Source organism: Paenibacillus sp. VTT E-133280 (genome assembly GCF_002264385.1).
GTDB lineage: Bacteria > Bacillota > Bacilli > Paenibacillales > Paenibacillaceae > Paenibacillus_AQ > Paenibacillus_AQ nitricinens.
Map to the genome: position 1 here is coordinate 1 of NZ_NFUX01000066.1, position 41,295 is coordinate 41,295.

At 41.0% G+C, this 41,295-nt stretch carries 42 protein-coding genes and 1 pseudogene; 12 read left to right on the forward strand and 31 right to left on the reverse strand.

Annotated elements, in window-relative coordinates:
• Positions 1 to 41: 41 nt before the first annotated feature.
• Together CA600_RS23900 and CA600_RS23905 are read right to left on the reverse strand one after the other, a co-directional pair.
• Positions 42 to 1,340 carry a DUF4179 domain-containing protein gene (locus CA600_RS23900; protein ID WP_094873408.1) on the reverse strand — a complete coding sequence of 433 codons (1,299 nt, stop codon included), beginning with the start codon at positions 1,338 to 1,340 and terminating at the stop codon, positions 42 to 44.
• Positions 1,333 to 1,881, reverse strand: coding sequence for a sigma-70 family RNA polymerase sigma factor (locus tag CA600_RS23905; protein ID WP_094873409.1), 549 nt, complete (start codon positions 1,879 to 1,881; stop codon positions 1,333 to 1,335). The genes CA600_RS23900 and CA600_RS23905 overlap by 8 nt, the downstream gene beginning before the upstream one ends.
• Before the next feature lie 203 nt (positions 1,882 to 2,084).
• Here CA600_RS23905 and CA600_RS23910 point away from each other — a divergent pair, with 203 nt between their 5' ends.
• Positions 2,085 to 3,953, forward strand: a complete 1,869-nt coding sequence (locus CA600_RS23910) for an LTA synthase family protein (protein ID WP_094873411.1) — start codon at positions 2,085 to 2,087, stop codon at positions 3,951 to 3,953.
• A gap of 68 nt (positions 3,954 to 4,021) precedes the next feature.
• Here CA600_RS23910 and rbsB read toward each other — a convergent pair whose 3' ends face one another.
• From rbsB to CA600_RS23950, 8 genes are all read right to left on the reverse strand, one after another.
• Positions 4,022 to 4,939, reverse strand: coding sequence for a ribose ABC transporter substrate-binding protein RbsB (gene rbsB, locus CA600_RS23915; RefSeq protein WP_094873412.1), 918 nt, complete (start codon positions 4,937 to 4,939; stop codon positions 4,022 to 4,024).
• A gap of 12 nt (positions 4,940 to 4,951) precedes the next feature.
• Positions 4,952 to 5,920, reverse strand: coding sequence for an ABC transporter permease subunit (locus CA600_RS23920; protein WP_042189841.1), 969 nt, complete (start codon positions 5,918 to 5,920; stop codon positions 4,952 to 4,954).
• A 2-nt stretch (positions 5,921 to 5,922) separates the two neighbouring features.
• On the reverse strand, positions 5,923 to 7,404 hold the full coding sequence (locus tag CA600_RS23925; protein ID WP_094873414.1) for a sugar ABC transporter ATP-binding protein: 1,482 nt from the start codon (positions 7,402 to 7,404) through the stop codon (positions 5,923 to 5,925).
• A gap of 18 nt (positions 7,405 to 7,422) precedes the next feature.
• Positions 7,423 to 7,821 (reverse strand): D-ribose pyranase, encoded by a 399-nt coding sequence (rbsD, locus tag CA600_RS23930; RefSeq protein WP_094873415.1) that lies wholly within the window; start codon positions 7,819 to 7,821, stop codon positions 7,423 to 7,425.
• A 2-nt stretch (positions 7,822 to 7,823) separates the two neighbouring features.
• Positions 7,824 to 8,702, reverse strand: coding sequence for a ribokinase (gene rbsK, locus CA600_RS23935; RefSeq protein ID WP_094873417.1), 879 nt, complete (start codon positions 8,700 to 8,702; stop codon positions 7,824 to 7,826).
• 27 nt (positions 8,703 to 8,729) lie between these two features.
• Complete coding sequence (locus CA600_RS23940; protein WP_042189849.1) at positions 8,730 to 9,710, reverse strand: LacI family DNA-binding transcriptional regulator; 981 nt, start codon at positions 9,708 to 9,710, stop codon at positions 8,730 to 8,732.
• 140 nt (positions 9,711 to 9,850) lie between these two features.
• Positions 9,851 to 10,246 (reverse strand): VOC family protein, encoded by a 396-nt coding sequence (locus tag CA600_RS23945; protein WP_094873419.1) that lies wholly within the window; start codon positions 10,244 to 10,246, stop codon positions 9,851 to 9,853.
• Between the two features lie 51 nt (positions 10,247 to 10,297).
• Positions 10,298 to 10,762 (reverse strand): DinB family protein, encoded by a 465-nt coding sequence (locus CA600_RS23950; protein ID WP_094873420.1) that lies wholly within the window; start codon positions 10,760 to 10,762, stop codon positions 10,298 to 10,300.
• A gap of 183 nt (positions 10,763 to 10,945) precedes the next feature.
• Here CA600_RS23950 and CA600_RS23955 point away from each other — a divergent pair, with 183 nt between their 5' ends.
• From CA600_RS23955 to CA600_RS23965, 3 genes are read left to right on the forward strand one after another with little or no spacing between them, the layout of a single operon-like run.
• Positions 10,946 to 12,073 (forward strand): helix-turn-helix domain-containing protein, encoded by a 1,128-nt coding sequence (locus CA600_RS23955; protein ID WP_179281715.1) that lies wholly within the window; start codon positions 10,946 to 10,948, stop codon positions 12,071 to 12,073.
• A gap of 42 nt (positions 12,074 to 12,115) precedes the next feature.
• Complete coding sequence (locus CA600_RS23960; protein ID WP_094873423.1) at positions 12,116 to 13,957, forward strand: ABC transporter ATP-binding protein; 1,842 nt, start codon at positions 12,116 to 12,118, stop codon at positions 13,955 to 13,957.
• Entirely contained in the window at positions 13,954 to 15,783 is a 1,830-nt protein-coding gene (locus tag CA600_RS23965; protein ID WP_094873425.1) for an ABC transporter ATP-binding protein, read from the forward strand. Before CA600_RS23960 ends, CA600_RS23965 begins: the two co-directional genes overlap by 4 nt.
• A gap of 42 nt (positions 15,784 to 15,825) precedes the next feature.
• Here the strand turns inward: CA600_RS23965 and CA600_RS23970 are convergent, their stop codons facing one another.
• Complete coding sequence (locus tag CA600_RS23970) at positions 15,826 to 16,761, reverse strand: LysR family transcriptional regulator (RefSeq protein WP_094873427.1); 936 nt, start codon at positions 16,759 to 16,761, stop codon at positions 15,826 to 15,828.
• 155 nt (positions 16,762 to 16,916) lie between these two features.
• On the opposite strand from CA600_RS23970, the gene CA600_RS23975 reads away from it, so the two are divergent.
• On the forward strand, positions 16,917 to 17,534 hold the full coding sequence (locus CA600_RS23975) for a histidine phosphatase family protein (protein ID WP_094873429.1): 618 nt from the start codon (positions 16,917 to 16,919) through the stop codon (positions 17,532 to 17,534).
• 64 nt (positions 17,535 to 17,598) lie between these two features.
• Here the strand turns inward: CA600_RS23975 and CA600_RS23980 are convergent, their stop codons facing one another.
• Together CA600_RS23980 and CA600_RS23985 are read right to left on the reverse strand one after the other, a co-directional pair.
• Positions 17,599 to 17,844: a hypothetical protein gene (locus CA600_RS23980; protein WP_042189863.1), complete on the reverse strand. Its 246-nt coding sequence runs from the start codon at positions 17,842 to 17,844 to the stop codon at positions 17,599 to 17,601.
• 136 nt (positions 17,845 to 17,980) lie between these two features.
• Positions 17,981 to 18,532: a polymer-forming cytoskeletal protein gene (locus CA600_RS23985; protein WP_094873430.1), complete on the reverse strand. Its 552-nt coding sequence runs from the start codon at positions 18,530 to 18,532 to the stop codon at positions 17,981 to 17,983.
• Positions 18,533 to 18,843: 311 nt separating this feature from the next.
• Between CA600_RS23985 and CA600_RS23990 the strand changes: the two genes are divergently transcribed.
• Both CA600_RS23990 and CA600_RS23995 read left to right on the forward strand, forming a co-directional pair.
• A complete protein-coding gene (locus CA600_RS23990) occupies positions 18,844 to 19,755 on the forward strand; it encodes a LacI family DNA-binding transcriptional regulator (protein WP_094873432.1) in 912 nt (303 codons plus the stop codon).
• Positions 19,756 to 19,803: 48 nt separating this feature from the next.
• Positions 19,804 to 21,069, forward strand: a complete 1,266-nt coding sequence (locus CA600_RS23995) for an MFS transporter (protein ID WP_094873434.1) — start codon at positions 19,804 to 19,806, stop codon at positions 21,067 to 21,069.
• Between the two features lie 23 nt (positions 21,070 to 21,092).
• On the opposite strand, the gene CA600_RS24000 is transcribed toward CA600_RS23995, so the two are convergent.
• The 10 genes from CA600_RS24000 to CA600_RS24045 all read right to left on the reverse strand — a co-directional run bounded on the left by CA600_RS24000 (position 21,093) and on the right by CA600_RS24045 (position 29,755).
• Positions 21,093 to 21,845, reverse strand: coding sequence for a hypothetical protein (locus CA600_RS24000; RefSeq protein ID WP_094873436.1), 753 nt, complete (start codon positions 21,843 to 21,845; stop codon positions 21,093 to 21,095).
• Positions 21,842 to 22,330 carry a GNAT family N-acetyltransferase gene (locus tag CA600_RS24005; RefSeq protein ID WP_094873438.1) on the reverse strand — a complete coding sequence of 163 codons (489 nt, stop codon included), beginning with the start codon at positions 22,328 to 22,330 and terminating at the stop codon, positions 21,842 to 21,844. Before CA600_RS24005 ends, CA600_RS24000 begins: the two co-directional genes overlap by 4 nt.
• Positions 22,331 to 22,463: 133 nt before the next feature.
• Positions 22,464 to 23,228 carry an ABC transporter ATP-binding protein gene (locus CA600_RS24010; RefSeq protein ID WP_094873440.1) on the reverse strand — a complete coding sequence of 255 codons (765 nt, stop codon included), beginning with the start codon at positions 23,226 to 23,228 and terminating at the stop codon, positions 22,464 to 22,466.
• Between the two features lie 15 nt (positions 23,229 to 23,243).
• Positions 23,244 to 25,583, reverse strand: coding sequence for an ABC transporter permease (locus CA600_RS24015; RefSeq protein ID WP_094873442.1), 2,340 nt, complete (start codon positions 25,581 to 25,583; stop codon positions 23,244 to 23,246).
• Positions 25,584 to 25,628: 45 nt separating this feature from the next.
• Entirely contained in the window at positions 25,629 to 26,252 is a 624-nt protein-coding gene (locus CA600_RS24020) for a TetR/AcrR family transcriptional regulator (RefSeq protein ID WP_094873444.1), read from the reverse strand.
• A gap of 152 nt (positions 26,253 to 26,404) precedes the next feature.
• On the reverse strand, positions 26,405 to 27,367 hold the full coding sequence (locus tag CA600_RS24025) for a permease prefix domain 1-containing protein (protein ID WP_094873446.1): 963 nt from the start codon (positions 27,365 to 27,367) through the stop codon (positions 26,405 to 26,407).
• Positions 27,368 to 27,373: 6 nt separating this feature from the next.
• Positions 27,374 to 27,700, reverse strand: coding sequence for a PadR family transcriptional regulator (locus tag CA600_RS24030; RefSeq protein WP_094873448.1), 327 nt, complete (start codon positions 27,698 to 27,700; stop codon positions 27,374 to 27,376).
• Positions 27,701 to 27,855: 155 nt separating this feature from the next.
• Positions 27,856 to 28,422: a 5' nucleotidase, NT5C type gene (locus tag CA600_RS24035; protein WP_094873450.1), complete on the reverse strand. Its 567-nt coding sequence runs from the start codon at positions 28,420 to 28,422 to the stop codon at positions 27,856 to 27,858.
• A gap of 87 nt (positions 28,423 to 28,509) precedes the next feature.
• Positions 28,510 to 28,707: a cysteine-rich CWC family protein gene (locus CA600_RS24040; protein ID WP_256989992.1), complete on the reverse strand. Its 198-nt coding sequence runs from the start codon at positions 28,705 to 28,707 to the stop codon at positions 28,510 to 28,512.
• Positions 28,708 to 28,852: 145 nt separating this feature from the next.
• A complete protein-coding gene (locus CA600_RS24045) occupies positions 28,853 to 29,755 on the reverse strand; it encodes a phosphotransferase family protein (RefSeq protein ID WP_094873452.1) in 903 nt (300 codons plus the stop codon).
• Positions 29,756 to 29,874: 119 nt separating this feature from the next.
• Between CA600_RS24045 and CA600_RS24050 the strand changes: the two genes are divergently transcribed.
• A complete protein-coding gene (locus CA600_RS24050; RefSeq protein WP_094873454.1) occupies positions 29,875 to 30,423 on the forward strand; it encodes a MepB family protein in 549 nt (182 codons plus the stop codon).
• Here CA600_RS24050 and CA600_RS24055 read toward each other — a convergent pair.
• On the reverse strand, positions 30,393 to 30,923 hold the full coding sequence (locus CA600_RS24055; protein ID WP_094873456.1) for a hypothetical protein: 531 nt from the start codon (positions 30,921 to 30,923) through the stop codon (positions 30,393 to 30,395). The genes CA600_RS24050 and CA600_RS24055 overlap by 31 nt on opposite strands.
• Before the next feature lie 98 nt (positions 30,924 to 31,021).
• Between CA600_RS24055 and CA600_RS24060 the strand changes: the two genes are divergently transcribed.
• Together CA600_RS24060 and CA600_RS24065 are read left to right on the forward strand one after the other, a co-directional pair.
• Positions 31,022 to 31,630: a methyltransferase family protein gene (locus tag CA600_RS24060; RefSeq protein ID WP_094873458.1), complete on the forward strand. Its 609-nt coding sequence runs from the start codon at positions 31,022 to 31,024 to the stop codon at positions 31,628 to 31,630.
• Between the two features lie 128 nt (positions 31,631 to 31,758).
• Positions 31,759 to 33,027, forward strand: coding sequence for an alkaline phosphatase (locus CA600_RS24065; protein ID WP_094873459.1), 1,269 nt, complete (start codon positions 31,759 to 31,761; stop codon positions 33,025 to 33,027).
• Between the two features lie 207 nt (positions 33,028 to 33,234).
• Here the strand turns inward: CA600_RS24065 and CA600_RS24070 are convergent, their stop codons facing one another.
• The 4 genes and pseudogenes from CA600_RS24070 to CA600_RS24085 form a co-directional block, all read right to left on the reverse strand.
• The gene (locus tag CA600_RS24070) at positions 33,235 to 34,329 is read right to left on the reverse strand and encodes a winged helix DNA-binding domain-containing protein (protein WP_094873461.1); all 1,095 of its coding nucleotides are present in this window, start codon (positions 34,327 to 34,329) and stop codon (positions 33,235 to 33,237) included.
• A 339-nt stretch (positions 34,330 to 34,668) separates the two neighbouring features.
• Positions 34,669 to 35,640, reverse strand: coding sequence for a ring-cleaving dioxygenase (locus CA600_RS24075; protein WP_094873463.1), 972 nt, complete (start codon positions 35,638 to 35,640; stop codon positions 34,669 to 34,671).
• Between the two features lie 94 nt (positions 35,641 to 35,734).
• Entirely contained in the window at positions 35,735 to 36,202 is a 468-nt protein-coding gene (locus CA600_RS24080) for a MarR family winged helix-turn-helix transcriptional regulator (RefSeq protein WP_094873465.1), read from the reverse strand.
• A 96-nt stretch (positions 36,203 to 36,298) separates the two neighbouring features.
• A pseudogene (locus CA600_RS24085) lies at positions 36,299 to 36,502 on the reverse strand (phosphotransferase family protein); the annotation flags it as partial.
• 262 nt (positions 36,503 to 36,764) lie between these two features.
• Here CA600_RS24085 and CA600_RS24090 point away from each other — a divergent pair.
• Positions 36,765 to 37,112 carry a PadR family transcriptional regulator gene (locus tag CA600_RS24090; protein WP_076129886.1) on the forward strand — a complete coding sequence of 116 codons (348 nt, stop codon included), beginning with the start codon at positions 36,765 to 36,767 and terminating at the stop codon, positions 37,110 to 37,112.
• Complete coding sequence (locus tag CA600_RS24095) at positions 37,099 to 38,094, forward strand: HAAS signaling domain-containing protein (protein WP_094873466.1); 996 nt, start codon at positions 37,099 to 37,101, stop codon at positions 38,092 to 38,094. The genes CA600_RS24090 and CA600_RS24095 overlap by 14 nt, the downstream gene beginning before the upstream one ends.
• Before the next feature lie 78 nt (positions 38,095 to 38,172).
• Here CA600_RS24095 and CA600_RS24100 read toward each other — a convergent pair whose 3' ends face one another.
• The 3 genes from CA600_RS24100 to CA600_RS24110 are packed head-to-tail and all read right to left on the reverse strand — an operon-like array spanning position 38,173 to position 41,170.
• Complete coding sequence (locus CA600_RS24100) at positions 38,173 to 39,450, reverse strand: alpha-L-fucosidase (RefSeq protein ID WP_094873468.1); 1,278 nt, start codon at positions 39,448 to 39,450, stop codon at positions 38,173 to 38,175.
• Between the two features lie 49 nt (positions 39,451 to 39,499).
• Complete coding sequence (locus tag CA600_RS24105) at positions 39,500 to 40,450, reverse strand: ROK family protein (protein WP_094873470.1); 951 nt, start codon at positions 40,448 to 40,450, stop codon at positions 39,500 to 39,502.
• A gap of 27 nt (positions 40,451 to 40,477) precedes the next feature.
• Positions 40,478 to 41,170, reverse strand: coding sequence for a copper homeostasis protein CutC (locus tag CA600_RS24110; RefSeq protein ID WP_094873472.1), 693 nt, complete (start codon positions 41,168 to 41,170; stop codon positions 40,478 to 40,480).
• Positions 41,171 to 41,295: the final 125 nt, after the last annotated feature.

The window sequence follows — 41,295 nt, forward strand, 5'->3', positions numbered from 1 at the left end:
AGATTACCATATGTTATAAAAAATGGATATCGCACTTTTATTCACTTCACAGGAATCTCAATCACTTTATTGTATGCCTTCAAATAGTGCATTCCTTCTATTAGTAGTGACTCAGGCACTGTTTGTGTATCAAATAATAAAGTTCGTTCTTTCATTAGTTTGCCATCCACTTGCTTTGTCTCTTTTTGATTGATCGTTGTTTTTAAAGGTGTACTCTCATTGCTCGTTTCTATAGACACACCATCCAGCATTACATCATCATCAGAAGCGATTGTTATTTCGATGCCTTGAGAAGTTTTGGAGATATCCTTTAACCATAATTCTTTATCACCCAACATAAATGGCTTATCACTAAGAGAAGTCAGGGAATACTTTTCGTCCAGCTTTTGATATCCAGGAAACTCTTTAACGACTAGCTGTATGGAATGTAGCTCCTTAGGCAATGTGTCGAAGCGAATATCAAATGTTCTTCCACCTAATGAGGTTTGATTACCACTACCCAAGATCTCTACAGGTGTTCCATCGACAATTAATTGTATCCCATGTAATCCAAGCTGCACTCGATCAAAATTATCGACATCCAGCTTCCCTTTTATTACAGTCATCGTTGGTGTAGCTGTGATTGATTTAAAGGTAATCGTACCTTTGTCGACTTTTATCTTTTTATTGATCGATTGTTTAATCTGAGTTTCCATGGCCTCATTGGGGTTATAAGGGAACGTAACTGTCCCTTCGCTCATCTGGCCGTTCTCTACTAGCTGCTGCCAAAAGTGTAACGTTAGTTTTTTTGAAAATGGATTTACGCTGTCAAATGACATCTGTCCTTTAATCTCCGTATGCCCTCCATTGATCAATGAAGTCCCACTTACTACGTTTGAATCAGTTAAAAAACCACTTATTTTTGAGGGTCTAAAAGCGTCTACAGACCTATCCTCTAGTCCATTGGGGTTAGTTAACGTGTAATACATAATGAATTGATTGGCGTCCGCCATAATTCCGTTAATGGTAAGTTCCGTCCCATCTACTAACGTAGTCTTCTTGTTGACGTTTTGTCCCATCCCTTTTTCATTTAGCTGTTGTAAAGTTGTGCCATTAAGCAATTCATCAAAGCCAAAAAGCTGCTTGCCATAATAAGCAAAAGCATTGTAGTTTTGTCCAGAGATCACTGTCACCAATAAAACAACCGCCGCAACCTTCCAAATCGGTGCTATTCTTTTCGTTCTTTTTGCGGGAGCCGAATTCAAAGCCTTTCTTAATCTCATTTCTAATTCTTCAGGTGCGGTAATGGACGCTATGCGTGTCTTCTCATCAGCTAATCGCTCTTCGACATTATTATTCATCAACATCACCTCTGAACTGATTTTTGAGCGTTTGTAAACCATGGTAAATTCTTGATTTAACTGTTCCTATCGAAACCTTTGTAATGTCAGCTATTGTTTGATAATCGAGATCATGAAAATATTTTAATTGAATCGCTTCTCTCTGATGCTCATTTACTTGTAACAATAAGGTCTCCAACTCCATTTGTTGTTCACTTCTGCGATAAGGATCCTTGCTACTCACTATTTGGCCTATTTCCCTATTGTCAACCTTACTCCAATCCTCTAACAGCACCAGCTTGCCGCGCTTATGAAGTAGTCGTTTACAGCCATTCACTAAGATCGTCTTGCTCCAGCTATAAAATGCTTCCTCTTTCTTTAGTTGACCGATCTTTTCATAAAGTGTGACGATCATTTCATCCATGGCATCCATGGCATCATGCGGATTCTTCATATAGCTGAAAGCAAGCCTATAATAAACGTCTTTTTCAGACATAATTAAGTGGAGCAAGGCTTCTTTATTTCCCTTCTTAGCTTTTTTTACCCATCGAGCGACATCCATACCTTCACCTCTCTCCCCTATAAGAGTTTGGAATACCTTAAAAAGTTCATTTTTCAAAAGCTTTTTTTATAATATGTATGGTTTCATTCACCCAAATGTAATATTAAGGAAAATAAGCCTCATCTATACCCCAATCTAGTTGATTTTAAACACTTCAATGTAATAGAATGAACTAATCTAAAAGAAAAGGATGGGCACAAGAGATGCCGTTTAAAGAACCACGTACACTCAGTAAAAGATCTCTATTATTTTTCTCTCTCATTATGCTAGTTAAAAGTTATTTTGCTTGGTATTTTCTATTTGAAGATGGGCCTACTTGGACCACATGGCTTAAAGAAATCCCTTTTATACTTTTAGTCTTTTGCTTGATTGAATGGTTCGCAACGAAACGAAAAATGGCCATCTACATGCTGGTCAATGTGTTGATTACTACTCTATTTTTCTCACTCATTGTATATCATAATCATTTTGGCATCATTGCTACTTCACAAGTATTAGATCAGGTCAAACAAGTAGGAGCCGTTAAGAAAAGTATTTTTTCGGTCCTTCGTCCGCAATATATGCTTATTTTCGTGGATATCATTGTCATTGGTTTGATCATGTTTAGAAAACAAAAGGCACTTAACTGGAAAAAAGCCATGTCGCGTAAAAGTAACCGGAAAGCGGTTGCGATCTTGTTTTGTATTTCCATCGTCATTTGCGCAATGAATATTTTTCCTAACCGAGCCAGTATGAACGAAACTGTTAAAGCCGAGCAAATGGGCATTCTCAATTATGAAGCTTATTCTCTGCTAGCCAATGAAGAAGAAGAACAAATTGATGTCTCTGAGATTACACAAGCAGCGATAAATGAAACTAAAGGAATTCAAGCTACCTCTAATCCAGTTTTATTTGGAGCGGCCAAAGGAAAGAACCTCATCATTATTCAAATGGAGTCTTTCCAGAACTTCTTAATCAATCTTAAGATTGATGGAGTAGAGGTCACACCAAATATGAACAAGCTTGCGGCTAGCAGTTACTATTTTCCACGTTTCTACCAACAGGTTGGACAAGGAAACACTTCTGACGCCGAATTTATTGTAAATACTTCTTTCTATGTTCCACCTGATGGCCCAGCCACTCAAATGTATGCGCCTAAAGAGCTTCCAAGCTTACCTAAGCTACTTCAAGCGCAGGGTTATGATACGGCAACCTTCCATACGAATGAAGTCGACTTTTGGAACCGTGGTGAGCTTTATAGTGCATTAGGATTTAATCGTTACTACGATAAGGCTTACTTTAGTGAAGAGGACACTGTATTTTACGGAGCATCCGATGAAGTATTGTATGAGAAAACAGCCGCGGAGCTAGCAAGAATGGATCAGAAGGATCAACCTTTCTACTCTCACGTCATTTCGATGTCAGCGCATAATCCATTCACCATTCCAGAGGATAAATACAAAATGACCCTTCCAGAACGATATGAAGGAACGTTAGTCGGAAACTATATTCGTGCTCAGAACTATGCTGACTATGCACTTGGTCTTTTTATCGATGAGCTCAAACAAAATGGGGTATGGGATAACAGCTTGATTGCATTGTACGGAGATCACCGCGGACTTCCTATTTTCTCTCTAAAAGAGGATGATCAGGTCTTATTGCAGGAAATCCTTGGTCATGAATATACGGAACGCGAATTGATTAATATTCCTTTGATCTTATCAGCGACGGGGATTACAACCCCAAGTGTTAAAGAACAGCTAGGCGGACAAGTGGATATTTTACCGACCGTATCTAATTTATTGGGTGTTTCTCTTGCGGATCATATTCATTTCGGACAAGATTTATTGAATCAATCGACTTTTAACCTACTTCCTCAGCGCTATTATTTACCAACAGGTTCTTTCGTAAATAATGAAGAGCTCTTCCTATCTGGCAGTGGCTTCGAGGATGGTCAGCATTATACCTTATCTGGCGATGGTGACCACGCGCAACAAACTACCGAGGATGAGTTCAATCGTGCGTTAGAGCTTCTCCATCTATCAGATAGCTATGTAACACAGTTACCAGATAGAGTAATTGAGGAAAAATAAGCTTATATACACCAAAAACACTGCACTCACCAAATCGGCGAATGCAGTGTTTTTAAATAGCCATTTACTTATTCTTTTACGACCAGTTTTAGAGGTGCGGCAATCAGTTTCTCAACCGTCTTGCCATCTAATACGTCTTTCGCTGCTTGAATCGCTAACTGTCCAATTAATGCAGGCTGCTGAGCAACGGTTCCTGTGAGTTTACCCGCCTCAATGGATTTAAGTGCATCTTCATTTCCATCAAAACCGATGACAGGAATATTCTTACCTGAACTCTGAATCGCTTCTATAGCACCAAGAGCCATTTCATCATTATGAGCGAAAACCGCTTGTACATCTGGATTCCCTTGGAGCAGGTTCTCCATAACGGTCAACCCTTTCGTACGGTCAAAATCGGCAGTTTGCTTCGCAATTACCTCAAGCTGCGTGTCGGCAATTTCATGGAACCCTTTCCCGCGTTCACGGGTAGCTGATGCTCCCGGCGATCCTTCTAGTTCTATAACCTTTGCACCTTTTCCAAGCTGCTCTATAATATATTCAGCTGCCATTGATCCACCTTTTACATTATCAGAGGCAACAAGGGCTTTAATATCGCCCTTATCTGCAGAGCGGTCTAAAGTAACTACTGGAATATTTAGACTGTTAGCCGTCTGAACAACCGTCGAGATCGCTGAGGAGTCTACCGGATTGATTAACAGCGCATTTACACCTTTTTGCATTAAATCTTCAACGTCATTACTTTGCTTGGCCGAATCATTCTGCGCATCGATAACGAGAACCTCCATACCAAGCTTTTTAGCTTCTGCCAAAACTCCATCTTTAACAGATACAAAGAATGGATTGTTCAAGGTAGATATGGATAATCCAATCTTCATATTCCCTGGGCCCCCGCCGCTGTTAGGCTTAGCCCACTCTGGAGGCTCTAAGGAACAGCCCGTCATAAGAATCAAGAGTAAGGAAGTAAAAATTAATGTGAGCTTTTTCATGTGGAATCCCCCTTATACGGCTTTCTTACGGTCTATGAGTACAGCAATCGCAATAACGATCCCTTTAACTACCATTTGGTAAAATGATGATACGCCGAGCAAGTTCAAGCCATTGTTCAGAATACCGATAATAAGAGCACCAATTAATGTGCCTACGATACGTCCACGGCCACCGGTTAAGCTCGTCCCCCCTAATACTACTGCCGCGATCGCATCCAACTCATAGGATGTACCTGCAGTTGGTTGTGCCGAGTTCAATCTAGAGGTCAAGATGGCGCCAGCCAATGCTGATAACATACCCGTTAAGGAATAGATCATTATTTTGATGCGGTCTACTTTGATCCCTGAAATAATGGAAGCTTTCTCATTCCCCCCAATAGCATACGTTTTACGGCCAAATGGTGTTTTATGCAGTACAATCCACAAGACAGCGAATACGATAATCATCGTGATAGCAGGTACAGGTATTCCTAGTAAATATCCACGACCAAACAATTGGAACGTCATGCTGTCCCCGAGACCTGTGATCGGATTACCGTCCGTGTATACAAGCGTTAATCCGCGGAAAATAGTCATGGTCGCGAGTGTAGCAATAAAAGGCGCCATTCTGCCTTTCGTAATCATCAGTCCGTTGACCATCCCCATCAGTCCACCCGCTAAACAACCCACAACAATAGCTAAGATTGGATCCCAGCCTGACAACATCAAGTTGGCAGTGAAGGCACTGGATAAAGCTAGAATAGACCCTACTGATAAATCGATACCACCTGTTAGAATAACAAAGGTCATCCCAAAAGCGATTAGCGCATTAATTGCGACTTGTCTAAGCAAATTCAGGATATTAAGGGGTTCCATAAAGCTTGGGTTCAGCACGGTTACGATAATAATTAGAATGATTAGCCCTAGTAATGGCCCTAATTTCTGCGTGATTTGCCCGATTTGGAAACCTTTTTTCACACTCTCATCTTTGATAGTAGTCATTACTATTGCCCCCCTGTAGCTAACGTCATGATTTTTTCTTGCGTAGCTTCTTGTTGTGAAAGTTCTCCACTGATTTCCCCTTCATGAACAACTACGATGCGGTCACTCATCCCTAGTACTTCAGGAAGTTCTGAGGATACCATAATAATGGCGACGCCACGTTCCGTTAATTCGTTCATAAGTTGATAGATTTCCCTCTTAGCCCCAACATCGACGCCGCGTGTAGGCTCATCAAGGATAAGAACACTGAGGCCAATACCAATCCATTTGGCGATCACTACTTTTTGTTGATTACCCCCAGATAAATTCCGGACCAAAGTCGATGATGATTGTGTCTTAATGTGCAGCCGTCTAATAAGCATGTCCACGAATTCTTGTTCCTTCTTAGCATTGATTACACCTTTAGGGGCGAAGTCATATAAATTCGTAAGTACCATATTATCTCGAATAGAGAAATCCAGGATTAACCCCTCATCTTTTCGGTCTTCTGTTACAAAGCCGATTCCAGCTTGCATAGCGTCATTGGGATTCCGAATGGTAATCTTCTGTCCCTTCACCCAAATCTCACCTTGGTCTAATGATTCTAATCCGAATAAGGTTCTCATCATCTCTGTACGTCCAGATCCCATTAATCCAGAGAATCCTATAATTTCACCAGCTCGTACAGAGAAATTAGCATTTTTAAATTGCCCTTTCTTTGAAGCATTCTTAACTTCAAGAACCACTTCTCCGGGTTTAGAAGTACGCTCAGGGAACCGGTCCGTTAATTCACGACCTACCATTTTCCGAACTACATCGTCAAAATTAGTTTCAGGAATGGGCTTCGTGTCCACGGTTTTCCCGTCCCGCATAACGGTGATTCGATCACATATCGTAAAAATCTCTTCCATCCGATGCGAAATATAGACGATAGAGACGCCTTCTTTCTTTAGCGAAGCAATGACTTCAAATAGTTTCTGTATTTCTCTCTCGGTTAATGCAGCGGTAGGCTCGTCCATAACAATAACTTTCGCATGAGTCATAAGCGCTTTAGCGATCTCAATCATCTGTTTCTCACCTACTGAACATTCCCCTGCCTCTTGGTTCAAAGGAATGGTCACAGAGAGCTTAGCAAACTGTTCATTTGCTAACGCTTTCATCTCTTTCCTATTTAACAGGCCGAATTTGGATGTTCGTTCCTTGCCAATGAACAGATTATCCAGCACCGTCATGTCTGGCCATACATTCAGCTCCTGATGGATAAATGCGATTCCATATTGTTCTGCTTCTTTGGGATTCGTAAAGTATTTCTCCTGATCATCTATACGAATGGTGCCTTGGTCACGTTGGTGCAGACCGATCAGAATATTCATCAGCGTAGACTTACCTGCGCCATTCTCACCCATCAGGGCATGAACTTCACCATCCTTAAGTTCAAAATCCACACCGGTCAATACACGGTTAGCGCCAAAAGACTTATGAATATCTTTCATCGTAATGTGCATACACTTAGAACCCCCTTTTTATCCAAAATAGACCCCAGCTTGCAAAATACAGTTTGCATATGGTTTAGCTTCACCCGTGCGAATAATAACCTTAGCCTGCTGGGTCAGCTGCTTAAATTGCTCATGTGAATACGCCTCTATCGGTATTCCCTTGAATTTATTATTCAAATATTGAGAGGTGACTTTATTGTCAGTCTCTAATTCCTCTGCAACGATCACCTTTTCGATGACCATATCCTCTGAAATCATATCAACGATCTCTTGGAAGCTAGGGACCCCTAGTTTAACCGCCAAATCAATCTTCGGAATACCCGGTGGAACAGGAAGTCCAACATCGGCAATGACAATTGTGTCGGTGTGACCTAAGTCCGCAAGCACTTTAGAAATATGACTATTTAACACTCCGTGTTTCTTCATAATTACAGATTCGCCTCCACCTCTGCTCTTGTTGGCATACCACCTTGAGCACCAAATTTAGTAACGGATAAAGATGCTGCTCGATTGGCAAACTTTACACTATCCAGAATGGAGCTGCCTTCAGCTAAAGCAACTGCAAATGCCGCATTAAAAGTATCTCCAGCTCCAGTCGTATCTATAGCGTTAACTTTGTAAGTAGGAACCAGAACTTCTTGTTCTCCATCATAAAATCGTACGCCCTTGCTTCCTTCTGTTATAAACAGCTTGTTAGGATACTTCCGTAAAGCATCTGTAGTACTCATCCCAGGGAATAAAATTGTACATTCATGTTCATTGGGTGTCAGATAGGCGGCATTTTCTATAATCGTGTCATTGATGGGACGAGCAGGTGCTGGATTAAGCAGCATAGGTACTTTGAATTTATCGCAAAGCTCACTTACATAAGACACTGTTTCTTCGGGTATTTCTTGTTGGATTAGCACCATATCAGACCCTTTTATAGTATCAAGCGCACGCTCAACCAACTCAGGAGTGACTAAATCATTAGCTCCTTTTACAACGATAATGCTATTATCACCTTCTGCTAAAATGATGTGAGCAGTCCCGCTCTCGATATGTGTAACCGGTTCCACATTAGCGGTAAGAACCCGATTTCTCTTGAAATTCTCCATGATCTCCGTACCATAGAAATCTTCACCCACACAACCAACCATCGTAACTTCTGCGCCCAAACGCGAAGCAGCTACAGCCTGGTTCGCTCCCTTGCCTCCTGGAACGGTAGCGAAGTTCTCTCCAAGAACAGTTTCCCCTGCGTGAGGTCGCTTGGATGAGGTCACTACCAAATCCATTGAACAACTTCCGATTACACAAATCTTAGCCATGTCCATCAACCTTTCTTATGTTGTCATCTATTCTTTTCTTCTTGTTGTTTCCCGCTCCACAAAGCTGACGGGTAATTGAATGATTTTATCTTCTACTTTATCTTGCTCAATTAACTTAATAAGTAAACCAGCTGCTTCACGGCCCATGTCATGTGCAGGCTGACGGATAGTAGATAACGAAGGCGACAACAGGCTGCTGAGTGGGATATCATCGAATCCAATGATTTGGAGATCCTGTGGCACTCTTTTACCTAAGCGATGTGCTTCATGAATTACTGCTGTAGCCACGATATCATTACTGGCAATTACACCATCTGTATCTATATATTTATCAAACAACTCTACAGCCCATTGTTCCGCTTCTGTGTGGGAGAAGGATGACGTCTGGATCACTTGATAAGTGATTCCCATTTCATCAAGTACTTCAATTGCACCTTGAAATCGATCTTGCGCCGGTTTAATATGTGCCGGTCCTTGCATGACTGTAATCTTGGTGCTCCCCCGTGCAATGATTTCTTGAGCAGCAAGGCGTCCGCCTTTTCTGCCATCTGCATATACGGAGGGACTGTCATTAGAAGTACGGTCAAGAAATACAACCGGAATTTTCAAATTAGAATAAATATCTTTCTCAGGAAAATTAGTGGATGAGATCATGCCAATGACATTATTTTGGATAAAGGTTTGAATATAATCCAATTCCTTTTCCTCGTTCTCATCACTATTACCAAAGATTATCCGATAACCATGCTCCTGCATCCGATCTTCTATCCCACGTGCTAATTGCGGGAAGAATGGGTTCGTAATGTCAGGTAATAGAAGTCCAATTAATTTGGATTTCCGTTTATACAATGACCTTGCAACCTCATTAGGGGTATAATTCATTTCTTTGATAGCTGCCTCAACTTTTTTTCGAGTATCGATATTCACATAACCAGATTCATTTAACACCCTAGAAACGGTTGCTACCGAAACTCCTGCTATTTTTGCGACATCTTTAATCGTCATCATGATTCAATTCATCCCCCAATGTGTAACCGGTTACATGTATTACATTAATTAGATTATCATAAAACCGTTTTCATTACAAATCTTTTTTCGTTCCAATATATAACAAAAGATATCGATTGAACTCGATATCCTTAGTGAGGCTAATAAACCAGTTCACAATCATGGTGTTCCCAAACATCAAATAAATTACCATCCAGATCTTCAAATACAAAAAACTTACCATACTCACCTTCGTCACTAATGTTTCCGACTTTCACATCTTCACAACTCAAATTGTTATGAAGTGATACGGCATCATTAGTAAAGAAAGTGATCACCCATCTTTTCTTATTTCTCACCTCGAATACAGCTCTAGAATCATGATCACTTTGTGTTAAACATAGGATCGGTCTATTCTCTCTATATAAGCTTAGGTTGCCTTCTCTTCGATCCCTAATATTAAAACCAAAATGTTTCACAAACCAACCTGCAGATTTCTCCAAGTCTTTAACTGGAATCACATTATAAGCAATACCTAAAATTCTTCCAACCTCCATCGGATACCTCCTTGACCTTAGACTTCTGTCTTCTAAAGATCTCTATAGACTCTAATCAGCAAACCGATTTAATAGTTTGATTGTATTAAAATGCATCCCTTCATGGTAAAGTGTGAAATTTATGAATTCTCCGATTGTATTTAAGGTTAATCCACTGCCCGTTGTAAGAGGGGTTACTTGCTCACTTAAGCGATTGTGCATAGCTTCCTGAATACGTTTGGGTTGCTCCGAAAGCATCTCAATTAACACTTCAAGTGTTGGTGGTTTCTCGCTCCACGCTGCAGGTTTAGTACCTTTTGCAAATAACCGTTCAAAGCTTTCCGGCAATTGCATAAGCTCCCTAGCGGAATGAAAAGCAAACTTCTCTTGCACCAAATAAATATGTCCCAAGTTCCATCTAATGTTGTTATTAAAGCCCTGTGGAATAATATCTAGTATTTCCCCGGAAAGTACTTCAACTGCACGAACGGTAACACTCCGTACAAATTCAATTTGTTTGAACACGATTGGGTCCATCATAACCCTCCTTTTTTATCCATAGTTTACCATGCACGTCAACCGAATCCCAGCAGTTAGTACGAATTGTAAAATATCCCTTTACAAAAGAAAAGGAATGGTTTATTTTAACATTAAGTAATCATTAAATATTAGTCGAATTATCCCAACATTTAAATTATGCAACAAAGAATATCGGAGGTTATGATGGAAGATAACATGAAAGATACCTTACTATCGAACATAAAATTTGCGTACAACGAAGCTTTGGAATTCATTGTTTCTATGGGAATGATTGCTTGTGAAGAGCAGTTGCTTAAGGCAGCAGAGGATTACAAACTTGAAATGGACCCACAAGCGTTGTCTTATCATAAAGATGCACGAGCACGATTATCCCCTCACTCCTACAGAGAGCTTCAGTTTTTTTTCCAGTACAACTTTTTTCATAAAGCCCTCGATTTTGCTTTCTATGAATCCATTTGCACCTGTCCGGAACCACAAACAGCTGAAGCATGGATAAAACGATTGGAAAAGAGTCCTGCAGAAAAGGTAGTCGCTGAAATGGTATATGGTGTGTATTACGATAAATTAGATGAGTTGCTAGAAGGAAACGATTGGGAAATCGTTAAGAAGGATACCCGCTTAATGGCTGAGCTTGTGGCAAGAACAAAACCGCAGCTGGATGTGATTGAAGCGCAGGGGCCATTACTAGAGTGTCTTGCTTATCCCGAAGAAGCCAAGCTACGATATATGCAGCTCTTACACCAGTTCTACAAGGATGTTTTTTCACTTTGGAAAGAGGAGTTAAGAAGGGAGTCTGAACAAGCCTCTCAGCGTTATGAAGGTCTGTTCCTAGCAAATCCTGAAAGATTCATTCGTGATATCAACAAAAATGAACCTGCAGTTTATGATGTTCCCACTACTTTTCATGTCAGCTTTTTCTCACAAGTTGGGAATCATGTTCTCTTCTTTTACGCAGGAAGTTCTCGTATCGCTTGGGTTATATTCGGCATTTTTAATGATCATGTATTCGGACCTGCTGCTGATCGAGAGAAAACTGAACTTTTTTTAAAAGCATTCTCGGATAAACGGCGTTTAGACTTCTTGCTGCTCTTAAGGAATCGCCCTCACTATGGACAAGAAATTGCATCAGCACTTGGCATAACGCCCGCGGCAGTAACTTATCATGCCAACTTCCTATTCTTTTTAGACCTTATCGAACTAAAAAGAACCGATCATCGATTATATTACCATCTTCGAATGGATAAATTGAGAGAATTACTTGCCGTCACCACAAAAGTAATGCTCGATGAGGAACCTCCTATCTTTTAATTGAACCACAGCAAATTCAAACCATAGTGGGGAGGGTCTAAAGTGAATGGATCTACAAACATAGAAGCAGACTCGATCAAAAAATCCAAAGTAGTTTCTAACACTTTTATGCGTTTACTGAAACTTGGAAAACCCTATTTAGGCTGGTACCTCATATTATGTCTCTTAGCAGCCGTCGTTTCCCTTGCAACAGTTGGGATAGCCGAATCTTTACGACGTATAATCAACGCTGCTACGAATCAGAACATGTCCTTTTTGATGTCTGGTGCTATCTTTGCTCTAGTAATCGTTATTATAGATGCTTTAGCCAGCTTCTTATTGACTTACTTATCAGGTGTGCTTGAATTCAAGTCGACCTCCAAGCTTCAGGTATCTTTGCTAGCTAGAATACTAAATGTACAGATGAAAGATTTGGACCGGTATCATTCTGCTGATCTCATTAGTCGTATCAATGATTCTGCCCCAGCTGCCCAGCAAGGTATCAATCAGAAGACCATCGAACTATTCAGTAATCTGATGCAAATTACATTTCTATTAACTTATCTGCTCTCACTCCAATATGCCTTAACGCTCGGAACTATATTGATTTGCTCGCTTGTTCCACTTGTGATGATTCCCTTCACTTCCCGCCTACGTTCCATGCACGAGCAAAGACAGCAAATTGAAACTGCGCAACAAATGTTTATTCAAGATACGGTACAGGGTGCTGAGGTCGTGCGTGCTTTCTCCCTGGCATCTAAACTGCATCATCAATTCACACAACGTGTTAGGCAATATTTCAACATTCATTTACCTGTCACACGCTTAGAAGCTGTGGGCTATAATATGCCCTTTGCCGTTATTCTTAGTGGATTGTTATATGTTCTCTCCTATGGCGGATATCTAGTTATCCAAGGAAGACTGGATGTGGGGGCAGTAGCAGCATTTCTTATTTGTTTCGAGCAAATTACAAACCCTGTATCAAAGCTGGCTAATCTATGGACTGAATTACAAGCCTCGCTGGCGCAAGGTAAGCGATTGTTTGAAGTCCTTGATTTACCTGAAGAAGATGAAAACCGTGAATGTAATCAGGAACATTTTCATCAAAAAACGCCGATGAATAACAACCAAACAATTAGTGGTTTATGCCCTATCACCTTTGAGAATGTAGGTTTTCATTATGGTAATCATCAAGTATTAACTAACGTCAATCTAACCATAGAACCAGGTAAAGTAACTGCATTTGCCGGTCCTAGTGGCAGTGGAAAAAGCACCCTCCTTCAATTAATACTCGCAATCTATGAACCTACTGAAGGGGGCATCCAATCTGGTGAGTTGCCGTTAAGCAGCATCCCCCCTCGAGCTTGGCATAATCATTTGGCTTATGTTTCTCAAGAGCCTTATCTGTTCACTGGAACCTTATATGAAAATATTGCATGGGGAAGACCTGACGCGACCTATGAAGAAATTATTAAAGCAGCAAAAAGTGCGGGGATACATGAATTTATTATGAGAACCCCACTTCAATATCAGACTTCTATTGGGGAACGGGGCCATACCTTATCTGGCGGCGAAAGGCAGCGGCTATCCATTGCCAGAGCTTTTGTCCGAGCGCCTAAACTCCTCCTTCTTGATGAACCCACAGCTGCACTTGATAGCCAAAATGAGGAGATTGTCGGCCAGGCCCTGCAAGAACTCATGCATGATCGTACAACGGTTGTTATCGCGCATAGACTATCTACTATCAGAGATGCGGATCACATTTATTATATGGAGGCGGGTTCTATTGTTGAAGCTGGGACTCATCTGGAGTTAATGACTTTACAAGGACAGTATTACAATATGGTTGAGACCTCCATGAAGAAGGCTGATATTTCTACTCTGGTCAGGGAGGTAGAGATATGAATGAGCTGGAAACCAAGAATCTAAAACTAGGGTATGCTCTACGTAGATTATTCTCTTACGCAAGCCCTTATCGAATTGGATTTATTGTGGCTGTACTCCTGCTCTCTGCTAAACTCGTAATGGACATAGGATTTGCAGCCATTCAGCAAGTATTTATTGATACGATCAACAACGCCAATATGGATGCATTAACACGCATAACTGTAATCTGTGCCATTGCTTGTGTCATCATTATCTGCTGTCTTATGGTGCAGCATTACTTCCGCTTTGTTATGCAAAGTCGGATGGCTTGGGATATTCGTGCGAAGCTGTTTGACAAAAGTCACCGACTTCCATTCCGTTACCTTCAGTCCATGCATTCAGGTGATTTGACTTCGCGTAACACTAAGGATGCAGGGATGGCCATGGGAATGATAAACAGCATCGTATACGATCTAGGCTATAATCTACTTCTCTGTTTCATTTCCTTTCTATATTTGGCCAGAATGGATGTTTGGATCGCCCTTTTAGCTCTTGGATCGGGCCCCCTTGTTTTTCTTTCCGGACGTTTCTTTGATCGCAGATTACGAAAATTATCTACTCAAATATATGCAAAGGAGGCAGAATTACGAGGTATCTTACAAGAAACACTTCAAGGAATGAAGGTCGTCAGAGCCTTTTCGCTTGAAGAAACTCTCTTAAATAAATATGCGCTAGAACGCGAGAAGTTAAGAAGAATGCAGCTGCGAAAGTCGCTTCTAAATGGTCTCTTATGGCAATCTTCCGCCTTTATCAACAATCTCGTAATGGTGACATGCGCCGCTTTAATTGCGTTATCAGCTCTAAGTGGCGGAACATCAGCAGGTGAAGTACTCGCTTTTATTATTTTGATGGGTAGGGTTCAATGGCCTTTTGTCCATATGTCTCAAACATGGGGAGGTGTGCAGGAGGCTTTAGGTGCAGCTGACCGCGTATTCGCTATACTTGATGCACCTGATGAAGGAGCTACTCATCCTTTGCCAGAATCCAGCTCATCAACATTTGCTTCTGTAGAGGTGGCTGCATTACAAATAGAGGATGTCCACTACAACTATTCGGGGACAACGGATAATGAAGCCTCCCTATTTACAGGGCTAAATATTCATGTACAACATGGAGAAACTATCGCGGTTGTCGGGCCCAGCGGGTCAGGGAAGACGACGCTCGTTCGATTATGTAATGGACTTTATGAGCCTACTGCAGGAAGCATCACAGTTTATGGAAAGTCTGTACATGATCAGCTTGAAGAAGCACGAGCAATGATTACCTATGTTCCCCAAACCCCATATTTGTTCTCAGGAACTATACGAGATAATATCGCCTTCAGTTCTAGTACAGCTAGCGAAGAGGGGATTCGAGAAGCCGCTCGGCTCGCAGGTGCAGAAGAGTTTATTACGAAGATGCAGGATGGTTATGACACTATCCTAGGTGAACATGGATCGACTTTATCTGGTGGACAAAGACAACGCATAGCGATTGCCAGGGCCTTTCTTCGGGATGCTCCACTCCTACTTCTAGATGAAGCAACTTCCGCACTCGATAACGAATCTGAGCGAATGATTCAGCAATCTCTTGATTTATTAATGAAGAATCGAACCACTTTAGTTATTGCACACAGACTATCCACCATACGTGAAGCGTCTAGAATTATCGTGTTAAATGAGGGTTCGATTGTTGAGGAAGGTACACATGAGTCTTTATTAGAAATGAATGGGCTATACTCACAATTATATAACATTCAATTTAAATCATCAGAAGCAGAAGACATTAGTGCACCTGAGTTGCTTCAATTACACGCCAATCTTTGATCTCAGTTCAATGCATACATCATAATTCATACGTTATTTTAATTAAGGTGTATGCGTTGGAATCGAGTATAAATTAACCTCTTCTTTTAATTGCTTCATGACAAGCTTAATAAATGACTGGATATAGCTTTCTTGAAGCTCTTTCTTTCTGTGGCTCATCCATATCGAATGCTTAGAGACTACATTTTCCACTTCGACCGTGGCTAACATACCCTGATCAAGATAAGGCTTTGCTAACAACGCCGATACAAAACTAATCCCATAACCGGCAATCACGGCTTGAATAACCTCATTTACTCCATTAAATTGCAGTTCGATCTTCGGTTGTTGTACCTTTCTTTCTTCACATAATTGTACAATTCTCTCTCTGGCTGCACTACCTTCCTCCCTCATAATAAATGCCTCAGCCATCACTTCCTCAAAACTAACCTCCTGCTTGGCTAAAGAATGATTTGAAGAAACTACGAACACATACTCGTCCTTGTACAACTCCCGATGTTCGAACACCCCTGTATGATGAGAAGGAAACGCCATATCACTATAAATCGCCACGTCCGCTTCAAAGTTATTTAATTGTTCCATGACTTCATGAGAATTAGCAGTAGAGATCTGAATTTTAACCTCCGGAAAAGATTGTTTGAATAATGATGCCCACCGGGGGATGAGTATACTTGTGGCCAGATAATTACCTGCAATCCGAATATGGCCTGCAGGAAATTTATGATAATCCTCAATTATCTGCTGTACCTGTTCACCCATCGCAAATAACTTTTCAAGTGGTTCGATCAGTTTTTCCCCAATCGGTGTTAACACCATTCTCTTTCCTATGACCTCTAATAATACGATATTATTCTCACGTTCAAATTTGCGGATCTGCGCTGATATAGCGGGTTGACTTATGTGCAAACGTTCGGAGGCTTTGGTCACACTCCCTGTTATCGCAACATAATAAAACAATTTTAATACATGATAGTTCATCCTGATTTCTTCCTAACTATATAAAATAAAATCATATTTAACGGATGTTTGGCCTTCTTACTATAACTACACATTATGGATATTAACTATTATATATTGTTTATTTATAATTATTTATCTTATACTTACAACTATTCAAAAGGGAGGTTTCGTTAATGAAAAAGACAGTATTATTTCTAACCCGGCACGGGCAGACTGAATGGAATTTGCAGAAAAGAATGCAAGGACATCAAAATTCAGCGTTAACAACCTTGGGGGAACAGCAAGCGGAATGGTTGAGAGAACGTTTGGAAGGTGAGAATTTAGGAGCCATTTATTCTAGTACTAGTCCAAGGGCGTTGCATACTGCGCAGATTTTGCGAGGAAATCGTAGTTTATCGATTCAACAGCAAGCTTCATTAATGGAAATTAACATGGGCATTTGGGAGGGAATGAACACAGATCAGATTGAACAAGAATATCCATTACAGTACACCCATTTTTTCACCAGACCTGATCTTTTTATTCCACTAGCCCCAGGGGAGACCTATAGTCAGCTTGAACAAAGAGTAACGCCGACTATTGAGCGTATCATTAACGATAATGAAGGACATGAGGTACTTATTGTCACACATCGGATGACCCTGAAAGTCATTATGGCTCATTTTCTCAATAAATCACTGCAGGAATTAGGGGAACTACCGGATATTCTCTCTACAGCATTGTGTAAAGTAACCTTAACTGACAACAATACAACCATCGATCTGTACGGCGATACTTCACATTATCAATGAAGCCTTCTCAAAAATAAAAAAGGAAACTCCGATTTAAATGGGGTTCCCTTTTTAGAATTCAATTTTAAATTTCCACACTTTTGATTGTAAAGCTGCGGACCTTCATCCATTTTCCTGAAATAAATTCGTCAATTGTTTTCGTCTTCGGTCTAACACAAAAACGATGCTTGCTCCCTTTATCAAAACCAACCGCTTCAAAAATCAGGCCGTCACCTATTTGCTCCTTAAAGAACACTTGCTTAAGTCCCAATCTATTTAACATTTCAAGCTTTACACTTTCGATATATGTGCGTGAATACTCCTTAGACATATGTGTTCCTCCTAGTAGTGGTAGTAATATTATAAGTTCAATATTAAGAAAATCAACTAAAGTTCATATAAACGAAAAGAAAAAAGCCAACCCATAGTCTATGGATTGGCTTCTACTGTATAAGTTAATTACGAAATTATTTAACTTCTGTTGTTCCAGTCACTTTTCCATCAATCTTTGCAGATGCTTTCAGATCCTCACTTGTGAAGTAAAGATTACCATCAATCGTTGCGGTTTCAGGTAGAGTAAAACCTTTCGCTTCTACATAAACATCGCCTTTAATCGTTCCGCCTTCAACTTTCAAATTCTCACTTTGTACTGTAAACTTTGGTACGGTTAGTGTATAAGTAGCAGTGATCTTGTGATCAGCATCTTGCGAATAAAGGGCAATCTTACGGTAGATGTCGCCATCAGCCGCGCCTTTATCATGGAATTCTCCAGCTACAACAACCTCTTCTGGAATCGTTACATCATTTAGAATCGCAACAATCCAGTTTCCATCTTTGCTAACAGCCTTAGTAAATGCATCTGCTTGATTGACAATCGATGCTGTAGTGACAGCATCTGTCTGCTCAGCAGCCGGAGCCGTAGTTGCCGCCGAATTGGTTGCTTTATCCTCATTTGCTCCACAACCTGCCAATACTGCTACCGAAACCCCAGCCACTAAAATCATTTTAAATAGTCTCATTTTCGTTTCCCCCTAATTTTGATTATAAATTAATTATATATTAAAATTCTTAATAATTAAGTGAATGATTTCACAAATTTGTGTCAGTATCTAAAGCGGTTTCACAACTCTCCCGCTTCCCGTTTAAAATTCGTTCCCATGAGTCACACCTCTTCTCGCTGACTGATTTAGGTTCTTAAATCTATTTACCCAAATTATAAAAATGAACACATAAATCATTTTCTTCTTGGTATAAAGTCACTCGTTGACTCTTCTCAAGTTTTAGTGATAAAATTTGGAAATAAATATCTCAGCAAGGGAGAAGTTTACTGGTGAAAAAGACTACAATGAAGGACATCGCGCTACGAGCAAATGTCTCCGTTGCAACTGTGAGCTATGTTCTGAACCGCGTCAATAACCAAACCATTCCTGAGAAAACCCGCAATCAAATTCTGTTACTGGCTGAAGAGCTTCATTACATTCCAAACCTAGCAGCTCGTTCGCTAGCTAATAAAAAAACGGGATTAATAGGAATACTTATCAATAATTCTGCTTATATGCCCCCTTGGAAACTCTATGCCCAGTTCACATTTATCCGTACTTTGGAACAGCGTTTAACGGATGCCGGATATCATACGATGTTATACTCTCTTGGTACCGACCATCCTTCACTGGATATCATCGTCGAAAGAAAACTCGAAGCCGTCTTTCTGATTGATGTCCGCGAGGAATCCTTCTATTCGATTTCCAAGCATTTTGTAGAAGGGATTCCCTTAATTTTGATCGACAGCATGATTGAAGATAAGCTGTTTAAGCAAGTTCTTTACAATTATCGTTCAGCTCTACAAAAGATAATGCCGGAGGATCTTTCACAGGTTTGTTTAATTATGGAGAGCTTCAATAACACCCTGCTCACTCACTTTATCCAAGACAGTCTTCCTTTACCTGAGAAAGCAATATTCAAAGTTCAAAATATGGAGGAATTGAATACAATTTTATCGGAGGGGATTTACAAAGAGGCCATAGTTATTAATGAGTTTATCGGAAGTTGTGTTGAAAAATCCGGGGTATTCACACGTCTTTCTGTTCTATGTACCTGTAATTGCCCAGAAATGCTTGGAGAAGACGTTCAGAAATTCATATTCACTGGGGATAAATCAGCCACTGCTTTTGAACTAATGCAGGAGTTATTACATCGTCCTGACTACTCCAAACAAGAGAATAATCGTTATTTTGTTGATTAATTTTTTTTCGATATTCACTTAAGCGTTTAAGTTGAGAGGAGAGTTACCATGACAGATCCTGTATTAGGAAAACATGCATCCACCACTGCTCAATCCTATCCAACTCTTTGGGGAAACCGGAGATTTATGCTGCTACTCAGCTCGTATTCCATTTCCTTGTTTGGAAATACCTTTCACAGCATTGCTTTAAGTTTATGGGTACTTCAGACCACCGGAAGCGCTAAAATGATTGCCATTATTACGATAATCAATTTATTGCTCAGTTCTTTCCTCGGATCGATAGGAGGCACACTCGCAGATCGGATCAATCGCAGAACCATTATGTTAATCACTGATTTGATAAGCTGCGGTCTAGCAGTTACGCTTGCTTTAGCCATTTCCATGTCTTCTACATCATTCATTATCGTGGCCATATTAACGGGACTTACGACAGTCTCAGCATTATTCCAATCCCCTGCGTATCAAGCTTCAATTACCACTGTAGTTGGAAAAGAACATGTACAAAAAGCAGTCGGGATTCTGAACCTGTCAGAGAATGTCTTTCGGACGATTGGGTATTCCGCTGGAGGTATTTTTGTAGCGAGTTTTGGAGCGGCAGATGCCATATTATTTGATGGAGCTACATTTTTCGTTTCCTTTCTACTAGTTCTTGCTGTCCGCTCCCTTCCACTCCCAAACCGAGTGAATACCGGACCTAAAGAAGAAAGAAAATTTACACAGGATCTTGCGGATGGCGTTCGTTATATTTGGAGAAACCCCTTCGCCCGGGCAATAATCATAATGCTTCCTACGCTCACTTTGTTCTTTATGCCTTCACTGATGCTAACGCAAGTTATGGCCGTCAAAGTATGGAATTCTAGTCCCTTTCAGTTTGGACTCATGGAAGCCTGCATTCCTCTAGGTTATATGATTGGTTCCAGCATGATCTTGTTTCTCGGCTCCAAATTAAAGAATCGCGGCTTCTTTATCATGACTGGACTGCTGTGTCTGGGTCCCCTGTACCTCCTATTATCGTTCGTCACTACTGCTACCTTAGCCATTCCCATCATTCTTCTAATTGGCTTTATGTTCTCATTCTGTACATTGCTGATAAATACAATCCTCAGACTGGAAGTTTCAGAGGATATACAAGGTAGAGTCTTCGGTGTACTTGGCTCCATTATGAGTGTAGCACCCTCACTTGGTCTTACAGCTGTTTCATTCCTGTCCGATCACTTCAGTCCAGCCCCTGTCATGGGTTCCATCGGAGTCCTGCTACTACTGTTTGCTTTATTAACCTTGAACAAGTTAAAGGTGATTCGTAATTATAAGTAATTTTAGAACATATCTTATGACCGTTATCGCCCGTTTTCCCTAATAACGCGTCTATTATGAAGCTCGATCAGTAATTGAACAACTATAATGATCAATAAGAAGATTCCCACAACACCTGTTAAAAATGGATAAATTAGAGGGAAAAATACACTTGGATAACTTTTAGTAATATCCGAATAGTAGCCCATACCCATAAGTGATGTACCCGAGAACTCGATCAGCTTCACCCCTAGATGATTGTTACTTCTTTGAGCATAACTCAGCACCTTTTCTTCTATACTGCCATCATGTGAGATCGTGATTATTTTCCATTTTCTCTTTTCCATCGGCTGACTATCATCTGTAAGTCTTTGGACTATACTAATTTCTTTCTCGCCAGTCATTCGATCCTCAACAGTAAGGATATCTATCCATGAGAAATATCTGCTTCCTCGTTCCCGATTAGACAACCATATTTCATCAGGGGTTGAGATTTTTTGACCATTTAATAAAAACTGAACTTTCACAATATCTCCAGGCGGGACATTCTCCTCTTCATCCCAAATTGTCAATTCTGCTTTCCTGCCTGTATGTTCTTCCTCAATCTTAATATGCTTATCATCAACCGTTAGTTCTTGAACGTTTAACGTGTTATATCCTTTTTCAGCATGGTTGATCTCATAACGCTGATTGATTTGATCTGAAATCATATACTCACGGATATAGTTGAACAATGGGCTGAAAGAAATCGCTAAGAAGAACAATGAAATTGTCGATAAAACAATCTTTTTGTTCATAACGAACCCTTGGGAGTAATCTCCAGCTTAAAATTTTGCCTTGAGCCACCTTCAGGACCCTCCGGTTCCTTATCCTGCAAAGGAACAAAACCAAACTTCTGATAAAATCTTCTAGCAGGTTGACCCTCTGGATGATCCTCACCAAATGTAGTAACAAATATCTCTGCTGGGGTTTCGATACTTTCGAGAATATAGTTAAGAAGGGCTGTCGCGACTCCTTTATTTCTCTCTATGGCTGAAACAGATAACCACCCAATCTTGTAATTAGGGGCTTTGGATGAAGAGAGTAACACAGCTCCTAGTAATCTTGAACCTGGCGAACCATTGTTTTCTCGTACACAAAAAGCGCTTTGTCGAGTGATATTTTTTTCTAACGCTAGAGTGAAATTGGGATCTTCTACCATCGGTCCAAAAAGGGTCTCCACCTCTGCCGCCAGGTCCAGCCATCCTCTTATATCCTCCATAGTAGCGTTTACTACAACCATATATAAGTTCTCCTTTAATATACTTAGTTACACCCCGCCGCCATGATCGCGGTATGCCTTAATAAGCGTACAAAAAGCATCTTTGCTTACACTTCCCGATTCAAAGCCTGACCAATATCCCTTTCCTATACAATCAGAATCCCAATTTAAACAACCACGTCGACAACTTCTCTTCCCGCTCTTTTAAGTCCCCATTTATGTGATTGAATTTTCCAAGCCAGTGCTCAGCAGCTATGCTGCCATCCAGCATATACAGAACCCGTTCTGCCTGAGCAGCGACTTTCGCATCATGCGTAGCCAGCACAATCGTTGTACCCGCCTGATTAATATCTATTAAGATATCCATAATTTCACTAGCAGCTTTAGAGTTCAGTGCACCTGTTGGCTCATCACCAAAGAGAATATCAGGCTCATTGATGATAGACCTGCAGATTGCTGCTCTTTGCAGTTGTCCACCCGACACTTGTGTAATATCCCGTTCAGCTAGCGCGGAGATTCCGGTTTTTTTCATTAGATCAGCGGCTCTGTTATTGATGATTCTACGACTAACGATTTTAGCTCGATAAGCGGATAAAATGATATTGTCCCGAATCGTCAGGTTTTTTAAAAGATGCATCTGCTGAAAAATAAATCCCATTTGATGTAGACGAAGTTCAGCTAATTCACTCTCAGAAAGACCGCTGATTTCTTGCCCTTTAAAAACAACACTGCCTGTAGTCACCTGATCCATACCGCTGATCGTATAGAGCAAGGTTGATTTCCCTGAGCCAGAAGGTCCCATTAAAGCTACGAATTCACCCTTTGATACCTGTAGATGAACATCTTTTAATACCGTCTGTGGGGTTCCTTGCCCGGTTACAAACGTTTTATTTAACCCCTTCGTCTCTAATATGAACATACTACCACCTCACCCTCATTCGACAATCAGTTTAGATAAATTGGATTTCTTCATCGATATCGTGCTTACTACGGTTGTGAGTGCTACAATGAGCATGAAAAAAAGAGGGAGAACAAAATAAGCTACCACCGGATTAACTACAAACTGTATTTTTGATGCTCCCATAAAAGATCCGAGTAATTGAGTGAATTTTTGACCGATGGTATTAGCTGCAAAGGTTCCTAGAATGATTCCGAGGCCCGAAACCAGTAGTAGCCTTACCTGATATTGCTTTCGAATATCTTCTAACGTAAAGCCAATGCTTCTCAAAATTGCAATTTGCGAGACGTCCTTCGCTAGCAGCATTTTTAGAAATAAAGCAGTAATTAATACTGAAATTGATATCGAGATGGCAATGGATAAGCCAGTGACGAGCTTTAATTGGCGAATCGTATTCCCAAGCGTCTGAGATAAATAACTTTCTAGATGAGTAACTTTGGCTGGATAAAATAACTTTGCATATTGATCCATTTTCTCCTGAACGGAAACATTCGGATTCACATCTAAAGCTACGATATACCATAGCACGGACTTCGGGTCATAAGGTAATCGGGCTTTTGCAGTTCGGCCTCCATTCGTTATATCTTGGTAGATCCCGCTAACCTTCAATTTTTTCGAAGTGCCGTCAACCTCCAAAAGAACGCTATCCCCTACCCTTTTATTCCATTCCTTGGCATTCAAATCAGAAAGGGCAATCTCTTCCCTACTTTCAGGGGTTCCTCCGTTAACATAGGTGAGCGGAAAAATAGAGAAATCTCCTGTTTCAACATTGATATTCTCCCATACGCCATCGCTGCCGAGCACTTTAAATCGAGAAGTAATTAATGGTGAGAATTTAGCTATATCGGAGTCCTTATTTAGCGTCGTAATCAGTTCATTAAATCGCTTCTCTATTTGATCAGATGGCTGCAAATCTATTCTCATGTCACTTTGACCTACACCCATATAAGAAATAAACCGAGGGGACTGAAGGGTATTCAATATATTTACTGGCACAAGAATGATAAACAGACAGATCACAAATACGAAGAATAACAATCCGAACATGGTGAAGCGTCCATAAACATCCTTTAGGCCAAGAAAAACATTCACATTTATATGCCTGCGCTTACTCAGCACTATTCTTCTTTTATTGCCTTTCAACTCTCCCACACTCCCTGACCTTAAAGCCTCTACTACGGTTATACGATTAAACCTTCTAAGAATAACGCTGCAAAAGAACACAATCATGCCGAAAATCAAACCGACCGCTAAGACTGGAACAATAGGCTGAAGGATCGTTTTCGGAGCAGTCCCCAAGTACAATGTGATATTCGCTGTAAACAATCGCACCACACCCAAAGATAATAAATATCCGAGCAGTGAAGCGCTTGCTGCCATCACCATATATTTTGCCAAATAGATCCTTCTAATATCTCGCTGCGAGATCCCAATGGCTTTCATGACGCCAATCTCTCTATAATCCTCCTCTAAGGTCGCGATCATCGTAAACCTTAAACATAAGGTGGCAATAATCATAAGAAGGATACTTACTAAAATAATGACAACTGCAATAATCCCATCTGTCAGCGCATTCAGCGTCTTAAACAAAGGATAGTCTATCATGGGTCCTTTACCGGGCATATCTGAGGATTGATAGGTATTCCGGAACTCGCTAAGTCTACTTAAATCGGTGATTTGAAATTCAATTAGGTACTCAACTTCTCCATGGTTCTTCTTAAGTACATTATAATCCGTGTCATTTACGACAAAGCGCTTAGAGCTAACAATAGCTGGATTCATTTGGATGTCTCGAACAAAATCCGTAACAATAAATTTTTGATCTAACTGTCCATTGGAAAGGGTAACCTGATCACCTATGTTCAGATCATTCTGCTTCATATAATAAATAGGAACTGCGATTTCTCCTTCAGATACCTTAATCACTTGATTCTCTAAATTCAGCAGCAAATCAAATGAGGGGTTCTGCTTAACAAAACCTATATCCATTACGCTGTTCTCTTCCGACTTATTGCTGTTCCCCAAGACAATCTTCGAGCCATCTATCCTTAGCATTTCTACGGTCTGTTGATTCTTAACAAGTGAATTTGTAGCGGCGAATTTTTGAATAGCTGCGTGATCTATTGGACCAGCATGCATTTGAACAAAATGGGGAGCTTTTGATTTATCCAGCAGATGACTTAAAGAACCGTACAATTCCATAATGACTTGAGAAGCACAAGCAGCAAGCAACGCCGATAACATCATAAAAATAAATAAAACAATCGTTATGATTTTATTTCTTTGAAAATCTTTTTTCACAATTTGTAGCAGCATTGCCGATCTCTCCCCTGCATCTCATTCATCCTCCCTGCTCGGACCTTACTCAAACATTTGCACTACGTAGGAAAAGCTTCCCTTTTCAGCTCCTAACGTAGTCTCCATAATATAAATAAAGCTCTGAATTTTGAGAATGATCTCTTCCGGTTGCCACTTAAAAATCCCTTCATCCATTAAAAATTGTGAGGCGACCAACAGAAATTCCATCGTTTCTTTAGGATAAGGACAGTGGAACAAGCTCTCCTCGATTCCCTGCTCAATCACCTCTGTCAACACAGGGGTCAGCTTCAAAATCGTTTCAGCCAAGCTTTTCTGATGGATTAGTGCATTCTCAGCTTGATGAAACTGTTCAATCATGTGACCCTTTCTCTCCGAATCAGGTTTCTGCGCCATTATGATTTGTAGTAGCTTTTCATGTACGGAGAGCTTTGAATCAGCAGCAATGATCTTCGCAACGTCCACTCCAGCATCGATGAATCGTGTGACTACTGCTTCCATAACCTCCTCCTTCGACTTGAAATAATAGTAGAACGTGCCCTTGGCAATCCCGATTTCCTGCAAGATGTCGTTCACTGTAGTTCCCGCATAACCTTTCGTAAAAAAGAGCATTTCTGCCTTATCTAATATTTCATTTCTGCGTTCTTCTGCTTCTTTGGAAATTCTCATTTATTCTGAGTCCTCCTTTTTATAGACCGACCGTCGGTCTATTCCATTTAAATACATTTAATACATCATGTCAATGATATCCCAGCAAATTGGACAAAAGAAAAAAAGTAACCTCCAAAGGATGAGGTTACCTTAATGTGCAGTCAGCATAATCAGGAGACATTTTTGCGCTTTAGAATATGATACACATTGCTGAACATGCCGGACAGGATTCCAGCAATTGGGAATACAGCCCAGTTAACGTCCCAGCGCCCATAGACAAAGCCCGTAAACAGGAAAATCGCCGTCGCCAACGGCCACAACACAGCCCCAACAACTCCAACAAATCGGTTCTCTTCCTGCTTCTCTGCAGCGATGTTCGGCTCCTCCAGCAATTTCGTATATGTTCCCTGAATATTCCCGTAATAAATGAACAGAAACACCGCCACAGCCGCAATAAACAGAAAAGCAGCAACTCCATATGGAGCATAGTCATCGTTGACATACGAAGTTGCGAAGATAAAGGTAGGTGACAGCACACAAAGACAGACGCCCACAATCAAAGCCAGGCGATAAGTCGGAGCATAAAGGGCTTGACTGCGCTGAAGCGCCGTTTTGAGCGCATAAGGTAGCTGAAAGCCTTGCTCTAGACTTTCGAAGCGCTCGAGTTTCATGCCGCTATGAATGAACATCCCAACGGCCACAGCGACCAGCACGAACATTCCGACCATCCCCAGCATCGAACCTTTATCAGCCATATCAGCATTATTTTCAAACAATGTACTAAGAGTAATCAATAGCGCCACCCCGCATGCGCAGAGAAAAACACCGAGACCGGTCCATAATCCAGAGCTACGTTTGGCAGCCGCATAAGCATAAACCTCTTCTTCACCAAGTATGGGCACAGTCTTTTCCTGTCCGGCTGGATGGATGCCTAGCTCAGCAGTCAGCTCCTCAATATTTCCGAATTCCGAAATAACGATACCGATCGCCTCATTCTCAGACTTGCCCTCCCGCTTCAGCTCCAGGTACTTATCTTCCATCCCGGACAGCAGCTCCTGCTTCAAATGCTCCAGTTCCGAAGTCTTTGGCAGACTAGCAAACATATTATCCAGATATACTATGATCGTCTCCATGCACTATCACCACTCCTTGATAAATTGGTTTACAACTTCCTGCGTAATCTTCCATTCCTCACATTTTTCTCGGTAATAGGCGAGACCCAGCGGGGTAATCCGGTAATATGTGCGCCGCTTGCCAAGACTCTCATCCAGATAAAAGGATTCAATGTATCCGTTCTTCTCCAGCCGGGTAAAGGCGGAATACAGCGTTGTCTCCTTCATGACATACTTCTCCTGAGTCAGCTGCCTGATATTCTTGGAAATCTCGTACCCGTAGGATTCCCCATCCAGCAGCATGTAGAGGATCATCGTATCGTTGTAACCACGTATAACATCACTGCTGATCAAAAATGGTACCCCCTATGATTACTTCATCTGTCGTAGTAGTTGCAGTATACCATAATTACTACGACAGATGAAGTAGTTACGTAAAAATAGGTAAAAAAATCTAAAAAGCATAAAAAAAGAGAATTGCCCTATGTGAGCAACTCTCCTCAAATCAGTTAGTCTCTTGAATTTTCAAACATCTGATCAATCTTCTCTTTCGCACCTTCCCAGGAGGTCAATAATGGAAATCCATATTGTTCACGGGCTCTCAAATTCCATGGATGCGGAATACAGAGTACTTTCTTTCCGTCCTGTAAGGCAGGAACCAAGTTGTGAACCCCGTCATCGATCAGAAGATCATAATTAATAAGATTCTTTCGTTTGCAAGGGAAGAAATTTTCAATGGGAATAAACGGCATATGCTTCTGCAGCCAGTTCCATTTTTCAACAACTGCATTGGGCTGGGCCGCGGTAACAATAATAACATCATATGCATTGTGTAGCTTCTCCATTTCACCTACAACATGCTCGTCGAATAATTCAAGCTCCTCATATAAACCAGGCCGCCCATAGAATACATCTTGTGTACAATCTGGATGACGTAAATGATCCGTATTCCAATCAAGCATCTCCTCGTACTTCAGTACATGAGTGGGGAAATCATTGTTGTTATGGTATATAGCTCGTTTGACTAGATGGCATATCGTGTCATCCATATCAACTGCAATTATAGGCTTTCTCATCTGTTTCCCCCATATGTTTTTTTATATTACTATTTAAGTATACACAATATAATTACTGTTTTCGTCTTGAGTTAGTTAAATTTCTGTCTAATGTTTTTTAAACGCCTCTACACAGCTTTGACAGATACAGGCTTTACCACTCAGTTCCAAAGGTACCCTTTCTAGTAGTTCTGCAGGAATTTCCGTATGAAAACACCAACAATCACCATTATTAGCACCACAATGATTTAATTCTTTACATAAAGGGCAATACCGTTGTTCGACTTGTTTATTCTTTATTTCCAAAGCTTATACTCCCCCATACGATTAAACATTTCACTTCTATTTATTTACTTTTCTTTTCCTTGAAATTCAAACACTTTCGTCATAACCACTTCTGAACATTCCAAGTCTAGCCTAACTATGGTTAGTATTATTCAATAAAGTAATTTCATATTTTCCCCCATCCATTTATTCCTTCTGTAGATCTTTGCAATACCTCTATACTTTCCTGAAGAAAGGCCTTATTGTTCTCGATCCCTCTGGTTTTACACCAAACTACCGCACTAAAAGCATCATAAAAACTATAAAACGGTATTATAGCTTCCAGATCAAGTAAAGGACGAACCGATTCGTAGCCTTGCACATAAGGGAGCCGTGTTAGCGGGTTCACTTCCCAGACGTATCGGTTTATTTTTGTGAAATCAATTCCAGTGGAACCACCACGAGCGCTCTCGTAATCAATTATACCAACGACTCGATTATCTTTTATTAATATATTGCCTGGTCGAAAATCCATATGAACAACACTAGGCCCATCCGGTTCAGGTAACGCCGAATATACGCTATCAAAGTGAGTAATACATTTCTCAAATAAATCAGGATGAAGGACCTCCTTACAAGGTTCTTTCCACTTTTCAAAATTATTTTTCAGGTATAATCTCCAGCTATTGTTCTCTACTGTCTGAAAACCATCGGATCCATAACATCCATACGCTGGCATGGAAACTTCATGAAGCATGGCATGATAATTACCGATTTGAAACGCCAGACTCTGATCAAGGTTACTCGTACAAGGCCCCCCATCTATAGCGGAGAGAAGCAATGCACCGACACTCCTATCATCACCGTCCCAGAAATCCAATACTTTTGGAACGGGTATAACACCCTTTAGTCTTTCAAGCATCTCAAATTCACGAACTAGTTTATCCCTGTTGTATGGAATTTTCACGTATACGTTGTCTAGGTTAAAAAGAGTAAGTTTATACACTTCAGAACTGAACGAATCAGGAACAGACTCTATATTCAGAACACTCAGCTTAAAAATTTCAATTAATTTATGTATGGATTCCATACGACTACCTCCAGTCTCAAGGGAAAGCTGCTCTGTTCACGGTTGTGAACTCCCTATTCTTGCATTAAGATAAAGAACATTAGGAGTTTCTAAGGAACTCAACCGGGAGATTTGAACAGATGAAATTTAAGAATCAAAGCGGTTCAAGTATCATTCATAGTGATCTGCTCGCTACCCAAGAGCTTGTATATAACCCGTGCAATCTTGATTGCCCTGACCTCATTCATGAACCACACAATGCTGATTATGGGGCGTATATATTTAATTTAAACGCACTATCCATTAGATTTCGTGTTGCAAAAATCACACCTACAAAGATCGGGCAGTTTGTCACGTTATGGGAGAGAATTGGAGATGGCCCCATCCAGCCCTATGATATATCAGATACTGCTGATCTCTTCGTTATAAGTACACGCAATGAGAATCACTTTGGTCAATTTGTATTTCCAAAAGCTGTGCTAGGTAAACAAGATATATTATCCAATAAAGGTGACGGTGGCAAAAGAGCACTACGAGTGTACCCGCCATGGGATCATCCCACGAGTCGTCAAGCTCAAAAAACACAAAAATGGCAGTTGGAATATTTCCTAGAAATACCGGTAATTCAGCCAGCAGACTTTCTTCGTGCGCAAACACTTTACGGTTTTTCAGTAAATCGAACAGTCTGACCTATGTCCTCCACATGTTTTATATCCGCCCATAAAATAAAATAATTGTAGAAGGAATCTCCTATTTTTACCGCTTCTGGATATTTCAAAATAATAGCAGCCTGATGATTCCATTCCTCTTGCTGATCAGCAGAAGGCACAATCAATCGTGCTTTCTCTTCCGCTTTTAGCCCCTCTAGTGTCAGTTCAATAATTTGTGGATCGGAGCCATAAGGCTTCAGTTGATGAAATGCATCCATGTTTGCTACTTCATCGATGGATACCCCCTCTCCAGAAATAGCGGATAATTGAAAAAATCCGTCGTGCCCCTGATACCTCTCATCATATTCTGGATTCACTACCCACTCGGAGGGATACTTCAAAGTGACCTTATACTCTTTTGAAATATATGTTGACACCCCCGATGGCTTGACCAGCATTCCGATTCCAGTACTTACTAATGCAACAAGCGCTATAAACAGGACCCCTAGCCACCATCTTTTATACGTTGACGTTTTCACATTATCCTCCTATTAGTTGACATGCACAGCATCAGGAAATAAGATATAAGTAAACACATGAGCAATCATTCATATGTATTAGTGAGGAGGTAATTCCAATGAGTAATCTAAAAAATATCCTATCCCTAATTCTTTTCTCCATATTCCTTATATCTTACCTTTTGAAGCTCGTTATACTTTACAAGAAGAATCATATTAAAGGAAACGTATTAGCTAAAGGAAAAAAACGATCTATAATCCATTATACCGAGCTGTTCGTTAAGACTACTACTTTTGTGTGGGGAGCAGCGTGGTTTACGTTTTCCTTAGCGGAGTCATACATAGTTACACTAGTAGGAGAACATTTTAATCATCCGGTGATTCACTTTATCGGTGTTGGTGTAGTAACGCTCGGATGTTCCATTTTCATACAAGCAATGATTGCCATGCGTACTTCGTGGAGAGTTGGGATTGATAAGTCTACTGTAACAAAGCTCATCACGCACGGTATATATAAATTTAGTAGAAATGCCGCATTTCTCGGTTTTGATCTCATGTTTCTTGGATTGTATCTTATGTATCCAAATTCATTAACACTAATTATATTCTTTCTTAACATTATAGCCATTCATTTACTTATTCTTCAGGAAGAGCAGCATTTAAAATCTGTATTTGGAAATGAATATATTCAATATTGTAATAATACACCTAGATATATTTTATTTTGAAATCTTACCTACTGTAAATCCTATGCTTTCAAGCACGCTACAATTTACATTTTTTACAATATCCGAAAACATTCTCTTAATGTAATTACTATAGTATGAGGTTGTAGACATACATTAGGAGGGAAATTATGAAATCACCGAAAAAGTACGGCGTGAAGACGGCAATTGTAGCCACTGCAGCAACTGCTCTCTTCGTTTCCAACGTAGTCACTACACAAGCACCAAATCAGGCCAATGCAGCTTCATCTAACACAAGAAATGTGATTCTGTTTGTCGGTGACGGAATGGGTACTGCCCAGCGCAATGCCATCCGCCTAGCTACAGTAGGTGAAAAAGGTAATCTAGCGATGGATTCTATGCCATATGCTGGACTAATTCATACAAGCTCCACTGTCCCTGTTACAGATTCAGCTGCTTCAGCCACAGCCTATGCCAGCGGAGTCAAGACTTATAACGGAGCCATCGGGATGGATGCAGATAAAAAGTCCGTCCAAACCATTATGGAATATGCAAAATCAGCAGGGAAATCTACAGGCGTTGTAACTACCAGCCAAATTACTGATGCTACAGGCGCTGCCTTCGGTGCACATGTCGAAGATCGCTCCAAACAAAGTGACATCGCTCTGCAGCTTCTGACCAAGAGCAAAGTTGACGTTCTTCTCGGTGGAGGCGAAGACTTCTGGTATCCTGCTGGGAATCCAGGTAAGTTCGCAGATGAGCCAGCTGAAGATCCTTCAGAGAAAAGCAAAGGTACGCAAGGTAACCTTGTAGACAAAGCTAAGCAGCTTGGATACTCCTACGTAACGAATAAAACAGATATGCAAAAGGCGAAAAACGGCAAGCTTCTCGGATTATTTGCAAATGAGGAAATGTTCCAGCAGAAGCCAGAGGGTGAAGGAGATATCTACAACCCGGTTGTATCCCTGCCTGAAATGACAAAAAAAGCGATAGACACGCTTGCAGCAAATAAAAACGGATTTTTCCTGATGGTTGAAGAAGAGGGTACCGACGAATTTGCACACCAAAACAATGCCAAGATGACGATTAAAGCGGGGCAAGAGTTAGATAAGTCCGTGCAGGTTGCCAAAGATTTTGCTAAAAAGAATCCGGATACCCTTGTCCTTGTTCTCGCCGACCATGAAACAGGTGGATTCTCTATTGAAGCCGTAGACGCTGAAGATGAATCAGGTGATGGCATTTCCAAAGAAGATGGTCCGTTTGCCATCGCTAACTCCAAACAGAATTTCGTTGTAGACTGGACGACTTCAGGTCATACAGCAGTGGATATTCCAATTACGGCCATGGGCAAAAACGCTCAGTTGTTTACAGGAGTATACGAAAACACTGAAGTATTCACTAAGGTTGCGCAAGCCATGGGCATAAAAGTAAAAAAATAAAAATCAGCAGAATAAAAGACTAGCCAGACTTTTCTGGTTAGTCTTTTTGATCATGTAATTGGGGTAGCAAACCCGGCAGGTGACGCCTGGCGGGTTCCGTTATTATACAGAGCTAATCGAAACAATACAAAAATGAGCCTCTTGGAACGATATAAGTGCATTGGAGTCCGATAACCTAAAAAATGAGCTTTTATGGGCAAATAATGATTATGTAGTCCGTTTCACGCTAAGATTGAGGATCGGCAGCCCGATAAATGCAGCATATTTTTCAGCAGCTTTAAACACTGCTTCTTCAGCCTTCCTGAGCTCTCCAAAAGGATGAATGACCATTTCTATTCCTTTTTTCTTAATCGTACGTTTCCATGTACCCATAACTTGGCCACCTACAACAACCATCGGCAGGAAAACACCATTGTTTCCAGGGACAATTAAAGGAGCCGTCTCAGGCTCAAGTACAGCACTCCGGTCTTTATAACCAAGAATGTACTCATCATAACCCGGAAGTAAATAGACACCCGTGGAGTCTTCATCCGCACGAGCTAGTTGATCGGTAGACATCCAATACTCCCTGCCATTTATATCCGCCGATTGAAGGTCATTTTTCACAGTTTCTAATCCTCGTCTAGCATCTGTAAGGGTTATGCCTGCCCACCAAGCAAAGTCCTGAACGGTCGCCCATCCACGGGCTGTAAAATACCGCAAGGCGAGTTCTTGCAACGATTTCTCATAAGATAGTTCTCGGCAATCTGGCACCCATTCCTCTAACAATACAATCGTTTGCTGTTTACCATTCATAGGACCAAAACAAATCAGTCCTTGATAGGCACTATTCCAGAGCATATGATAACCCCGCTGATTCCCTGTATGGATGCCTTCTTCTTCTATTAACTGAAGTAGGGCCGAACGATCCCTTTGCTTCCCGCCCTTTAAAGCTTCCACTATAATTTTTCTACAGCGCTCCAGTGTTTGATCATCAAGTCCAAGCTCAGCCATTCGCCGCTTCGTTTGTGATGCTAAACGCGGTGCAGTGAGCTGTAGCATCCACTTTACATCTTCTGCTGGGATGAAATGAAGCGTACCCCGCAGCGTCCAAGTAAGAATAATTTTACGGTCAGCGATTGCACGCTCTATATCAGCTAATTTCGCAGCAGGAGAACGTAGTCCGATGGCCCAAACCGCCTGCATGTAGTCTTGCGCTTGCATAGCCCCCATTTTCTTCACGACCTGCTCTGGTGTGTGATGTAAAGAGCCTGCAATCATTTGACTATATAACCTGCTATTTGCAATAAGGCTATTCGTCACACTACTCCCCCTTTTCAGAAATGAATCCTCAAATAATATACTTCCAGATATTTAACAAAATGGATAAGTTCTTGCTCATGTCTATGTCGATATTATTATTGATTCTATTGATTTACGAGATTTATCTAGAATATGAACTCCATTCCATTGCATAATGTGCAATAGATAGTCATATACAGGCTAACAGTGCCCTTCTTTTTAAAAGAAAAACGCTGCTTCCTGTTAAGGCATCTGTGGTGTGATCACCTAATGTGTATAAACCTAGCTCCAACCCTTTATTCTCATCGACTCTATATTGTTCCATCATGATTATGTCCTCTTTTCATGGTTATATTAGGTTCATTGGATAGGAGGAAGCTTCGATTCAATCTCTTCACGACGTTCTTCCAGAAAGGAAGGTAAGGTCAAATTCTCTCCTAGCGCGTCAAAAGTTTCATCAATCTCAAATCCTGGGCCATCTGTAGCAAGCTCAAAAAGAATATGGTTCGGATCCCGAAAATACAAGGAATGGAAGTAATAACGATTAATGACCCCTGTATTTTTAAAGCCTGCAGCAGTGATCTTGGAGGCCCATTCGGTTAGTTCTTCGACATCCTTCACTCTTATAGCCACATGATGGATGCTGCCTTTCCCTGGTCTCTCCCGGTCTTTATCATTTACTTCTTTGACGTGGATCTCGGTGTATAAACCACCCTTCCCTGTTTCATATATATCTACCATCACTTTCGAATCCCCCATGGAGGGTACTGTCCGAACTTTTGTATAGCCCAAGATATCTTCCAAAACCGCCTTTGTGCGGCTAGTCTCACGTACAGTCAATACAACAGGACCTAACCCAACGATGGCATACTTTGGAGGGATGTCTTCTGTAATCCACGGCTCAACTAACTCGATACCGTTATCTTTTTCAGCCGATACTAAATGGATCGTCAATTCATCTCTATCATAAAAAGTAAGCGACTTATGTTCCCCGATACTTACAATCGCTTCATGAAGAACTTCAAAAGAATCTAATCGACTAGCCCAATACGACAAGGCTTCATCGCTAGGGACAAGAAGGGAGAAAGAGCTAATACTGTTCGTCCCTTTGCGGGTCTGACCTGCATTTGGCATTTCAAAGAAAGATACCTCAGTGCCAGGGGCGCCATTACGATTTCCATAAAATAGATGGTACATGGATGGATCATCTTGATTGACCGTTTTCTTTACAAGTCTCAGTCCCAGTACCTCTGTATAAAACCATAAGTTTTGTTTAGCGTTTTTAGTAATCATCGATACATGATGTTGTCCGTTTATTAGTTGTTGTTTCATTATAATAGCCTCCTAAATAAATGTTGTATTTTAGTTTACTAGTATACTGACGAAGAAAAAAGTAAGCTTTATTATCAATAAAGCTTTTGCGTCACTACTGAACACCTCGCGGGAGTCGATTCTCATCTTGGCTATGGCGATGAATCTTTTTAAGCATGCTGTAAAACACTTTCTTCTCATCATCTGTCAGTGGATCGAATAACGAGGCTTGGAAATCCGATTGTAAGGGCAGTACCTTCTCAATAAGTGTTTGGCCCTTTTCCGTTAAAGTAATGTACTTCACTTTCCAATCCTGTTTGCGTTCAATCCATCCTTCCTTCTCTAATCTGCCAAGCATATGGGATACCCCACCTTTAGTAATGGTTAGATGCTCGGCAATTTCCATCTGTGTTACAGGCTGGTGTAATAATATTTGTACCAAGGTATCAAATTGATTAACGGTTAAGTTAAATTGCTTCAAGAATTCATTGGAAAGATCGTTACTATTCTCATATACCCTAACCAGCCGCAACCAGATCAATAAGCTTAATTGGTTATCTTCAGTGAATCCATTGCTTCTCATTTGGTCACGTCCATCGTTTGTTTATTTTAGGTGTTATTTGATTGGTTAATATGAGTATACTAGTAAACTGATAAGGAGTCAAGCTCAGTAGGAATCCTACACGCTTGCCAAATACCACTTCGGAATATAGGTTTGATCATCATCATACCACTCCAGAACACTCTCCGCTCGGCTCAGCATATTAGCAACTTCTTCTTCCCCAAATGGAATCGCCCAATGAATGCTTGACAGCTGGTTGCTAGCAATAGATAGAGCCATCATTCTGAAGAACAAGTCCGGGACATTGTTATTAAAATACCCACCTCCCATGTAGAAGCATTCGGGATATCACTATAGAATGAAATCATTTCACAACCTCCTTTAATTAGAGTATTTCACTCAAATATAATTTTTTCTTATTTATTTCTTAGGAGATTATTTTATTCAATTGATGTTGGAACAACAATAGTGTATGATACATAGTATAAAACACATACTGTATGATACACAGTAAATATAAACGTCTTCGGCCTCCTTTCAAGGACGAATAGCGTTTAAACGAGAAATATAATGAGGTGGGTGAATGAGTACTTTATTAAATTCTTTAATCACAGAGCTTAGGAGAGGTACGTTAACGCTAGCCGTTTTAAGTCAATTACGAACACCCCAGTATGGATATTCGCTCGTTCAATTGTTGGAGGAATCCAGCATCATCATCGATCAAAGCACCCTATATCCATTACTTCGCCGATTAGAGAAACAGGAATTAGTGACGAGCAGCTGGGACACATCCGAGAGCAGACCCCGTAAGTATTATGTTCTAAGTGACTATGGCGTAGAAATTTTTTTACAGCTAAAGGAAGAATGGCTTAAGAATTCGAAAGAACTTTACGGCCTATTACAAGGGGAGGATGACCATGAAGCTGATTGAGATTTACATTCATGAAGTTACTCGGAGGTTACCAGAACAAAATCGGGAAGACATCGCATTAGAATTACGATCAACCATCGAGGATATGTTACCGGATGATTATGACGAAAAAGAGGTAAAAGCCGTCCTTGCAAAATTGGGCAATCCAGCTATTTTAGCTAGTGAGTACCGCGATCAGCCCATGTATCTCATCGGCCCACGCTATTTCGATTTATATGTTACGTTATTAAAAATGATTATACCCATCGCTGTAGTTGTTTCTTTAATCGCTCTGGTTGCTGATTACTTGATTGGCTATAACGGCGATAAAACAGTTTCGGATATTGTTACTGCAGTTATAAGTACAGGAATTGGAACCTTCCTTGAAGTAGGAATCCAAGTCTTTTTTTGGATAACTGTTGTGTTCGCTATTATCGAACGGGCGGATAAAGGAAAGGAAGGTCATCCACTTACTACAAAATTAAGGAAATGGACTCCTGATGATTTGAAGGATATCGCGCTTGTCCATAAGAAAAAAGCAATTACAAGCTTCGAAGTGTTCGGAAGTTTACTTTGGACTGCCATTTGGGCTACTGTTTATTTTAATGCTGAACACCTGATCAGAGTCTATAGAGGCGGTGAAGGCGCACTTAACTTCGTAGCCCCAGCTTTTAATCAGCATGTGTTACTTGATTATTGGCCTATTATTCTTATTGTGATCGGATTAGAAGTCGCATTAACTATATATAAATTAATCAAGAGACAATGGACTAGAGAATTAGCATTATGTAATACGGCCCTCGAGCTTTTAGTACTTATTGTATTCGCTATTATCCTTATTAATCCGAATGTATTTAACCAAGAATTCATTAACTACATGTCTAATTTATTAACTACTACAGCTAACCAGTTTGAAACGGGGCTAGTAGGTGGAGGAATAGCAGTCTTGATTTTAATTGCGGTCCTCAATATATATGAAGGCTTCCGCAAGGCCCGCCTCTGATATTTTCAACAAAATAAACAGATCCTAAGGTGAATCCCTAGGATCTGTTCTCATAAGAGATATAATAGTGAATAACAACTATACAAAAAGTTCAAGCTCAACAACCGTATCCATCTCGTCGGGAAGCTTAGCCCCTTTTAATGTAATAAACGCTCCGCCGTCAACATCCGAATATTCCTCAGCCATCCACGGCACCTCCACCTTTAATTCGGTACCATCACGTAGTAATCTAGCCTTTTTAATCTTCCCTTTCAAGCCTTGGAAATAGATCGGGCCAATTCCACGGTCGTAGACGTGCGCATACAACTTGTTGCCCTTTTGCGTATAACGACCCCACTCTGGCTTAGCAAGCAATGAGCTGCCGCAGCCATAAATACTATCACCATTCAGGCGCATCCACTCGCCCACTTCATCAAGGATGACAAGTGATTCCCGTGTCATTTCACCTTTAGCATCAGGTCCAACATTAAGGAGGAGATTACCATTCTTACTGATACATTCGACCATTGAGCGAATGATCTGCTGGGTGGATTTATAATTTTTATCTTCGGAATGATAGCCCCAGTTATCATTAAGCGTAATGCATGCTTCCCATGGAACGGATTGGCCATTCACGTCAACAATCCCACCGGGAGGAATGATCTGCTCTGGAGAAAAGAAATCTCCAGCATATTCTTCTGGCTCGGCCGCGCGGATATTCCCACCTAAACGATTGTCGATAATAATATCCGGCTGGATAGAGCGAATCATACGGATTAACTCCGTTGCTTTCCATTTCTCTCCGGTCATATTGTCGTAGGAGAAGTCAAACCACATGATGTCGATTTTTCCATAATTCGTCAACAGTTCCTTCACTTGCCCATGCATATACTCCAAGTATTGATCAAAATCAATCGGCTTGTCTTTAGCCGCTTCATTGTCCCGATCCGGATGAGCTTTATCGCCATATCCAGGGTAATCATCATGATGCCAATCAATAATAGAGTAATACAGACCTACAGCAATACCTTCAGCCCGGAAAGCGTCTACATATTCTCGAACGAGATCATGTCCAGCAGGCGTGTTAGTCGCTTTAAAATCTGTCAGCTTGCTATCAAACAAGCAGAATCCGTCGTGATGCTTGGTCGTAAGGACCGCATACTTCTGCCCTGCTGCTTTTGCTGCGCTGGCCCATTTCTTCGGGTCATATCGAGATGCGTCAAATTCATTGAAATACGTCATATAATGTTCTCTACTCATTCGCTCGTTTCCACGTATCCACTCACCTCGTGCTGGAATGGAATATAATCCCCAATGAATGAACATACCGAATCTATCCTGCAAGAACCATCTCGTTCTTTCTTCTCTTGTACCCACCTCTTCAACCCCTCCGTTTTTGCTAGCTTTGATAAATAGTTCAGATAGTCTAGACGGTATGAAATAATGCCGCAGCGCCTATAAGACCTACATCATCCCTCAGACCTGCTGATTCAATAGTATAAGTTCCTTTATACGGCTTCATGACAAGTTCTTCTGTTTTCTCTCTCAGCGCCGGAAACAGTAGTGCACCAGCTTTGCTTACGCCTCCACCGATTACAATGCGATCAGGATTAAACGTATGTACCGCGTTAGCTAATCCAATCGCCATATAATGAATCGTTCGCTCAATCACCTCGACAGCCAGCGGATCTTTTAGTGCCATCGCTTCAAAGACATGTCGAGAATTAATCTTTTCACCACTTCTACTAGCCAGCTCTGTAATCATCGACGTTCTGCTCTCCATACTCCGCAGTGCCATGTCCCGAATCGCTGTACCCGAAGCAAATACTTCCCAGCATCCATATCTTCCACAGCTGCATTCCGTTCCGTTCGGGTCAATAATATTATGACCGAGTTCTCCTGCAAATGAGTTCGTTCCGAGCAGTAGCTCACCATCCATGACAATTCCAGCTCCAATTCCTGTGCTGAAGGTAACATACACCATGTTGTTCGAGCCTTTGCCAGCTCCTCTTACATACTCGCCCCATGCCGCAGCGTTCGCATCGTTTACCACTTTCACTTCTATGTCAAGTTCTGACTCCATCCAATGTTTCAGTGGAACATTATCCCATTCAGGAAGATTGGTACCGTGAATTACGATTCCATCCTGGCTGTTCACAGCTCCAGGAGAAGCCAGTCCGACCCCAATCAGCGGTCGGCCTTCGGATACAGAGCGGATCATTCCGATCATTCGCTGCACCACCTCTTCAGCGGTGCGCGCGCCAGCTGTCTCCATTAATTCCCGATTCAACACAGTACCCTTTGAATCGAATAATGCTGCGGCAATTTTTGTTCCACCTAAATCAATTCCTACTACATAGCTCTCAGCCTTATGCATAACCATTCACCTTTTCACTATCTATTATTAGCCGTTCGAATGAATATTCTTAGCTAACGCCCGCAGGGCTGCTGGATCGATTGGCGACAAAGCGTCTTTGCCATGACGAACAGCCGATCCAAAATGTACTTCTGTGACTCCAGTCTGTTGAATAAAAGATGTAATACCTTCTGGCTTCAAACCACTTCCAGCCAATATACTTATCGAACTACCTCTTGATTCCTCTACTAGCCTACGCATAGCGGGAATGGCATCAGGTGCCGGACCTGGTCCAGCAGAGGTAAGAATACGAGTGATTTGCGGGTAATTACAAAGCGTCCGATAACCTGCAATTTGGTCCTCCAGCTCGTCAAAAGCACGATGGAAGGTTACTTGTAAGCCATCTGTCAACGGCAATAATATTTCAAGCGCATGCTCATCAATCTTTTTTTCCGGTGTTAATGCGCCTAGAACAACTCCCGAAGCACCACTGGCTGCAATCTGCCTGATCTCTGCAGCCATAGTCAAAATATCATTCGTGGAATAGATGAATGATCGACTGTGCGGACGGACCATAACAAAGACAGGAATGCTAACCGATTTGACTACCTGCTCCACCAACCCTATTCCTGGTGTTAATCCACCTTCCGTAATGGCAGTAATGAGCTCAAGACGATCTGCGCCATTCGCCTCAGCCGTTAGAGCATCATCCATACAAGTAGCGATGATTTCCAATCTCATAACTTTCACCCACTCTTCCAGTTGTTAATGATGCACTTGCTTCATAACATAATCGGCGAGCAGGCGTGCACCATATCCCGTCGCTCCAGCTTCTGAGTATCCCACATCCTGTTTGTACTGTACCG

Coding starts and splice junctions, on each gene's coding strand:
- CA600_RS24095 (WP_094873466.1), top strand. CDS start 37,099: ATGAAGCTGATTGAGATTTACATTCATGAAGTTACTCGGAGGTTACCA.
- CA600_RS24000 (WP_094873436.1), bottom strand. CDS start 21,845: ATGAACAAAAAGATTGTTTTATCGACAATTTCATTGTTCTTCTTAGCG.
- CA600_RS23940 (WP_042189849.1), bottom strand. CDS start 9,710: ATGATGACGATTAAAGATGTCGCAAAAATAGCAGGAGTTTCGGTAGCA.
- CA600_RS24090 (WP_076129886.1), top strand. CDS start 36,765: ATGAGTACTTTATTAAATTCTTTAATCACAGAGCTTAGGAGAGGTACG.
- CA600_RS23905 (WP_094873409.1), bottom strand. CDS start 1,881: ATGGATGTCGCTCGATGGGTAAAAAAAGCTAAGAAGGGAAATAAAGAA.
- CA600_RS23995 (WP_094873434.1), top strand. CDS start 19,804: ATGACAGATCCTGTATTAGGAAAACATGCATCCACCACTGCTCAATCC.
- CA600_RS24060 (WP_094873458.1), top strand. CDS start 31,022: ATGAGTAATCTAAAAAATATCCTATCCCTAATTCTTTTCTCCATATTC.
- CA600_RS23985 (WP_094873430.1), bottom strand. CDS start 18,532: ATGAGACTATTTAAAATGATTTTAGTGGCTGGGGTTTCGGTAGCAGTA.
- rbsB (WP_094873412.1), bottom strand. CDS start 4,939: ATGAAAAAGCTCACATTAATTTTTACTTCCTTACTCTTGATTCTTATG.
- CA600_RS23970 (WP_094873427.1), bottom strand. CDS start 16,761: ATGAACTATCATGTATTAAAATTGTTTTATTATGTTGCGATAACAGGG.
- CA600_RS23910 (WP_094873411.1), top strand. CDS start 2,085: ATGCCGTTTAAAGAACCACGTACACTCAGTAAAAGATCTCTATTATTT.
- CA600_RS23980 (WP_042189863.1), bottom strand. CDS start 17,844: ATGTCTAAGGAGTATTCACGCACATATATCGAAAGTGTAAAGCTTGAA.
- CA600_RS24005 (WP_094873438.1), bottom strand. CDS start 22,330: ATGGTTGTAGTAAACGCTACTATGGAGGATATAAGAGGATGGCTGGAC.
- CA600_RS23955 (WP_179281715.1), top strand. CDS start 10,946: ATGATGGAAGATAACATGAAAGATACCTTACTATCGAACATAAAATTT.
- CA600_RS24050 (WP_094873454.1), top strand. CDS start 29,875: ATGAAATTTAAGAATCAAAGCGGTTCAAGTATCATTCATAGTGATCTG.
- CA600_RS24020 (WP_094873444.1), bottom strand. CDS start 26,252: ATGAGAATTTCCAAAGAAGCAGAAGAACGCAGAAATGAAATATTAGAT.
- CA600_RS24065 (WP_094873459.1), top strand. CDS start 31,759: ATGAAATCACCGAAAAAGTACGGCGTGAAGACGGCAATTGTAGCCACT.
- CA600_RS23900 (WP_094873408.1), bottom strand. CDS start 1,340: ATGAATAATAATGTCGAAGAGCGATTAGCTGATGAGAAGACACGCATA.
- CA600_RS24035 (WP_094873450.1), bottom strand. CDS start 28,422: ATGAGAAAGCCTATAATTGCAGTTGATATGGATGACACGATATGCCAT.
- CA600_RS23950 (WP_094873420.1), bottom strand. CDS start 10,762: ATGGACCCAATCGTGTTCAAACAAATTGAATTTGTACGGAGTGTTACC.
- rbsD (WP_094873415.1), bottom strand. CDS start 7,821: ATGAAGAAACACGGAGTGTTAAATAGTCATATTTCTAAAGTGCTTGCG.
- CA600_RS24105 (WP_094873470.1), bottom strand. CDS start 40,450: ATGCATAAGGCTGAGAGCTATGTAGTAGGAATTGATTTAGGTGGAACA.
- CA600_RS23945 (WP_094873419.1), bottom strand. CDS start 10,246: ATGGAGGTTGGAAGAATTTTAGGTATTGCTTATAATGTGATTCCAGTT.
- CA600_RS24080 (WP_094873465.1), bottom strand. CDS start 36,202: ATGAGAAGCAATGGATTCACTGAAGATAACCAATTAAGCTTATTGATC.
- CA600_RS24045 (WP_094873452.1), bottom strand. CDS start 29,755: ATGGAATCCATACATAAATTAATTGAAATTTTTAAGCTGAGTGTTCTG.
- CA600_RS24025 (WP_094873446.1), bottom strand. CDS start 27,367: ATGGAGACGATCATAGTATATCTGGATAATATGTTTGCTAGTCTGCCA.
- CA600_RS23920 (WP_042189841.1), bottom strand. CDS start 5,920: ATGACTACTATCAAAGATGAGAGTGTGAAAAAAGGTTTCCAAATCGGG.
- CA600_RS23975 (WP_094873429.1), top strand. CDS start 16,917: ATGAAAAAGACAGTATTATTTCTAACCCGGCACGGGCAGACTGAATGG.
- CA600_RS24075 (WP_094873463.1), bottom strand. CDS start 35,640: ATGAAACAACAACTAATAAACGGACAACATCATGTATCGATGATTACT.
- CA600_RS24110 (WP_094873472.1), bottom strand. CDS start 41,170: ATGAGATTGGAAATCATCGCTACTTGTATGGATGATGCTCTAACGGCT.
- CA600_RS23925 (WP_094873414.1), bottom strand. CDS start 7,404: ATGCACATTACGATGAAAGATATTCATAAGTCTTTTGGCGCTAACCGT.
- CA600_RS23965 (WP_094873425.1), top strand. CDS start 13,954: ATGAATGAGCTGGAAACCAAGAATCTAAAACTAGGGTATGCTCTACGT.
- CA600_RS24015 (WP_094873442.1), bottom strand. CDS start 25,583: ATGCTGCTACAAATTGTGAAAAAAGATTTTCAAAGAAATAAAATCATA.
- CA600_RS24010 (WP_094873440.1), bottom strand. CDS start 23,228: ATGTTCATATTAGAGACGAAGGGGTTAAATAAAACGTTTGTAACCGGG.
- rbsK (WP_094873417.1), bottom strand. CDS start 8,702: ATGGCTAAGATTTGTGTAATCGGAAGTTGTTCAATGGATTTGGTAGTG.